Here is a 55,657-nt window from a genome sequence, read left to right on the forward strand (position 1 = left end):
GCGGCCTCGGCGCGCAAGCTGGCTGAAAGCGGATACGAGGTCGCCGTGCTTTCGTCTTCGGGCAAAGGGGAGGCGCTGGCCAAGGAGCTGGGCGGACTGGGTTTTACCGGCTCCAACCAGTCGAGCGAAGACCTCGAGCGTTTCGTGACCGCCGCCATGGATCGCTGGGGCCGGATCGACGTGCTCGTCAACGGCGCCGGCCACGGGCCTCGCGCGCCGCTCCTGGAGATCACCGATGAGCAGTGGCACATCGGTTTCGACGTCTATTTCATGAACGTCGTGCGGGCCACGCGCCTCGTCGCGCCGCTGATGGCTAGGAACGGCGGCGGCGCTATCGTCAACATCTCCACGGCCTGGGTGGACGAGCCAAGCGCGATGTTTCCGACCTCGGCGGTCGCGCGGGCGGGACTTGCGGCCTACACCAAGCTCTTCGCCGATGAATACGCGACGCGCAACGTACGCATGAACAATGTCCTGCCCGGCTGGATCGACAGCATCGCCCCGACGGAAGAACGCCGCGAGAGCGTGCCGATGAAGCGCTACGGGCGAAGCGAGGAAGTGGCCGAACTCGTACTCTTCCTGGCGTCGGAGAAATCCTCCTACATCACCGGCCAGAGCCTGCGCATCGATGGCGGACTGATGCGTTCGACCTGACGGCCGGCCAGCACTTACCCGCGAGGTAATTGGCGGCCACACCCATTTTCTATCTCTGCCTGTCGCACCGGTTCAAGAGGAGAAGATCATGGGACGCATCATCGCAACGCAGTACATGTCGCTCGACGGCGTCATCCAGGATCCGGTCGGCATGGAAGGCTCCGGCCTAGGTGACTGGACGGGTCCGTTCAGCCGCGGCCCGACGGGCGACGCCTTCAAGCACCGCGAACTGGCGGATGCGAACGCCATGATCTACGGGCGGGTGACCTATGACGGGTTCGCCGCCGTGTGGCCCTTGGTGAACGATCCGGAAGGCTACGCGGCACGCATCAACAGCCTTCCCAAATACGTCGCGTCACGGACGCTCGAAACCGTTGACTGGTCCAATTCCAGCCTGATCGAAGGAGATCTTGTCGATGCCGCGCGAAAGATCCGCGCCAGCGTCGACGGCGACGTCCTGATCTTCGGCAGCGCTTCTATCGTCCACCAGCTTCTGCCGCACGGCCTCGTCGACGAGCTTAGGCTGATGGTCTTTCCGACAATCCTCGGGCGCGGTACGCGGCTGTTTCCCGACGGCGTGGCGGCAACGCTGGAACTTGCCGGCAACGAGCAGTTCGGCGATGGCATCGTGCTGCTGCGCTACACGACCGTACAGCCGTAGTCATGCCCGGTTCCGGCATCAAGCCGATAGCCGCGCGTTGAAAATTCGGCTATGCGCGGTCGCATCGAAACGAACGGGATGCCGGATTTGCTGATCGCCATCGACGGGCCGGCCGGTGCGGGCAAGGGTACGCTCGCTCGCCGGCTGGCCGACCACTTCCACCTCAACCTGCTCGATACCGGGCTCAGCTATCGTGCTGTGGCGCACCGGATGCTGGCCTACGGGCTGCCGCTCGACAACGCCTCGGCCGCCGAGACCGCGGCGCGGCAAGTGGACCTTGGGGCCATGGATCGCGAGGTGCTTTCGGCGCATGCAATCGGCGAGGCTGCATCGCAGGTAGCGGTCATTCCCGCCGTACGGCGCGTACTCGTCGACAAACAGCGCGAATTCGCCCGCACCCCGCCCGGCTCCGTCCTCGACGGGCGCGACATCGGCACGGTGGTGTGCCCCGATGCAGACGTGAAGCTCTATCTTACTGCCAGCGCCGAGGTGCGCGCGCGACGCCGCCTGGCCGAGATCGAGGCGCGAGGCGGCACCGCCGATTTCGAACGCATCCTTGCCGACATAGAGCGCCGCGACGCGCGTGACATGGGCCGGGCCGACTCGCCCCTGCTGCCGGCGCCAGACGCCCACTTGCTCGATACGAGCGAAATGGATATAGAGACGGCGTTCCAGGCGGCGGTAACACTGGTCGAAACGTCCATGGCCGCCCGGAGCGAAGACTAGCAACGAGACGCGACGCATCGTCTTCTCAGAAGAGGGAAGGGCCTGCGGCGCATTTTGTTCATGTCGAAACCGGCCCGCCCGCATTGTCATGCGCCGGAGATGCCGCCAGAAGCGGCAAGCCGATCCGCCAGGCCGGATCGCGATGCACGGCAGGCCAGACGCAACGCAAACCCACGGCGCACGCCCGACGAAGCCGATATGGCCCGGGCATTCCAGGAGCACATATGTCCAACGCAAATCCTACCCGCGACGATTTCGCGAGCATGCTCGACGAGTCCTTTTCCGCCGAGCACTCCGCTGAAGGTTCGGTCGTCAAGGGTCTCATCACGGCCATCGAAAAAGACATGGCCATCATCGACGTCGGCCTCAAGGTCGAAGGCCGCGTCCCGCTGAAGGAATTCGGCGCCAGCGCCAAGGAACTCAAGGCCGGCGACGAGGTCGAGATCTATGTCGAGCGCATCGAGAACGCGCTTGGCGAGGCCATGCTGTCGCGCGAGAAGGCCCGCCGTGAAGAGAGCTGGGTCCGTCTCGAAGCCAAATTCAACGCCGGCGAGCGCGTCGAAGGCGTCATCTTCAACCAGGTCAAGGGTGGCTTCACCGTCGATCTCGACGGCGCCGTCGCCTTCCTGCCGCGTTCGCAGGTCGACATCCGTCCGATCCGCGACGTCACGCCCCTCATGCACAACCCGCAGCCCTTCGAGATTCTCAAGATGGATCGCCGTCGCGGCAACATCGTGGTTTCGCGCCGCACCGTGCTCGAGGAGAGCCGTGCCGAGCAGCGCTCCGAGATCGTCCAGAACCTCGAAGAGGGTCAGGTGGTCGAGGGCGTGGTCAAGAACATCACCGACTACGGTGCGTTCGTCGACCTCGGCGGCATCGATGGCCTGCTGCACGTGACCGACATGGCATGGCGCCGCGTCAACCATCCGACCGAGATCCTCAACATCGGTCAGACGGTCAAGGTACAGATCATTCGCATCAACCAGGAAACGCACCGCATCTCGCTCGGCATGAAGCAGCTCGAGAGCGATCCCTGGCAGGACATCGGCACCAAGTTCCCGATCGGCAAGAAGATCACCGGAACCGTCACCAACATCACCGACTACGGCGCGTTCGTCGAGCTGGAGCCGGGGATCGAGGGCCTCATCCACGTTTCCGAGATGTCGTGGACCAAGAAGAACGTTCACCCCGGCAAGATCCTGTCGACCACGCAGGAAGTCGAGGTTGTCGTTCTCGAGGTCGACCCGCAGAAGCGCCGCATCTCGCTCGGCCTCAAGCAGACGCTCGAGAATCCGTGGGAAGCATTCGCCCGCAACCATCCTTCGGGTTCGGTTGTCGAGGGCGAGGTCAAGAACAAGACCGAGTTCGGCCTGTTCATCGGCCTCGACGGCGATGTCGACGGCATGGTCCACCTCTCCGACCTCGACTGGAACCGTCCGGGCGAGCAGGTCATCGAGGAGTACAACCGCGGCGACATGGTTTCGGCGCAGGTGCTCGACGTCGACATCGAGAAGGAGCGTATCTCGCTCGGCATCAAGCAGCTCGGCCGCGATGCCATCGGCGAGGCCGCTTCTTCGGGTGAACTGCGCAAGGGCGCGGTCGTGACCTGTGAGGTCACCGATGTCAAGGACGGAGGCCTGGAAGTCAGGCTCGTCGACCACGACATCGACACCTTCATCAAGCGTTCGGACCTGTCGCGCGATCGCGACGAGCAGCGTCCGGAGCGTTTCCAGGTCGGCCAGAAGGTCGACGCCCGCGTCATCGCCTTCGACAAGAAGACCCGCAAGCTGCAGGTCTCCATCAAGGCGCTGGAAATCGCCGAAGAGAAGGAAGCCGTCGCACAGTACGGTTCGACCGACTCCGGCGCGTCGCTGGGCGACATTCTGGGCGCAGCGCTCAAGAAGCAGACCACCAAGGACTGATCGTCCTGAAGTGATTTGAACAAAAAGCCCCGCCGGAGCGATCCGGCGGGGCTTTTGCTTGTCCGGGTATTGGTTGCCGGTGATCAGACTTCGCGGCCGAGCCTCGCGTCGACCGAATGGCCATTGGCGCCGCGAATGGCGAAGAAGAAAAAGATCGCAGCCCAGAGGATCGACTTCTCCGCGCCCATATAGCCCTGGCCGAGGGTAATCCAGTGGAACCAGACGGTGACCAGCAGCACGATCATGGCCGCAAATGCCGCCGGTCTGGTCAACAGGCCGACCGCGATGAGCATGCCGCCGAAGAATTCCGTTGCAGCCAGAAGCGGCGACCAGAACACGCCGGGATAGAACCCCAACCCTTCTACCATCTCGACACTGCCGAAGGGTTCGCTGATCTTGCCTGCTCCGTGGACCACGAGGGCGAGCCCGGCGACAACACGCAGCACCGTTTCGGCAAGCTCGTGCAGCGGTGCATAGACATTGCCGAGGGCGGGAATCAAAAGCCGCCGCGAGGGATGGGGTTGGGAAACGGATTGGGACACGAAAAACTCCTTGCTGATAATGTTGCGGTGCACAATCAGCAAATCATGAGCCTGACGGTCAAATAAACAACGGTTGATCGAGTGTTTACCGCGCCGGCTGCGATGTCGTCACGCCAACAGTCGGTCCAGCAGCGCCTGTTCGATGACAATGCCGTTGCGCGCCGCGTTGGAAGCCGCCTCGCCCCGCGTCTCGCCGGGCATATGGATATTGTGGCTCTCCTTCAGCCGGTGGAGATGACCGTCCAGACGTTGCCCGAATTGCGGATCAAGCAGGTCGGGCGCGATGGCGATCACCAGTAAGCCGCTGCCCGGGCTCTTGTCGCCGGAAACAAACGAAGGCGCGTCCAGCGACCAGTTGGCACCCGTCAGCCCGGCGGCCAGGACTTCGACCATCAGGGCAATGTTTGCGCCGCGCGCGCCTCCATAGGCGAGCAGCGCGCCCTTGACCGCAGCCGCGGCGTCCGTTGTCGGCCTGCCGTCGGCGTCGAGCGCCCAGCCTGGCGGGATCGGCCGGCCCTCCTTTGCGGCGCGCCGAACATTGACGAAGGCGGTTTCGCTGGATGCCTGGTCGATCAAAAGCGGCGCCCCCGAGCTTCGCGGCGCGGCGAAAGCCAGCGGATTGGTGGAGAACACGCGCGTGGTGCCGCCCGACCCCGCCATCAGCGCCGGGCCGTTGCTGGCTGCGATCGCTACCAGGCCCTCGTGCGCGAGCCTTGTGGCAAACCAGCCCAGTGCGCCGCACGTGTAGGCATTGTGCTGGGCAAAGAGCGCGATGCCCAGGTCGCGTGCCGCGGCCACCAGCGCCTCGAACGCGATGTCGAAGCCGAGCTGGGCGGTGCCGCCTCCCGCATCGCTATGGAAGATGGCCGCCGCCGGTCGCGACAGCACCGGTACTGCATCGCCCTTGATGCGGCCGGCTTTCAGCGCTTCGAGATGGTCGATCAGGTGCGCGAACCCGACATTGGGTTGGCCTGCGGCTTCGGCGGCCACCGTAGCCTCTGCGAGCGCTTCAGCGGCGGGCAGACTTGCTCCTGCACGCTGCAACGCCTGGCGGGCAAGCGTGGTCGCATCAGGCAGCGTCAGCCGACGATTCCTGGAACTCATGCCGCCGCTCTCCGTTTCATATGTCCAAGTGATCGAAATCACTCAAGAAAGGACGATGACAATGAACTGGAATCAGATCGAAGGGAATTGGGAGCAGTTCAAGGGCAAGGTGCAAACCCAGTGGGGTAAGCTGACCAATGATGACATTGACGTCATCAAGGGCAATCGCCGCCAGCTCGCTGGCCGCCTGCAGGAACGCTACGGCAAGGCGGAAGACGAAGCGGAGCGCGAGATCGACGACTGGCTTTCGCGCCACTGATCTGAATTGCCTTATGAAGGAGCCCCGCTTTGGTGGGGCTTTTTCTTTGCCTGCCGTACGGTGAACGCTGCTTGCCAGCGGCGCAGCAGCGCGGCAAGGTCCCGTCCGGTTCCAGATACGGGGTCTGTATGAAAACGATCTTTTCGCCACGCCATGCCGGGCATGCAGGCAATGTCGAGCTTGAAGAAGGCGGAATCGTTCCGGCCTACGAGAAGCCTTCGCGCGCCGAGATCATTCGCGCACGCATCAACACCGTTTCGCTCGGACCGGTCAGCGAGCCCGAGGAGCATGACCTGGAAACGGCGGCAAAGGTGCATCGCCACGACTACCTGGATTTCCTGCCGACGGTTTGGCCGGAGTGGGAGCAATCCGGGCGTAGCGGTACCGCCATGCCGTTCGTGGCCGACGCGCGGCCTGCGTGGCGACGTCCCTCCGACCTCGATCATAGCAAGGCTCGGTTTCTATTCGTTCGATGCCGGTGCAACCTTCGTGAAGGGCACCTGGGACGCGATCAAGTCGTCACACGACACCGCCATGACGGCGGCAGATCTCGTCCGCAGCGGCGAACGCTCGGCCTTTGCACTGTGCCGGCCGCCGGGGCATCATGCCGGCTCAAACTTCATGGGTGGCTACTGCTTTATCAACAACGCTGCGGTCGCGGCCCAACGGTTTCTCGATGGCGGTGCCAGCAAGGTATCGATTCTCGATGTTGACTATCATCATGGCAACGGAACGCAGCAGATATTCTATGCTCGCAACGACGTGCAGGTGTTGAACCTCCACGCCGACCCGATGAGCGAGTACCCCTTCTTCCTCGGCCATGCCGACGAAACCGGCGAAGGAGAGGGGCAAGGCTTCAACCACAACTTTCCGATGCCCGCAGGGACGAGCTGGGTGCAGTGGGCCGCAGCTCTCGAAGAAGCCTGCCGCCTGATAGCCGGCTATGGACCCGAAGTGCTCATCGTTTCGCTTGGGGTCGACACCTTCGAGCGAGACCCCATCAGCCGCTTCAAGCTCATCAGCGGCGACTATCCGAAGATCGGCCGGCGCATCGCCGGTTTGAAGCTACCTACCCTTTTCGTGATGGAAGGCGGCTATGCTGTCGAGGAGATCGGCATCAATGCCGTCGGCGTGCTGACCGGTTTCGAGGAAGCTTGAGCCGCCTGAAAGCTATGCCTGCGCCGGCTCCAGAAAGGGGTGGCGGAGCCGTCGATAATGCCGCGCTAGCGCGGCGAGCGGCGCTCAGCTCGCCCCGGCAAGGCACGTGGTAAGCGAGGTGGTGAGGTTGCGGATCAGTTCGAAATAAAGTTCCGGCCCGTCCTCCAGGTCGGCACCGAGCGGGTCGAGCACGCCAGTACGCGCCTGCGTTCCTTCGGCCACCACCGAGATGAGGCGCGGTTCGAATTGCGGCTCGGCGAAAATGCAGGTTGCCCCAAGCTCGGCAACCTTGGCCCGAATATCGGTCAGCCGCTGTGCGCCGGGAATGGCCTCCGGGCTGACGGTGATCGAACCGGCCGCCTGAATGTCGAAGCGGTTCTCGAAATACTGGTAGGCGTCGTGGAAGACGACGAACCCCCTGCCGCGCACCGGCGCCAGCGCCGCGTCGGTTTCCGCGATCAGCGCATCCAGCTTCTCGTTGAGTGCGTCGGCGTTGGCCTCGTAGGTGGCAGCATTGTCCGGATCGGCCGCGCTCAGCGCCTCTTCGATCTCGTGCACGAAGGCTTTCGCGTTACTCGGGTCGAGCCACAGATGCATGTCGATCGCGCCGTGATCGTGGCCCTCGTGCCCATGACCTTCGTGGGCGTGATCGTCGCCGCCGTCATGATCGTCTCCATCATCTTGGTCATGGCCATGAGCGTGGTCGTGCCCTTCGTGGTCGCCATGGTCGTGCGCCTCGAACGGCCCGCCTTCACGGAAATCAAGCTCGACCAGATCGTGCGCTTTCACCAGTTCGACGACGCGGGCGTTGCCACCCAGCGTCTCCAGCGGTCCCGCCAGGAATGTTTCCATGCCCTCGCCGACCCAGAACACCACCTTGGCCTGCTCGAGCGCACGCGCCTCGGACGGTCGCAGCGCATAGGCATGCGGGGACGCCGCGCCCTTCACCAAAAGCTCCGGTTCGCCCACACCTTCCATCACCGCCGCAACCAGCGAGTGCACGGGCTTGATGGACGCCACGACCCCATCGAGCGCCCAGGCAGGCCCGCCGCACAGAACAGCCGCCGATGCTGTTGCGAAGCCGAGAGTGCGAAGCTTGTGACGGATCATGGGGGTAGCTCCCTTCAGGTACGTTGAGCCCGACATGTAATGATATTACATTGCGAAGCGCTATAACCTGTGCCATATGCCGCTGACAACCCCCGGACCAATGCAGATGCTGAAAAAATCCGATCCCACCGAGCCGGCACGCCGCGAAATCCTCGTGAGCCTCAAGGGCGCCGGCGTGCATCGCGGCGGTCGCTGGCTGGTGCGCAACGTCGAGTTCGACATTGCCCGCGGCGAGATCGTCACGCTGATCGGCCCCAACGGGTCGGGCAAGAGCACGACGGCGCGCACCGCCATCGGCGTGCTCAAGCCGGATGAAGGCAGCGTCAAGCGGTTGGCGAGCCTGACCGTCGGCTACGTGCCGCAGAAGCTCGCCATCGACTGGACCCTGCCACTCACCGTCGAGAGGCTGATGACGCTGACCGCTTCGCATCCTGCGGCGGAGATCAGGGAAGCACTCGATTCCGTGGGCATCGCGCATCTGGCGCGCGCCGAGGTGCAGGCATTGTCCGGCGGCGAGTTCCAGCGCGCGCTGCTTGCCCGCGCGATCCTGCGCAAGCCGGACCTCCTGGTCCTCGACGAGCCGGTGCAGGGTGTCGACTTTTCGGGCGAGGTCGCGCTCTACGAACTCATCGGCGCGATCCGCGACCGCACGGGCTGCGGCATCCTGCTAATCTCGCACGACCTGCATGTGGTGATGGCCAGCACCGACACGGTGATCTGCCTCAACGGCCATGTCTGCTGTCGCGGTACGCCGCAGACGGTGGTCGCCAGCCGGGAATACCAGAAGCTTTTCGGCGCGCGGGCTGCGGGCACGCTTGCGATCTACCGGCACCATCACGATCACACGCACCTGCCCGACGGACGCGTGCAGCACGAAGACGGGTCGGTCACCCAGCATTGCCACCCCGACGATGGCCATCATCACGACCACGATCATCATGACGAGGCCGGCCATGCTCGATGATTTCTTCAGCCGGGCGCTGGTGGCCGGTGTCGGGCTGGCGCTGACGACCGGGCCGCTCGGCTGTCTGATCGTTTGGCGGCGCATGGCCTATTTCGGCGACACGATGGCGCATTCCGCCCTGCTGGGCGTGGCGCTGGCTTTCCTGTTCGAGATCAATCTGACCGTCGGCGTCTTCATCGCGGCGATGCTCGTCTCCATGGCGCTGCTCGCTCTGCAGCGGCGCGGAGCGCTTTCGACCGACGCGCTGCTCGGCATCCTCTCGCATGCGACACTGGCGATCGGCCTCGTCATGGTCGCCTTCATGACCTGGGTGCGCGTCGACCTGATGGGCTTCCTGTTCGGCGATATTCTGGCCGTCTCGCGCCTCGACATCGCCCTCATCTACGGCGGCGGCGCACTGGTGCTGGGCCTCCTTGCGTGGCTCTGGCGACCATTGCTGGCCGCCACCGTCAACGAGGAACTGGCGCGCGCCGAGGGCATGGCGCCGGACCGCTCCCGTTTCGTTTTCATGGTGACGATGGCGCTGGTGATCGCTATTGCCATGAAGATCGTCGGCATCCTGCTTATCACGGCGCTGATGATCATCCCGGCGGCAGCGGCGAGGCGCTTTGCTTCGACGCCGGAACAGATGGCCGTCATGGCCTCGCTCTTCGGCGCGTTGGCCGTGATCGCCGGCCTGTTCGGCTCGCTGGAGTTCGACACTCCGTCAGGCCCCTCCATCGTGGTTGCCGCGCTCGCCCTTTTCCTTCTCAGCCTGCTACCCTACGCTGGACTCTTGAAGCGTGGCGGCAGCGCCAATGGAAGGCCCGTACCATGAATGCGACCCATCAGGACCTGACCCGGAACCAGACGCTGGTGCTCGACACGCTGGCCAAGGCCGACGGTCCGCTTTCCGCATACACCATCCTCGACCGGTTGCGGGGCGATGGGTTTCGCGCGCCGTTGCAGGTCTATCGCGCGCTGGAGAAACTGCTCGGTTTCGGTCTCGTGCATCGGCTGGAATCGCTGAATGCGTTCGTTGCCTGTGCCCATCCCCACTGTCACGCGCACGGGCTGATCGCCTTTGCCATCTGCGAGGATTGCGGACAGGTCGACGAGTTCTCCGATGCCGTGGTGCGGGAACGGCTCGGCGCATGGTCGGCAGAAAACGGCTTCAAGGCGGAAAAACCCATCGAGATCCGCGGCCATTGCGCGAACTGCGCAGCCGCCTGAAGCCGCACCCACTGCATCCATCGTTACTGTAGCCATCACAGCGCCGCGCATGGCGCGCGTGTGGCTTATCTTGACTTTAATCAATCGATTGATTAAATTATAGCCATGAAAAGCGACAGCGACGCATCCGGCGCGAGCCGATCGGCCGAAAGCACACGGGCCGCCCTGATCGAGGCGGGCCTGAAACTGTTCGGAGAAAAGGGTTATGCGGCGACTTCCACGCGGGAGATAGCGGCGAAGGCCGAGGCCAATATCGGCTCGATCGCCTATCATTTCGGCGGCAAGGAAGCGCTCCGCGACGCGTGCGCGGAGCATATCGTGAAGACGGTGCGCGGCTTTGCCGAACCTGCCATCATGGCCGCCCCCTGCCTGCCGACGCATCGGCTGCGGAAGAGCAGCTATGTGCGGCCATCCAGCGCATCAGCGGCTTCCTGCTCGCAAGTCCGGAGACGGCCGGCTTCGTCCGTTTCATCCTGCGTGAGCTGCAATACCCGACGACGGCGCTCGACATCATCTACCATGGCGTATTCGAGCCTGTTCATAAGCTTCTCTGCCGCTTCTGGGCGACGGCGACCGGCGAGGACGCCGAGAGCGAAGACGTCAAGATCGCCGTCTTCACCATGATCGGCCAGCTCGTCTATTTCCGGATCGGCCGCGAAGCGGTCATGCGCCGTCTGAACTGGGCGGAGCTCGGCCAGGATGAGACACAAAAGATCACGCAAGCGGTCGCGGTCAACATCAAGGCTGCCATCGCAGCGCGGCGGAGCATGTCATGAGCTTTCTCTGCGCAGTGCCCTTCGCGACCTGGCTCATGGCCTCCTGTGTGCAGCCTTCGACGCTGGCCGTGGGCTATGTCGAAGGTGAATATGTACTGTTGGCCCCGATCGAGACAGCGCAGATCCTTTCGCAGGACGCGCGGCGTGGGGATCGGGTCGAGCCCGGCCAGGTGCTGGCGACGCTTGAAAGCGACGACGCACGCATTTCAGTCGCCGAAGCGGAAGCTGCGCTCGCCCAGGCGCAGGCGCAGCTTGCCGACCTGAAACTCGGCAAACGACCGGAAGAAATCGCCGTGCTGGAAGCCGCCATGCGCGCCGCAAAGGCGCAGGCGTCGGAAGCGCGCCGCGTCGTCGAACGAACGGGCGACCTGCGCCGGCGGGGCATCGCGACGCAGGCCGATCTCGACCGCGACGAGACCGCGCTCGAACAGGCGGAAGCGGCTGTCGGTCAGGCCGAGGCCAATCTGGAGGTGGCACGCCTGCCTGCACGCGAAGAGACCATACGGGCAGCGGAGGGCGCGGTCCGTCGCGCCGAGGCGGCGCTGGAACAGGCGCGATGGAAACTGGAAAAGCGTACACTGGTTGCACCGGTCGCCGGCCGCGTCGACGACGTCATCAGGACACCGGGGATACCGCTGGACCGGCCGCACCGGTCATTTCGCTGCTGCCCGAAGGCGGCATCAAGCTCAAGCTCTACGTGCCTGAGCCGCGTTTCTCGTCGATCGAGGTCGGCAGCGTCCTTTCTGTCGCCTGCGACGGTTGCCCGGACGGTCTGACGGCCAGTGTAAGCTATGTCTCACCCGATCCGGAGTTCACACCGCCGGTGATCTATTCGCTGGAGACCCGGCAGAAGCTCGTGCATCTGGTCGAGGCGAAGCCCGAAGGCGACGCGCGCAACCTCAAACCCGGCCAGATCGTCGACGTGGACCTCGCGCCATGAACGCCGTCGAGGTCAGCGGGCTGGTCAAGCGCTTCGGCGACAAGACGGTCGTGGACCACGTTTCGATGACCATCCGCGAAGGCGAGATCGTCGGTTTCCTGGGCCCGAACGGATCCGGCAAGACGACGACGATCCGCCTGATGTGCGGGCTGCTCACGCCCGACGAGGGCGAAGGGCAGGTGCTCGGCTTCGACCTGATTACCGATGCGCTGAAGATCAAGCGCGAGGTCGGCTACATGACGCAGAAATTCTCGTTCTACGAGGATCTGACGATCGCCGAAAATCTCGAATTCGTCGCGCGGCTGTATCAATTGAAGCCGGTCGGCGAGCACGTCGACAGGACGCTGGAGGAACTGGGGCTCAGTTCGCGCCGCCGCCAGCTCGCCGGCACGCTTTCAGGCGGCTGGAAACAGCGCCTGGCGCTCGCGGCCTGCATCATGCACCGGCCCAAGCTGCTTCTGCTCGATGAGCCAACCGCCGGCGTCGATCCCAAGGCGCGGCGCGACTTCTGGGACGAGATTCACCGGCTGGCGGCGGGTGGACTGACCGTCCTCGTATCCACCCACTACATGGACGAGGCCGAGCGCTGTCACCGCATCAGCTACATCGCTTACGGCCGGATGCTGGCAACCGGGACGGTCGACGAGGTGGTGCGCGATGCGGGGCTGACCACCTTCGTGGTGCGTGGACCCGACGTCCATCGGCTGGCGCAGGAGATTTCGTCCTTGCTCGGCGTCGAGCAGGCCGCGCCGTTTGGCACGACGCTGCATGTCGTCGGCAGCGACGCGGCAAAGCTTGAAACCTCGCTTTCCGAATTCACCAAAGAGCGGCACGGCATCTCGTTCGAACGTGGCGAAACCAGCCTGGAGGACGTCTTCATCCAGTTCATGGGCGGCGCGCGGGACAACATGCAATGAGTGACCGGTTCTCGTTCGGCCGGCTCGGCGCCTTGTTGATGAAAGAATTCATCCAGATGCGGCGCGACCGCATCACCTTCGCGATGATGCTCGGGGTGCCGCTGATACAGCTTCTTCTCTTCGGCTACGCCATCAACTCTGACCCCAAGCAGCTTCCGGCGGCACTGGTGGTTGTCAGCCAGGATCACTACACGCGCGCCATGGTCTCCGCGCTGGAGACGACCGGCTACTACCGCTTCGATCATGTCACCGCCAGTGCTTCGGAAGCCGAGTCACTGATAGCGTCCGGCGCGGTGGTCTTCGTGGTGACAATCCCGTCCGACTTCGCCCGGCGCGTCGATCGCGGCGACAACCCGCAAATCCTGATCGAGGCCGATGCGACGGACCCCTCGGTCGCCAGCGGCGCGATCTCCACGCTCGGGACGGTGGCCAACGAGGCGCTGCTGCGCGAGCGAGGCATGCAGACCGCGGCGGCGCAGGATGCCGCCAGCCGGCTCGATGTGATCGTGCACCGCCGCTACAATCCGGAAGGCGTGTCGCAATACAACATCGTTCCCGGCCTGCTGGGTGTGATCCTGCAGATGACGATGGTGATGATGACCTCCATAGCGCTGACCCGCGAGATCGAGCGCGGAACGATGGAGAACCTGCTCGCCATGCCGGCAAGCCCGTTCGAGATCATGATCGGCAAGGTTCTGCCCTATCTCGTTGTTGGCTCGGTGCAGGTCGTGGTGGTGCTGTCGGCGGCAAAACTGCTGTTCGATGTACCCTTTGTCGGCGGCATCAGCCTGCTTCTTGCAGCCGTCCTGATCTTCGTGCTGTCGCTGGTGCTGCTCGGCTATTTCATATCGACGGTGGCGCGGACGCAGATGCAGGCGCTGCAGCTCACCTTCTTCTTCTTCCTGCCATCGATCATGCTTTCGGGCTTCATGTTCCCGTTTCGCGGCATGCCGCAATGGGCGCAGTGGATCGGCGAATTCTTTCCGCTCACGCACTTCCTGCGCATCGTGCGGGCGGTGATGCTCAAGGGCGCGAACCTGTCGGAGGTGACGACGGAAATCGTCATCCTCTGCCTGTTCATAATCGCCTATGGAGGGATTGCGCTCGCGCGCTTCCGCCGGACGCTGGACTGACCGGCTCGCGGCCGCTGCCAAGAGACAGCGGCCGCGACAAGATCAGGCGATGAAGATGAAGGTCGCCAGAATGAAGACCGGCACCAGTATCGCCACCGACCACAGAATGTAGCCGAAGAAGCTCGGCATCGCGATGCCCTGGCTGCGCGCGATGGCGTAGACCATGAAGTTTGGCGCGTTGCCGATATAGGTGAGCGCGCCCATGTAGACGGCGCCCGCCGAGATTGCGGTCAGCGTCGGCGCGAGAACCGTCATTAGCTCCTGCGGGTTGCCTCCGGCCATCTCGAAGAAGACGAGGTAGGTCGGCGCATTGTCGAGGAAGCCCGACAGGGTGCCTGTCAGCCAGAAATAGGCGACATTGTCCGGCTGGCCGGCAGCGCCGGTAACCAGCGAAACGAGGGGCGCGAAAGCGCCATCGAGGCCAGCCTGCAGGATCGCAATCACCGGGATGATGCAGATGAATATGCCCGCAAACAGCTTTGCGACCTCCCGGATCGGCTCCCAGTTAAAGCCGTTGGCGTCCCGGAATTCCTGACGCGACACGGCCAGCGACACGAAGGCGAGCACCACTATGATGGCGTCGCGCAGGAGATTCTGCAGCTCCAGCTCGATCCCGTGCACCATGAAGGTGACGCCCGGATCCCAAATGCCCGACATCAGGATGGCTGCGATAACGCCGCCAAGCAGCGGCGCGTTGATGAGGCCGCGAATACGAACGCGGGAATCCGGAGTCGGGTCGATAACGCGCATCTCGCCTTCACGCCGGTAGAGCATCGTGTCGAGCAGGTAGAAGACGGCAAGCAGGATCACGACGATGAAGGTCGCGGACGGCAGCATATGCGTCGTCGTCCAGAAGAAGTCGACGCCACGCAGGAATCCGAGGAACAGCGGCGGGTCGCCCAGCGGGGTCAGCGAGCCACCGATATTGGAGACCAGGAAGATGAAGAAGATAATGACGTGCGCGTTGTGCTTACGACCGTCATTGGCGCGGATGATCGGCCGGATGAGGATCATCGACGCACCGGTGGTCCCCACGATCGACGCCATGATCGCGCCAATCAGCAGCAGACCTGTATTGACCAGCGGCGTGCCGTGGATGTTGCCGGCAACCAGAATGCCGCCGGAAATCGTGAACAGCGCGAAAAGCAGGATGATGAACGACATGTATTCGAGCAGCATCGTGTGCAGCACCGCTCCGAGCGCGGTGCTGAAGCCGAAACCGAGGGTCAGCGGCACGACAACCAGTACCGCCCAGAAAGCGGCGATCTTGCCGTAGTGATGTTCCCAGAAATGCGGAAAGAACAACGGGCCGGTGGCGATCGAAAGCAGGATACCGGCGAATGGTATGGCCCACAGGAGGGACATCGAATCGCCTGGCAGGCCCTCGGCCGCAAATGCGGTTTCCGGAACGACCAGCCCACCCGCAACAAGCACGGCCATCCACACCACAAATCGCATCGACTCCCCTCTCCTGTTCGCATTCTATCGGTCCCGTCTTAACCGTCAGGTTCGGTCTGGAGAAGCAGAATCGTACCGAATGCACCGAATTGAAGCACTTTGCCGCGGCGAACAGCGCTCTTTGCCTTTGGGCGCGAAAGCATTAAGAAGCGGCTGAACAGGCAATTTTCTGGAGAGCCAGCGATGACATCCGTCATAAAGGTCCCCCCACTCGTCACCGTCTTCGGCGGGTCGGGTTTCCTCGGTCGCCACGTCGTTCGCGCGCTGGCAAAGCGCGGCTACAGGGTGCGGGTTGCCGTTCGCAACCCGAACCTTGCCGGACACCTTCAGCCGCTTGGCAATGTCGGACAGATTCAGGCGGTCCAGGCCAATCTGCGCGTGCGCTGGTCGGTCGATCGCGCGGTGCAGGGCGCCGACCATGTGGTCAACCTCGTTGGCATCCTGTTCGAGAGCGGCCGGCAGAGCTTCGATGCGGTGCAGGATTTCGGCGCGCGCGCCGTCGCCGAAGCCGCAAGAGCTGAAGGTGCGACGCTCACCCACGTTTCGGCAATCGGCTCCGGCAAGGAATCGCCTGCAGACTACGCGCGCACGAAGGCGCGCGGCGAGCAGGCGGTCCTTGAAACGATGCCGGACGCTGTGATCTTCCGTCCCTCGATCATGTTCGGACCCGAAGACGGCTTCTTCAACCGCTTCGCTGCAATGGCGCGCCTCTCGCCTGCACTGCCGCTGATCGGTGGAGGTCACACGAAGTTCCAGCCGGTTTATGTCGCCGACGTTGCCGAAGCGATCGCGCGTTCGGTCGAAGGCAAGGTCGAGGGTGGCCGCATCTACGAGCTCGGCGGCCCCGAGACCATGACCTTCAAGCAGTGCATGGAAAAGATGCTCGAGGTGATCGAGCGCAAGCGCATGCTGGTCTCCGTGCCGTGGGGCATGGCGCGGTTGCAGGGCTCGCTGCTCGGGCTGCTGCCCAACCCGCTGCTGACACGTGATCAGGTCGAGATGCTGCGCACCGACAATGTCGTTTCGCAGGCGGCGGAGCAGGAAGGCCGGACCTTCGAGGCGCTCGGCATAAAGCCGCAGGCGATGGATGCAATCCTGCCATCCTATCTCTGGCAGTACAGGCCGGCCGGCCAGTTCACGCAGCCCAACGCCGCCTGAGCGGCGGCTTGGACGCGCTCGCCGCCGCCCTGCCGGAAGGTATCGGCACCTCAGCGGCAGCAGTGCTCGTCGTCGCTTCGTTCTTCACGTCGGCGCTGACCGCTGCGTTCGGACTTGGCGGCGGCATCGCGATGCTGGCACTGCTTGGCGTCTTCGTGCCGGTGGCCGCCCTGATTCCCGTACATGGCGCCGTGCAGCTCGGTTCCAATACGGGCCGTGCATGGCACCAGCGCGCGCATGTGCGTACCGATATTTTCGGGCCCTTTCTTGCAGGCTCTCTGCTTGGGGCCGCCGCGGGCGCGGCCATGGTTGTGCAGCTGCCCGACGCCGCGCTGAAGGTGGTGCTCGGGCTTTTCATCATCGCCGTCACATGGGCGAGGATACCCGGCTTCGACCGTCTCGGCCGGGCCGGGCTCGCGATCGGGAGCGCCGTCACCGCGCTGGTCACGATGTTCGTCGGCGCCACGGGTCCGCTGCTTTCCGCCTTCTTCGCGCAAATCCTGCCGGACGACCGCAAGGCGCTGGTTGCGACCCACGCCGCAGGCATGACCATCCAGCATTTCCTGAAGGTGGTGGTGTTCGGCTTCGCGGGTTTCGCGTTCGCGCAGTGGCTGCCGCTTGTCGCTGCCATGGTAGCGTCGGGTTATCTCGGCACCATCTATGGTAGCGCCTGGCTGGAAAAATTGCCCGAGAAAACGTTTCGCCGCTGGTTCCGGATAGGCATCACGCTTCTGGCCGCGGACATGATCCGGCGCGGCCTCCATTCTGGCCTCGGCTGATCAGCCCCAGATCAGCAGCGCGACCAGACCGACGGTCCCAACCAGCAGCCGCCAGTACGCAAACGGCGCGTAGCCGCGACGCGACACAAAATCGAGCAGCTTGCGCACAACCACGACCGCAGCGATGAAAGCGAACAGGAAACCGGTTGCGATGATCGGAAGGTCGTTGGCCGACAGGATGTCCCGGTTCTTGTAGAGATCGTAGGCGAAGGCGCCGGCCATTGTTGGCATGGCGAGGAAGAACGAGAACTCGGCTGCGGACCGTTTGTCGGCGCCAAGGAGAAGCGCACCCACGATCGTCGCGCCCGAGCGCGACGTGCCGGGGATCATCGCAAGGCACTGGAAAAGGCCAATCCGGAAATAGACCGACAGCGGAAACTCGGAGGCTTCGGTATATCTGGGCTTGATCGCCCAACGGTCGACCCAGAGCAGGATGAAACCGCCGAGAATCAGCGTGATGCAGATCAGCATCGGGCTTTCGAACAGCACCTCCTTGATAAAGCTGTGCGCGAAGGCGCCTATTATCGCGGCCGGCAGAAAGGCGATCAGGATGCCGAGAACGAAAGCCTGCGTGGAACGGTCGGACGGTAGCTTGATGAGCATGTCCCAAAGCCGCGCGAAATAGACAGACAGAATCGCCAGAATCGCGCCGAGCTGAATGACCACCTCGAAGACCTTGCCGGTTGACTGGAAGCCCATGAAATGGCCGGCCAGAAGGATGTGACCGGTGGATGAGACGGGAATGAATTCAGTCAGGCCTTCCAGGATGCCGAGAATCGCGGCCCCGACGATCGTCTGTTCGCTCATGTCTGCTCCGGCAGTTTATGCGCCGCTTGCTTGTCAGGAAATGGATGAGCGCCTATAGGACGAGACCGCCTCGCGCCCGACTCAGGAACGGGTTCGAGACTTAGACCCGCTGCCCTAAAAGGCCAGACCATTCCTGTTTGCCGGTGCCATGCTGACTCTGTTCCATCATCCGCTTTTCCCCGCGTGCCGGTTCGTCCGCCTTTCCTTCGGCGAGTATGGCGAGGAACTGGCGCTGATCGAGGAGAAGCCCTGGCTCCGGCGCAAGGAATTTCTGACGCTCAATCCCGCCGCGACTCTTCCCGTTCTGCTCGCCGAAAGCGACGAACCCATCGTCGGCGCCACGGTGATCGCGGAATATGTCGACGAGACGCGCGGCGTCCTCAAGCGGGACAAGCGGCTGTTCGTAGAGGACCCGCTGGCGCGTGCGGAAATCCGCAGGCTGGTGGACTGGTATCTGGTCAAGACCGAGGCTGACGTTGCCCGCCATCTGGTGCGCGAGCGCGTGCTGAAACCCGTGATGGGCAGCGAGCACGGCGGCGGCTCGCCGGATTCCGGCGCGATCCGGGCCGCCAGAGCCAATGTGCGCCAGCACATGAAATACACCAACTGGCTGGCCGGCACGCGCAACTGGCTCGCCGGCACGCGCCTGACCTATGCCGACATGGCCGCGGCCGCGACGCTTTCCGTGCTCGACTATCTCGGCGAAATCTCCTGGTCGGACTATCCGGCAGCCAAGGACTGGTATTCGCGGATGAAGTCGCGACCCTCCTTCAGGCCGCTGCTGGCCGACCGGGTGCGCGGCCTTTCGCCGGTTTCGCATTACGCCGACCTCGATTTCTGATGAAGGCCGGCCTGAAACCAGTCTCAAAAGACCGGCTTCGGGACTTTCTGAACCTCGAAGCAAAACGACAGGGCTTCGATTCGATCGCCGTCGCCAGTCCGGATTCGGTCCCGCTCGCACCGCGCCGGCTTGCCCACTATGTCGACAAGGGCAGACACGGCACGATGGAGTGGATTGCCGAAACGGCAGCGCGACGCGGAGACCCGCGCGCGCTGTGGCCAGAGGTGCGCTCGATCGTCATGCTGGCGATGAACTACGGGCCCGATACGGATCCGCTGGCGCTTCTGGCGCGCAAGGAGCGCGCGGCAATCTCGGTCTACGCACGCCATCGCGACTATCACGACGTCATCAAGGGACGTCTCAAGGAGATCGCGCAGAAATTCGCCGCGCGCAGCGGCGCGGACGTCAAGGTCTTCGTCGACACCGCGCCGGTGATGGAAAAGCCGCTGGCAGAGGCGGCCGGCATCGGCTGGCAGGGCAAGCATACGAACCTCGTCAGCCGCGAATACGGGTCATGGCTTTTCCTCGGCTCGATTTTCACAAGCGCGTACCTTTCGCCGGACGCTGCCGAGCGCGATCATTGCGGCTCCTGCCGCGCCTGCCTCGAGATCTGCCCCACGGATGCTTTTCCGGCACCCTATCAGCTCGATGCGCGGCGCTGCATCTCCTACCTGACCATCGAGCACAAGGGGCCGATTCCGCGCGAGTTCCGCGCCGCGATCGGCAACCGCATCTACGGATGCGACGATTGCCTTGCCGTCTGCCCGTGGAACAAGTTCGCCAGCGCGGCATCCGAGGCCAAGCTGACCGCGCGGGAAGACCTTAAGGAGCCACGGCTGGCAGATCTTCTCCAGCTTGACGATCCAGCGTTCCGCGCGCTCTTTTCCGGCTCGCCGGTCAAGCGCATCGGGCGTGACCGCTTCATACGCAATGTGCTGGTTGCCGCCGGCAATTCAGGCGAGACAGCCCTGATACCGCCAGTACAAACGTTGCTTGGCGATCCGTCGCCGCTCGTGCGCGGCATGGCCGTATGGGCGCTCTCCCGCCTGCTCGATGGCGATGCGTTCGAAATGCTGATGGCAGACCACCGCGCGGGCGAAACCGACGGGGACGTGATCGCTGAAATCGGGAGTATCGTTCATTGAGCATGAGACTGTTCATCTTCGGCGCCGGTTATTCCGGTCGGGCCATCGCACGCAGCGCCATTGCAGACGGCGCATTCGTCGCCGGCACGACCCGTTCGGCGGACAAGGCCGAGGAACTGCGCGCCGACGGCATCGAGCCGGCGCTGTTCGACGGTGGCCCGCTGTCGTCCGAGATCGAGGCGGCACTGGGCGAAACGACGCATTTGATCGTCTCGATTGCGCCGGGCGAGGTCGATCCTGTTCTAGCCGCCGCGCGGGACACAATCGTCAATCGGATGCCCGCGCTGAGATGGATCGGCTATCTCTCGACCGTCGGCGTCTATGGTGATCACGGAGGCGCCTGGATCGATGAAAGCGCCGAATGCCGCCCGGTCTCGCGCCGGTCGCAGGCGCGGCTCGCAGCCGAACGTGCGTGGCTGGCGCTTGCCGTGGAAACGGACCTTCCGGTGGCGATCCTGAGGCTCTCCGGCATCTACGGGCCCGGCCGCAACGGCTTCGTGAACCTCGACAAGGGCACGGCCCGGCGCATCGTCAAGCCGGATCAGGTGTTCAACCGTATCCATGTCGACGACATAGCCGGCGCGACCATGCTACTGGCGAAGGAAGCCAAGGGCGGCATCTTCAACGTCACCGACGACGAGCCGGCACCGCCGCAGGATGTCGTTGCGTATGCCGCATCGCTAATGAGCGTAGCGCCGCCTCCGGAAATCCCCTTCAACGAGGCGGAAATGACACCCATGGCGCGCTCGTTCTATGGCGAGAACAAGCGCGTCGCCAACGCGCGCATCAAGCAGGCAGGCTACCGCTTTCGCTTTCCGGATTACCGCGCGGCCCTTGACGATTTGTGGTCGAGCGGCACATGGCGAGGTCATGCCGAGGGCGCGGACGCACGATCGAAGATCGGCGACTGAACTGTTATGATTCGATTAACCATGCACCTGCAAGCTAGAGCGCGGGCATTGGGGCATCTGTGAATCCATCGATTACCGGAGGCCGGTACATGCGTCTTTCAACCGTTATGCGTCATCTTGCCAGTGCTGTCGTCGCGTTTGCCGCGGCCGTTTCGGGTGCGATGGCGGATCCGCTTGCCAAGGACGCATTCGGCGCACAACGCCTGCCGGCCGCCACGCAGGCCGCGGCTTACGGTTTCTATTCGAAGGGCTGCTTCGCCGGCGGCATGGCGATCGCCACGGATGGCCCGAACTGGCAGGCGATGCGCCTGTCGCGCAACCGCCGCTGGGGTCATCCGGAAATGATCGCGCTGCTCGAGCGGTTCTCGCGCGAGGCCGCGCAAGATGGATGGCCCGGCCTGCTGATAGGCGATGTCTCGCAACCGCGCGGCGGCCCGATGCTGTCCGGCCATGCCTCGCATCAGATTGGACTGGATGCGGACATCTGGTTCCTGCCCATGCCGAACCGACGGCTGTCGGCAGGCGAACGCGAGAATCTCGATTTCGTCTCCATGCTGCAGCCCAATTCGCTCTACGTGGACGATCGCAAATGGACGCCGGCGCATGCCCGGTTGCTCCACCGGGCCGCGAGCTATCCGAATGTCGAGCGGATTCTGGTTCATCCGGGCATCAAGAAGAAGCTTTGCGACACCGTCGGCGGTGACCGCTCCTGGCTGCGCAAGGTGCGCCCGTTCTGGGGTCACGATTCGCACTTCCATGTCCGCATCGGCTGCCCCGTCGACTCGCCCGGCTGCCGGACGCAGGATGCAGTTCCGCGTGAAGAGGGCTGCGACCAGTCGCTGGCATGGTGGTTCACCGAGGAACCGTGGCGGCCCGCGAAGGGTCCAGCCAAACCCAAGGCGCGTGATGTACTGCGTCTTTCCTCGTTGCCCTCCGCCTGCGAGGCGGTGCTTGCCGCGCCGGCGCCGATATCGGAAGCAGCCGTAACCGTCAGCGGGCGTGGCACGCCGATGATCGCAACCACCAATGCCCCGCCGGTCACGGCCAACGCCTTTGCGCCAACGCCCGAACGGACGATCCCCCTGCCGCAGCCCCGCCCCTACGACTGAGCGGTTTCCTTGACAGCGGGCGCGCCGGGGTCATAAGAGATTTCTAAATCGATTTAGCTTTTCCCTTACGGACCTCGCCTTGGCCGACCGCCTGCGCCTTGCCTTGATCGCTCATGATGCAAAGAAGGACGACCTTGTTGCCTTCTGCACGACACATGCGAATTTCATCGCTGGCTGCGACATCGTCGCCACGGGCACCACAGGCGGCCGCATTGCCGATGCCGATCCGCGCTTTTCGGTGCGCAGGCTGCGCAGCGGGCCTCTCGGCGGCGACCAGCAGATCGGCGCCCTGATCGCCGAAGGCGTTGTCGATGCCGTGATTTTCCTGGTCGACCCGCTGACCCCAATGCCGCACGACGTAGACGTGAAGGCGCTGATGCGGCTCGCCATCGTCTATGATATTCCGATTGCGCTGAACGTCGCCACGGCCGAAATCATTTTGACCGCCATGGAGGCGAACGGCCGCAACGGGGACCGGAGCTGACATGCCAGGCGAGGACCAGACCATCACCATGCTCAAGTTTCCGGTTCTCATCGGCGACATCGGCGGCACCAATGCGCGCTTCGCGATCCTCGTCGACGCCTATGCCGAGCCGAAGGAATTCCCGATCGTTCAGACGGCGGACTTCGCGACCATCGACGAAGCGATCCAGACCGCCATCCTCGACCGCACGTCCATCCTGCCATTGTCAGCGGTGCTTGCCGTGGCCGGGCCCGTCGACGGCGACGAGATCGAGCTGACCAACTGCGACTGGGTGGTCAGGCCAAAGCAGATGTTCTCGACGCTCGGTCTGGAAGAGGTGCTGGTGCTCAACGATTTCGAGGCTCAGGCGCTTGCCGTCGTCGCGCTCGGGCCCGAGCACATGGAGAAGATCGGCGGCGGCGAACCGGAGCCAGCAGCCGGGCGTGTCGTGCTCGGACCGGGCACAGGTCTCGGCGTCGCAGGGCTGGTCCATGCGCGACACACCTGGATACCCGTCCCCGGCGAGGGCGGTCATGTGGACATCGGTCCACGCAGTCCGCGCGATTTCGAGGTGTTTCCGCATATCGAGAAGATCGAGGGCCGTATCTCCGCGGAGCAGATGCTGTGCGGCCGCGGTCTCGTCAATCTCTACCGGGCGGTCGCCAAGGCAGACCAGACCACGCCACGTTTTTCGACGCCCGCCGAGATCACCAGCGCCGCGCTGGACAACAGCGACGCGACCGCCGGGGAAGCGCTCGACATCTTCGTCACCTGCCTTGGGCGGCTGGCAGGGGACCTCGCATTGATCTTCATGAGCCGCGGCGGCGTCTTCCTTACCGGCGGCATCGCCCAGAAGATCGTTCCGGCCCTCAAGAACGGCCGCTTCCGCGCCGCTTTCGAGGACAAGGCGCCGCATAACGACCTGGTCAAGGCGATGCCCGTCTACGTCATCACCCATCCGCTCGCTGCGCTGTCGGGACTGGCTGCCTATGCCCAGACGCCGGCACGCTTTGGCGTCGAGATGGAGGGACGGCACTGGGTAAATGCCTGACCCGGCGTCAGAAGGTCTGCGGATTGCCGATTGCATGAGGCTGTGCGAAAGGGCATAGCCAAGCGCGGAAAAGGCATGACCGGGAAGAACGGTTTGGCGGTAAAAGACGAAAAGGGAGCGCTCGAGGCCCTGCGAGGCGACGTCCTCCCCGTGCTCAAGCGCGTGCTGGCGGAAAATGCGCGCGACTATGTCGGGCTCTACGTCGCCGCCATCGGCTGCCTGCTGGCGGTCGCGGGCGCCACCGCCTTCATTCCCTGGGTGATGCCGCCGCTGATCGACGGCGTCTTCTACGAGGAGCGCTTCGACCTGATCCCCTGGATCTGCGGCGCGGTCATCCTAGTCTTTCTCATTCGCGGTGCCGCCACCTACGGGCAGGCGGTCATACTCGCCACGATCGGCAACAACCTCGTCGCCCGCTACCAGCGCCGTATCTTCGACCACCTGATGCGGCTCGGACTGGACTTCTACACGGAGCAGCGCTCGGGCCGGCTCGCCGCACAGATCAACGAAAACGTGCTGGGCGTGCGTGACATGCTCGGCATGACGCTGAAGTCGGTCGTCGGCGATGCCGTACTGCTGCTCGCCCTGGTAGGCGCGATGATCGTGCTCGATCCGAAGCTTTCGGCCATCGCGCTCCTCATCGGCCCACCGCTGATCTTCGCGGTCAATCGCATCATGCGGCGGCTGCGCAAGGTTGCGCGTCAGGCCGTCGAGGTGAACGCACGGCTCGTCGGCGCCATGCAGGAGACCACACAGGGAATCGCCGTGGTGAAGGCGTTCACCATGGAAGAACAACTTGCGCGCCGCATGGACGGGCTGGTCGCCGAGGCGGAAAACCGCGCCAACAAGATCGCGCGCGTCTCCGAACGCGTCACGCCTATCTCCGAAGCGCTGGCCGGTTTCGCGATCGCCGGCGTCATCGCCTATTCGGCCTATCAGGCATCGGCCTCAGGCACGCCGCCTGGCTCGGTCTTCGGTTTCATCACCGCGCTGCTGCTTGCCTACGATCCCGCGCGCAGGCTTGCGCGCGTCCAGGTCAATCTCGAGCGCTCGCTGGTGAACGCGCGCATGATATACGAACTGCTCGACATCGAGCCACGCCAGCGCGATGGCGCGGATGCGAGGCCGCTGGACGTATCCCGGGCCGAGGTGCGGCTCGACGGCGTGTCGTTCTCCTACGCCGATGACCTGCCAGTGCTGCGCGCGGTCAGTTTCGTTGCCGAGGCCGGCAAGACGACCGCCCTCGTGGGCGGCTCCGGCGCCGGCAAGTCAACGATCGTGGCGCTTCTGCAGCGGTTCTACGACCTTGCCGAGGGCGCGATCCTGATTGACGGACAAGACATCGCGCACGTCACCAAGGCTTCGCTTCGCGCCAACATCGCCTATGTCTCGCAACATCCCTACCTGTTCGAGGGATCGGTGCGCGACAACATCCGCTATGGCCGGCCTGACGCCACGGATGCCGAAATCGAGGAGGCGGCGCGCCTCGCCCATGCGGACGAATTCATCGCCGGAATGGCGCAAGGCTACGACACGCCGGTTGGCGAGAACGGCGTGACGCTTTCCGGCGGCCAGCGCCAGCGGCTGTCGATCGCCCGCGCCATCGTGCGCAACGCGCCGATCCTGCTGCTCGACGAGGCGACCTCCGCGCTCGACACCGAATCGGAGGCCCGCGTTCAGGCTGCACTTGAAACGATCATGCAGGACAGGACCACGATCGTGATCGCGCACCGCCTGTCGACGGTAGTGAAGGCAGACCATATCGTCGTGCTGGAAGCGGGCCGCGTGGTCGAGGAAGGCACGCATGCGAGCCTGATGAAAAGCCAGGCCGGCGCTTATGCACGGTTTCACCGGCTGCAGGGCGAACCGGTTTCCAGAAAGGGAGGGAATGCCGCGTGACTATGGGGCTCGTCGTCGTGGGTGCTGCAGGCCGCATGGGCCGCACGCTGATCCGCGCGGTGCACGAGACGCCGGGCGCAAGCCTAGTCGGCGCCGTGGAACGGGAAGGCTCGCCGTTCATCGGCCAGGACGCAGGCATGCTGGCAGGTGTGGAACCACTCGACGTAACGATCAGCGACGATCCTCTGCCGGTATTCGCCAGGGCCGACGGCGTGCTCGACTTCACCGTTCCGTCAGCCACGACGGTTTTCGCGGGCTATGCCGCCCAGGCCCGCATCGCGCATATCATCGGCACCACGGGCTGCTCGGATGCTGATGACGCAAAGATCGCCGCGGCGGCGCGCCACGCGACGATCGTCAAGTCCGGCAATATGAGCCTCGGCGTCAATCTGCTCGCCGCGCTGGTGGAACAGGCCGCCAAGGCCCTCGACGCCGGCGATTTCGACATCGAGGTGCTTGAGATGCACCACCGGCACAAGGTCGACGCGCCGTCGGGCACCGCGCTGCTGCTTGGCGAAGCAGCGGCGGGGGGCCGCGCGGTCGCCCTGTCGCAGAACAGCGTGCGCGTGCGTGACGGCCACACCGGCCCGCGCGAGGAAGGCACGATCGGTTTTGCATCGCTCCGCGGCGGCTCCGTCGTCGGCGACCACTCCGTTATCCTTGCGGGAACAGGCGAACGCATCGTGCTTTCTCATCACGCGGAGGACAGGGCGCTGTTCGCGCGCGGCGCGGTCAAGGCGGCGCTCTGGGCGCACGGCCGCAAGCCCGGCCTCTATTCGATGCGCGACGTACTCGGCCTCTAGCCTCAATCCAAACAATCAACAGCAGGAGAACCCCATGTCCGGAACGCTGGTCCTCGTCCGCCACGGACAGAGCGAATGGAACCTGAAGAACCTGTTCACCGGCTGGCGCGACGTCGGGCTGACCGAGCAGGGCCATGAAGAGGCCAAGACTGCCGGCGCTAAGCTCGCCGCGCGCGGCCTCAAATTCGACATCGCCTACACGTCCGCGCTCGTTCGCGCGCAGGTGACCTGCCAGCACATCCTCGACGCGGTCGGCCAGGCCGATCTGCAGACGGTGCGCGACCAGGCGCTGAACGAGCGCGACTATGGCGATCTCGCCGGTCTCAACAAGGACGACGCGCGCGCCAAGTGGGGCGAAGAGCAGGTTCATGTCTGGCGGCGCTCCTACGACGTCCCGCCGCCCGGCGGCGAGAGCCTGCGCGACACCGGCGCGCGGGTCTGGCCCTATTACATGCATGTGATCCAGCCGCATGTGCTGCGCGGCGAGACCGTTTTGGTCGCCGCCCATGGCAACTCGCTGCGCGCACTCATCATGGCGCTCGACGGGCTTTCGGGCGAGGAGGTTGTCAAGGTCGAGCTCGGCACCGGGGTGCCGATCGTCTACCGCCTCAATGCCGATTCGACGGTCGCCTCCAAGGAGATCATCGAAAGCTGAGCGGCTTTGCGCGCCTGTCGCGAGATTGTCATTGACAGCACAGGCGCGCCCGCTTACATCGGCCTCGCACCACGCATGGTCCCCGTAACCGAACTCTTCGGGAAGGCCCGTGCGGTCATCTAGCCCAGGTGGCGGAATTGGTAGACGCGCACGGTTCAGGTCCGTGTGCCGCGAGGCGTGGAGGTTCGAGTCCTCTCCTGGGCACCACTACACCGCTGAGCTTCCAGCCGAAGCATGTCGCGAGCCTGCCACTACTTCAGGTGGTGTCCGAAATGCTGGTAAACGACGTGGTGCCGCTCTACCCTATTGATAATACCTTCCATGAAACGGGCGCAGCCAAGCTGTTGGCGCGGTGTGCCATCGGGACAGATCATCGCGCCGATCTGCTCACGGGACATTCGTAGCGTCTCTATACAAAAGCGACCAAGCGGATAAAACTCGCTCCCGATCCGCCGCATGCTGAACGGCTCGATACTTTCCGTGCCGATCCTCTGGAGCCGCATGTGCAGCGCTGCCAGCGCATCGCGCTCACTGGGATCATCGCAGCTAAGAGCCATCCGGCCGATGTTGCGCGCATGACGCCTGAGTGTGCCAAGGTGGTAGGGCTCGCTGCTCTCCCCATGGCGAACAGTCGGGCGGCGGCAACGATGGCGGTTTTCTCGTCGGTCATATCTGCGGCTCACGCTTCCGGGGCCAAATAGGAGGCAATCGTACAGATTTTTCTCCATTGCGGAATCGCCCAGATCGAGCATGACCGCGACCTATTCTAGCGTCAAGCGCCGCCTGAACAGGCAGAAGAAGGCCATGTCCGAACAATCGCTCTTGCCCCTGTCCGATTCCATCCGGCACCCATCATCCCAAGTGAGTACAATAGGCCGTGCAGGCTCGCTGAGGCGAACAGCAGGTGCCCTCGTGTCTACGCGTAAGGCTTTTCGGTGAAGCGACGAGTTTCACCCGATGTTGCGTTGACTGCATGCCGAGCAAAAAGATGCCGTCCCACGTTCTGAAAAGCTCAGTGGAAATGCAGGCTTCGCCTTCACGAATGTGGTTGATCTCGCCTCTGTGCGAGTGTCGCAGCGAGCACGCTCGCCAGTACCGGCGGCGGGGTGGGCTTGGAAAAGACCCTGAGGCTTGGATACTGCCGTTCCAGTTCGGGCCCCAAACCCGCGCCAGTATGCACCAGCAACTGGACGTCTTCGTTCGTCAACGCCGCGATGACCGGACCGATATCACCGTCTGGAAGGTTCACGTCGAGAATTGCGGCTTCCACCTGTTCTGTATCGATCAGCGCCAGGGCCTGCCTGACGGTGGCGGCAGGGCCGACCACGGTTCCACCCGCGCTTTCGATCGCATCCGCCAGATCAAATGCAATGAAGGGCTCGTCTTCGACGATCAATACACGCCGTCCATCCAACGCAGACCGGGTAATGTTATCAATCTCTTTCATGGTCTCAGAATAGTTCAACTCGACTGAAATGCCATCAACGCTGGAGTTGTTCCATCGGCAGCCTGAAATGAATGTGAACGCCGGAGGCGCGCCAGTCGTAGCTTATCTCTCCCCTTAATTGGCCTGTCGCGCTGGAGTTTGCCAGCTTGCTGCCGAATCCTGCAAGTGTAGGGGGATGAATTTCCCGGTCTGCGACAGTCTCTTTCCAATGAAGCTCCAGTTGGTCGTCCGCCACCGCCCATTCGATGGCGATCGCGCCATCGTGAGAGTGCAAGGCACCGTATTTTGCAGCATTGGTCGCCAATTCGTGAAAAATAAGCGCGAGGCTCGTGGAGGCATCCTTGCCAAGCCAGACCTCGGGTCCGCTGATCGAAAGCTGGCGGCCGTCGGCGGGTTCCACATGCGGCCTGGTGACCTCTTCGACAAGCGAGAGAAGCGATGATTTCTGCGAACTGTCGGCGTCGGTCGCGATAGCCGAGCGGATCAGTTCATGTGCCTTGGCAAGCGCGCCCAGGCGCCCCCTCAACCTTTCGCTCATCTCATTAACCGATGGAGCGGTGCGCGCCGTCATCGTGATCATGCCGGAGGCGATCGCAAACAGGTTCTTGACCCGATGATTCATCTCCCTGAGCAGGAGTTGTCGCGCTTCTTCCGCCTCCTTCAGATCATGGATGTCGGTACAGGTTCCGAACCACCGCATGATTTCACCGTTGGCGTCGCGTATGCACTGGGCGCGGCCGATCACCCAGCGATACTGACCGGAACGGTGTCTCAATCGGTACTCGATGTGGTACGGTTCACCGGTTGCAAGGCTTTGGCGCCAGACCTGCCAGGCGCGCTCCTGATCGTCTGGATGGAACATGCCGTTCCATGCCTCGCCGTCAGTCGACCCATAGGGCATGCCCGTATATTCGTACCACCGGTCATTGTAATAGTCGTGGAAGCCGTCGGGGCGCGTCGACCAGAGCATCTGGTCGATCGCATTCACCATGGCCTCATATTTGGCCTCGCTGGCGCGTAGCGCATCTTCGGCCCTGGCTGCATGCGTCACATCCGTGGCCTGTACGAAAACACCGCTGCGCAATCCGGCAACGTTCGTAAGCGGCTGATAGACGAAATCGATAAGACGCTCCTCCATCGGACCGCCGGGCGTGCGCGATAGTTCCACCGAAACCGCGCGCCCGACAAATGGCTCGCCCGTTTCGAAAACGCGATCGAGAAGTTCGATGAACCCCTGGGTCACAACCTCCGGCAGGACCTCTGCAACAGGCCGTCCAATCAGGTCCTTCCGCCCTACCAGTTCCTCATAGGCAGTATTCACGACCTCAAAGACATGATCCGGGCCGGCGAGCATGGCTACAGCGCTTGGCGCCTGGGCAAACATGTTGCCCATTCGCTCGAGCTCCGCCTCCGCCTGCCGGCGCGCCAGCACCGCGTGGGTCGTTTCATTGCCCTGGTTGAAAACCCCGACAACCGAACCGTCCTCACCCCGGATCGCGGTGAAACTATAGTTCCAGTATGTTTCTTGCCTTAAGCCGTTTCGGACCATCGGCAGCATCTGGTCGAAAACCGAAAAGCCCTCTCCGGTTTGCATGACGTGCTCGAATTGCGGGCCCACCACATCCCAGATGTCCGCCCACACGTCGGCGGCCGGCCTGCCGAGAGCCAACGGGTGCCGATCCGCCGGTATTGGCGCCCACGCATCGTTATAGAGCAGCCTCAGCTCCGGACCCCAGTATATCGCCGTGGGAAAGCTCGAGTGGAGGCAGATTGAAAGCGCGGAACGCAGTGATTGCGGCCACGTCGTCGGGCTTCCGAGCGGGGTCTCGCTCCACGGGTAGGACCGGATGAATTGGCCCATTTCGCCGCCCCCGACAGAAATGACACCGGTTCAGGCGAATTCACATCGGCGTCCATATGTCTTGATAGCCTTGTTTCCCGGAAGCGCGGGCGCGTTGTTTACGGCCGATATGCAAGCTTCTGTCTTCGTCATAACGCTCGTTTCAATGCTTATAACCCTGCAAAGATTAAGCGCCGTCTCCGTTCGGCAGATAAACACTCAAGACATGTGCTGCCCCGGGCCGGTTTTTCGCGAGTTGCAGATTCCTCGCGCACTGCGCGGTAAAGGCCCTCTGAATTTGCGGCTATGTTGCATGAAACACCCCTCGGCAAACGCATGAACGCCCGAAAGACAACAAGGTTCCACACATAGCCGACTTTTTGAGAGGCACCGACACCACGAAAGCAGGCGCGCTCCCGCGCATGATAGACCCCGAGCGCCTCTTGCGCGGGAGTGTTGTGCTTGGTCTGCTGCTCACGCGCCGACCGACAGCACTTCTATCGCCCGGTGGTCGGGCGAGACGCCATCGACGATGAAGATGTGGCCTTCGGCATTGTCGCTGCGAAGGGACTTGATCGCGGCATAGGCATCGCTGTGATACCAGTCGCGCGCATGCTGGTAGTCGGGAAACTCGAGAATGATGGCATTGCCTTCCGGCAGGCTGCCCTCGAAGTGTTCTATCTGGCCGCCATGGGCGATGAAGCGGCCGCCAAAAGGCGCGAGCGTCGCATCGATGCGTTCCAGATATTCGACGATGCCGGGGCCAAGATTGACGTTCCAGAGATATCCGATTCCGTAGGCTGCCATGGTCTGCTCCCGTTGCGGTTTGAGTTGCGATTGCGGGTGCACCATGCCTTTGGTTGCGCGATCCAGCGATTACGCCTCACGTAATTATTTTGATTTTCCCGGAGAGAGGCGAAATGCGCGTTTCGGAGTTTCGATCAACTTGGCTGTTTACACCCGGACATGCTTCGCAGACTGTGCAAGCGTCGCCAGCAAGCGGAGGAAAAGCCGGAATGAAACTCGACGAGCTCGTCGCGATCGACATCCATACCCATGCGGAAGAGCCTTGCTGCGGACCGCGCGACGACGGCTACGACGAGTTTCAGGCCGGCATGGCGAAATATTTTAGGAACCCCGCCGGCGCCAAGGGCATGCTGCCCTCCGTGCAGGAAACGGCAGCCTATTATCGCGAGCGCAGGATCGGCTGCGTGATCTTTCCGGTCGATGCAGAGCGCGAGACGGGTTTCCGGCGCTACAACAACGAAGAAGTGGCGCAGATCGCCGCCGAAAATAGCGACATCATGATCCCGTTCGCCTCCATCGATCCGGCCAAGGGCAAGGCAGGCGCCCGCGAGGCGCGGCGGCTGGTGCGCGAATTCGGCGTTCGCGGGTTCAAGTTTCACCCCACGATGCAGGGCTTCTATCCTAACGACCGCTCTGCCTATGTGCTCTATGAAGCGATTGCCGAAGAGGGCGCCATCACGCTGTTTCACACCGGCCAGACCGGGGTGGGTGCCGGGATGCGGGGCGGCATGGGCATGCGGCTCAAATATTCCAATCCGCTCCATCTCGACGACGTTGCGGTAGATTTTCCGGACATGCCGATCATTCTCGCGCATCCCTCCTTCCCGTGGCAGGAGGAAGCGCTGTCCGTCGCGACCCATAAGCCCAACGTCTATATCGACATGTCGGGCTGGTCTCCGAAGTATTTCCCACCGATCCTCGTGCGCTATGCCAACACGATGCTGAAGCACAAGATGCTGTTCGGCTCAGACTGGCCTGCAATCACGCCGGATCGCTGGCTTGCCGATTTCGAGAACATCGAGATCAAGGACGAGGTGCGACCGTTGGTCCTCAAGGACAACGCGGCGAAGCTGCTGAATCTCCGCTGAATATAGGTCAGTCCAGCGCCGCCGCCTGACTTAATATTACTGGCTGTCGCCATTGTTGTACCGGCAGAGTGTTGCCGGCCTCTCGATTGCCCGATTCCGTTCCTAGTGCCGCTTTCGATATCAACGGAACCGGACCTTTCAGATGAATAGAACCAGCCTGCGGATCGCGGCAGCAAGCCTTTCCGCCGCGACACTCCTTGCGTTTTCCGCCACCACGGCTTCCGCCCAATGCGGCAGCGCTTCATGGTATGCGCTGACCTCGAAGACTGCCTCGGGCGAGCGCATGAACCCGGCCGCGCTGACGGCGGCGCATCGCAGCCTGCCGTTCGGCTCGAAGATGAAAGTCGTCAACCAGCGCAACGGCAAGTCGGTTGTGGTGCGGATCAACGACCGCGGGCCGTTCATCAAGGGGCGCGTGATCGACCTGTCCAAGGCGGCCGCGCTTGAACTCGGGTTCATCCGGGCGGGTCACACCAAGATTTGCATGGAAAAGCTGGGCTGAACTTCCGAGCCAGCGGCTAGCCGCGCCGGCGGTCTCGCGCCATGCCGCGATACGCTTCTCTAAGATACGCCATCGTCGCCTCGGCGTCGCTCGGCTTGCCGAACAGGTAACCCTGTCCGCCCGCGCAGCCGAATTCGACAAGACGGTCGGCCTGGGCTTCCTCTTCGATGCCTTCGGCCACTACATTCATGCCGAGCCCTTCGCACATGGCGAGAATGGCGCGAATGATGTGCTCGGACGGCTTGTCCTCCAGGATCGACGAAACGAAGCTGCGATCGATCTTCAGCTTGTCGAAATGGAATTCGCGCAAGCGGCCGAGCGATGACTGCCCGGTGCCGAAATCGTCGAGCGACACGCGGATGCCAACCGCCCGCAGATCGTTGACGATTTTCTCCGCCGATGCGGGATCGGTCATCAGGCCGGTCTCGGTGATCTCGATCTCGAGACGGCGCGGGTCGAAACCGGTACGCGCCAGGATTGCCAGAACCTGCTGGGCGGTGTTCTGGTCGACAAGCTGTGAAGGCGACAGATTGAACGACAGGAAAAGTTCGTCCGGCCAGTTGCGCGCGGTTTCCGTCGCCTTGCGCAGCAAAAGCTGCGAGAGGGCACCGATGATCCCGCGTTCCTCGGCGATGGGGATAAAGACGTTCGGCGGGATTACACCGAGATCCCGATCCGTCCAGCGCGCCAGCGCCTCGAAACCGATCACGTGCCCGGTCTTCAGTTCAACGATCGGCTGGAAATGCGGCTCGACCTCTTCTGCGGCTACGGCGCGGCGCAGCGCCTGCTCGATATGCGTCACCCGCCGTGCGGCCTCTTCCATCTCGCGCGTGTAGACCATCACCTTGCCACGGCCGGATCGCTTGGCATGGTAGAGTGCCGTTTCGGCCTTGGAGATAAGTGTCTCTGTGTTCTCCTCGCCGGAGTAGAACAGCGAGCAGCCTGCTGATGCCGAGAGGCGCGCCGTCCGGTCGCCGACATCGTAAGGCGCGGACAGAATCTCGATCAGCATCAGCGCGCGTTCCTGGGCGGCCTCTTCGCTGAACACCAAGGGGTACAGGAAGGCGAACTCGTCCGCGCCGACACGGGCGACGGTCGAATGCTGGTCCATCGATGCCTTCAGCCGCATCGCAACCTGCTGGAGTATATTGTCTCCAGCCCTGCGGCCGAACAGATCGTTGATCGGCTTGAAACCGTCGAGATCGAGAATGCCGATGGCAAAAGGTGCGGGGTCGTCGGCACGATCAAGGATCAGCCGGTCGATCTTGTCGAAGAAGCGCCTCAGATTTCCGAGGCCTGTAAGCGGATCGGTAAAGGCCAGATCCGCCGATTCGTTCCCCATCTTGCCGCTGCCGAATGGATGCTGCATCGGCGCCCCTTATTCTGTTTTTCTTATTTCCAGGCCTGCGGGAGAGAACCTTGGCAGCAAACCCTTTAGGAAAGGTATCCCGGAGAACAATTTTTTCGCATAGCGGTCAGCGGTGGTCGCGCACCTGCCAGATTTCGATGGGCGCGTCCGCCGTGCCGGCCACCGGCACCAACCATGAAGGCGTGTTGCCGGCAAAGAGAGTTGCCAAAAGTCCTTCAGGTGCCCACCGACGCAGGGACGTCGTTTCCGGGTTGCCGCGACAGAGCGCGACGTAGGTTACTCCAAGCCGCTGTGCGGTATCGGCGGCTGTGTGCGGATTGCCCATCAGCATGTCCAGCGCGGCCAGATTGCCGGCGTTGTTGCGATGATAGGGCCCGTTGAGCACGCGGTGGCCGGTCGCGCCCAGAATCGTCGAGCCCTGGTTGGACACTGCAAGCACCAGCCCAGCCGGCAGGGTGGCCAGGGTCGTGTAATCGGAGAGCGAGTAACAACGTTCAAGTTTGGCTATCTCGTCGCCACTGCCTGCTTCCGGAGTGGGTTTCAATGGCAGCGCGGCGAGTTGCCAGACAATGTTCAGCGAGGCTAGCCAGCTCGCCACCATGGCGAGCTGGGGCAGCGCACCACCTCTCATCTCAACACTGCGGCGCAATCCGCCAACCCAGGCGGCAAGCGCAATAGCGGCAAGCGGCACCGAGAACATCGCGCCGCGCACCTGCCAGAAGCTCACGAGCATCGCGATTGCAAGAAAAGCCGCCGCAACGATCCACGCACGATCGCCGCGCTCGCGAACGACGGCCCAGCCGCAGACACCAAGCGCGATGAGGGGCGTGACATAGAAGCCGGCAAACATTGCCGGATCGGAACGCAGCACCGACACGACGGACTGCGCTTCCGAAACCGCGCTCAACCAATAGCGTTGCAGGCGCGGATCGAGATCGGCATAGGGATCGGCAAGACATTGGGGGAAAGCAGCAAGCAACAGCGCCGCCGCCAGCCCCCCAGCACCACCAGGCCGGCAAGCCGTCGCCGAGGGGAGGCCGCAAGAGCCGGCGTTGCCGCAATCGCGGCAAGGCCCGCCCCGCCCAGCACCTCCAGAGACGCCTGCGGAAACGAAAAGGCATCACACTCTACCGCGAGCCAGTCGCGCATCGGCACGGTCGCCGCCAGCGCCACCGCGCCCACGACGGCGAAAGCCGCGCCGAACCCGCGTGCCACCAGCGCATCGCCATCGTCGCCAACCAGAAAGCCGATGGCCGCGATGGCGCAGGCAGCCGCCACATAGGGTGCGGCTTCCATGCCGACCGCAAGCATCAGCGCCGCGCATGCGCCTGCGACCAACCCCGCGTGACGCTGGACACGCGCATTCACCAGACAAAGGAAAGTCGCCAGCGCCAGCACGAGCTGTATGTTGTGATGATCGAGCGCGGCAGGTGGAAAGAGGTCGACGAAATAGAGCGCAAGCCCGCCGATTACCGCTGCGGGCAACACGGCCCATTCGCCGCCAAGGGCGCGTGTGGCTCGCACGATGAGAAAGAGCGCCACGGCAAAGAGAAGCGTCGGCCAGATCACCAGCGCCGCAGGCTCGCCGAACCCCGCGACAAGGAGAGCTATCGGCAGGTCGACCAGCCGCGACCAGTGCATCTCGAAGCCGCCTTCAAGGCCCATCCGGTATTGGGTGAGATCGAACCAGCCCTGGCCGGCGAGCAGGTCGCGGACCTGAACCAGCCGCATGACGCTGTCGTTGTCGCCCTTGCTGTCGGCGAGGGTAGGAAAGCCACGCACGGCATGCATGACGAGCATCAGAGCAGCAGCCCCGAAGGCCACCGCTGCATCGACAGCGAAATGTGAGCGCAACCGCGCCCAGGTGGTGGGTGTGGTGACCGTCGCCAAGACGCGCTCCGCCCGTTTTCGTCTGGCGCTAAACCTAGCCTTAACGGCTTCAAGAAATAGTAAAGCCCACTGTCCGACCCCGGAGCGCCGCATGAAGAGCCTGCACCCGGCCGACCCCGCGATTGCGGTGTTGCTGCCTTGCTATAACGAGGAACAGACGATCGGCGCGGTGGTTCGCGGCTTCCGGGAGGCGCTGCCGCAAGCCACCATCTATGTCTACGACAACAACTCGACCGACCTGACCGCGCTCCAGGCGCGCGCCGGCGGCGCGATCGTCATCCGCGAGCCACGCCAGGGCAAGGGCAACGTGGTGCGTCGCATGTTCGCCGACATCGAGGCCGACATCTATGTCATGGCCGACGGCGACGGCACCTACGACCCGCAGGATGCACCGCAGCTCATCAACGCGCTGCTGACGGAACGGGTCGACATGGTGGTCGGCACGCGGCGTGGCGTGACCGACGATGCCGGCCGCGCCGGACATGCCTTCGGCAACCGCATATTCAATACGCTCTACCAGTTCCTCTTCGGCCGCGATTTCACCGACATCTTCTCCGGTTACCGCGTGTTCTCGCGTCGCTACGTGAAGAGCTTTCCCGCCGTTTCCGGCGGCTTCGAAATCGAGACCGAGATGTCAGTTCACGCTTCGGCGCTGCGCATCCCGGTCTGCGAGATGCCGCTCGACTATGGCCGCAGGCCGGAAGGCTCCGAATCGAAGCTGTCGACCTTCCGCGACGGTGCGAATATCCTCTGGATGTTCGCGATGCTGATGAAGGAGACCCGGCCGGCACGCTTCTTCGGCGCTCTTGCGATCCTGTCGCTCGCAGCAAGCGCCGGCTTCGCCGCCCCCGTGCTTTACGAATATTTCGCCACCGGCTACGTGGCGAAAGTGCCGACCTGGATCCTGTCGATCGGGCTGCTGATGCTGTCGATGATCATGATGGTGGCGGGACTGATCCTCGATTCCGTGGCGCGCGGCCGGGCCGAGCAGAAGCGTATCCATTATCTTAGCCACGCACCCGCGCAGACCATCGCCAAGACTGCGGGCGAGGCCGACAAGCACCGGTCCATCCGGGCAGCATGAAGCGCATCGCCGCGTTCGTGCTGGCGGGCGGCGCGGGTTTTGCGACCGACGCGGCCGTTCTCTACCTGCTGACCGGGCCAGCCGGCGTGAATCCGCTCCTTGCCCGGCTTGTCTCGTTTGCTGCGGCCGTCTGCATGACCTGGGCTATCAACAGGCGCGTGACCTTCGGCCCAAGCGAGAGGTCCCTTGCAAGGGAAGGCGCACGCTACGGCATAGTCGCTGTTGCGGTCGGGCTGTTCAATTATCTCGCCTATGCCGGGCTGCTTCTGGCGTTCCCGGGCTTGCACCCGGTTGGTGCACTTGCGATCGCATCGCTCGCGGCGATGATCCTGTCGTTCCTCGGCTATTCACGCTTCGTCTTCGGGACGGGCGCGGGATAGACCACCGGCGCACAGCGATTGGCCCCCGATTGGCAAGTGCCGCGCCAGCCGGTAGAGGTTTGGCCGACACGTGCAACAGGTGGAGCGCCGCATGACCCTCAAAGTCGCCGTCCAGATGGACCATATCTCGACCGTCTCGATCGCCGGCGATACCTCGTTCGCCCTGTCGCTTGAGGCGCAAAGGCGAGGCCACGCGCTGTATCACTATACGCCCGACCGGTTGTCGATGGTCGGCGGCAAGGTTTTCGCACGGGTCGAGGCGATGGAGGTTCGCGATCTGGCAGGCGATCACTTTACGCTTGGCGAGCAGGTGCGCACCGATCTTTCGGAGATGGACGCGATCCTGCTGCGCCAGGACCCACCCTTCGACATGAACTACATCACCACCACGCACATGCTGGAACGCATTCACCCCAAGACCCTCGTGGTCAACGATCCGGCATGGGTCCGCAACAGCCCGGAAAAGATCTTCGTCACCGAATTTCCGGACCTGATGCCGGAGACGCTGATCACCAAGGACGCACGCGAGGTCAACGCCTTCCGCAAGGAACATGGCGACATCATCGTCAAGCCGCTCTATGGCAATGGGGGCGCGGGCATCTTCCACCTGCACGAGGCCGACCGCAATCTGGCCTCACTGCTGGAAATGTTCCAGCAGATGTTCCGCGAGCCCTTCATCGTGCAGCGCTATCTCAAGGACGTGCGCAAGGGCGACAAGCGCATCATCCTGATAGACGGCGAGCCGGTTGGTGCGATCAACCGCGTGCCGGCGGACCACGATTCCCGCTCCAACATGCATGTCGGCGGCCGCGCGGAAGCAACCGAGCTCACCGAACGGGAGCGCGAGATCTGCGCGCGTATCGGACCTTCGCTCCGCGAGCGCGGCTTCATCCTCGTCGGCATCGACGTGATCGGCGACTACATGACCGAAATCAACGTTACATCGCCGACGGGCGTGCGCGAGGTGAAGAAGTTCGGCGGGGCCGACATCGCGGCGCTGTTCTGGGATGCCGTCGAGGCAAAGCGAGCCTAAGTGCGAATTTTTTGGTGGGTGGATGTCGGACAGCGCGTCCGGTGAACGTCCTAGGGGCATCCAATAGAGAGGAACCACCGATGACCACCAAGATCGACGCCACCCCATCCGACGACCGCGAGCTGGTGCTCAGCCGTATCATCGATGCCCCACGCGAAAAGGTCTGGCGCTGCTGGACCGAGAAAGAACTGCTGAAGCAATGGTTCGTACCGAAGCCGTGGAGCATCGCGGCAGTGGACGTCGACGTGCGGCCCGGTGGCCGCAGCAACATCACCATGCGCGACCCCGAGGGCAACCAGTATCCGAACCTTGGCGTCTACCTCGAAGTCGTTCCCAACGAGAAGCTGGTCTTTACCGATGCCTTTACCGAAGGCTGGAAGACGCCCGAGAAGCCGTTCTTCGTCGGCGTGCTGACGTTCGAAGACGAGGGCGGCAAGACCCGCTATACCGCGCGTGCCCGCCACTGGAACATGGAAGACAAGGAAGCGCACGAGAAGATGGGTTTTCATGAAGGCTGGGGCCAGTGCGCCGACCAGCTCGAGGAACTCGCCAAGACGCTCTGAAATCGTTGCTTACAGCAAGCCAAAAAAGGCCGGCCATCGCGCCGGCCTTTTTTCGTTCCAGCGGAACATGCGTTCTTTCTTTGCAACCGGCCGCAACCTGAGCACACGCCCAACGCGATTTTGTTCCGGTAATGTTCTTGCCGTTGGGGCAGCTTTGTGCTTCACTGGAAGCTGGCTGGTTCAATCCGGGACAGGGGATCGTTGCTTGGCTCGAGCCGGCGGCGGGAAAGGCTGGGGCAGCATGGTTTCGCGCGTAACGACAGTTGCATTCGAAGGTATCGAGGCCGTGCCGGTCGATGTCCAGGTGATGGTGGCGCCGGGCAAGGTCGGCATGCAGATCGTCGGGCTCGCCGACAAGGCGGTGACCGAGAGCCGTGAGCGGATACAGGCTGCGCTGCATGCGTCGGGACTGTCGATGCCGGCCAAGAAGGTGACCGTCAACCTTGCGCCGGCCGACCTGCCCAAGGAGGGCAGCCACTACGACCTCCCGATCGCGCTCGGCCTGATGGCCGCGCTGGGTGCGATCCCGCATGATGCGCTCGCAGGTTATGTCGTCGTCGGCGAACTGGCTCTCGATGGCACGACGGCGCCGGTCGCCGGCGCACTTCCGGCGGCCATTGGGGCCAATGCGCTCGGCAAGGGTCTGATCTGCCCGCATGGCGTGGGCTCCGAGGCGGCATGGGCCGGCGCGGATATCGACATTCTCGCGCCGCGCAGCCTGATCGCCATTGCCAACCATTTTCGCGGGACGCAGGTTCTGTCGCGACCCGAGGCCGCCGTTCATGCAACTCCCGGCAACCTGCCGGACCTTGCCGATATCAAGGGCCAGGAAAGTGCCAAGCGGGCACTGGAAATCGCGGCTGCCGGCGGCCACCATTTGCTGTTCTGCGGTCCACCGGGTTCCGGCAAATCGATGCTGGCTCAGCGCCTGCCTTCAATCCTGCCGCCGCTGTCGCCGCGCGAACTGCTGGAAGTGTCGATGATCGCCTCGGTGGCAGGCAGCATTGTCGGCGGCAAGCTGTCGGACAGACGGCCTTTCCGCGCGCCGCATCACTCGGCAACCATGGCCGCCCTGACGGGCGGCGGCTTCCGCGTCAGGCCCGGCGAGGCCTCGCTCGCGCATCACGGCGTGCTGTTCCTCGACGAATTGCCAGAGTTCTCGCCGCAGGCGCTCGATTCGCTGCGCCAGCCGCTCGAAAGCGGCGAATGCGTGGTGGCACGCGCCAACGGCCGGGTTGCTTACCCTGCACGGTTCCAGCTCGTGGCGGCGATGAATCCGTGCCGCTGTGGGATGGCAGGAGAGCCCGGCCATCGCTGTGCACGGGGACCGCGCTGCCAGAACGACTACCAGGCGCGCATTTCGGGACCAATGCTCGACCGTATCGACCTGCGGGTCGAGGTGCCGGCCGTCACCGCCGCCGATCTCATCCGGCCGGCTCGCGCCGAATCAAGCGCTGCGGTCGCCGAGCGCGTGGCCAGAGCGCGCGCTGTCCAGGCCAACCGCTTTACGAGCCTTGGTCTGGAAGGGGTCACGGTCAATGCAGCCTGTCCGGCCGCCATGGTCGAAGAAATCGCGGCTCTCGATTCAGGTGGCGCAGCACTGCTCGGCGAGGCCAGCGAGAAACTCGGCCTTTCGGCGCGTGCCTATCACCGGGTGCTCAAGGTCGCACGAACGCTCGCTGACCTCGATGGCAGCGACACGGTCGGCCGCCTTCATCTGGCGGAAGCGATTTCCTATCGCATGGCCGGCGAAAGGATCGCGCAGGCGGCGTGACGGTTACATGGAATCGTCGCAGAGGGGTTGGCCGCACTCTCAGCGGCACGGCTGTGTTCACGCCACTCCCCTCGGCACAAGGAAGAGCTTTACCGGCCGATGCCGGGAGCTCGGCGCCAAATAGCTGCTTAATTCGCAGCGCCTGACAGGCTCGGCGGCCGCTTCATGACCACCACTAAGTGGCGGCAAAGCATCCGAGTTGAGGAAGCGCTACTCGAGTGCGCCCACCAGCATGTTCTGGTCTTCGCGCAGCGTTACCCAGCGGCCTGTATGCGTGCTCGCCTGGCGCTTGAGATAGCGATAGCCCGTCTTCTGCCAGGGGCGCAGTTCGTCGCTCAGATTGTCGAGGATGAAGTCACCACGGTCGGTGCGCAGGGTCAGCACGGCATGGCCCTCGCCATCGGGCTTGCGGACAACGGTGACCAGCAGATTGGAAAGCGGAATGCCCTTGGCGGCAAGCTGCCTGCGCTTTTCCAGCGCGTAGTCCTCGCAATCGCCAACGCCCTGGTCAGGATAGGCCCACACCTCGTCCTTCCCGTAGATGTCGAAGTCGCTCATCGGCTTGACCGCACGATTCACGTCCAGGTTGACCTGAATGACCACGCGCCTCAGCGCGTCTGTCAGCACGATCGGTCCGCGGTCGCGAAGGCGGGAGGAACACTCGGACGGATTGGCGCGGCAGAATTCGTAGTGACCGATTGGCTGCGAGGTCAAACCGCCCGTTGCCATGGCGCCGACGCCAGATGCCTCTGACATCGTTCCGGTCGTTGCCGCGAGGAACATCACCGCGGCCGCGAGCGGCCACAGCCGCCACCTCCCAAGTGTGGCATTCATATCGCCCAAGCCCCTATCACCGATTCTTTTGCTTGTTAAAGAAACGTTAAGCGGGGTTTTTCGACCCGTCAATTGACGGGATCGTGAGGATTGGCGGGATGGTTACTGTAGCTGCGACAGTGTGGCGTCTCGCACACAGTGCGAGACGGGCTCAGCTCTTGGAACTGACGAGGCGCGGCTTCGCGGCTGGTTTCGCCTTCGTCTTGCCATGGCTTGCCATGAAGTCGACGATGCGCGGAACGATCTCGGCGCGGAAACGCGAACCGTTGAAAACGCCGTAATGGCCGACCTTCGGCTGCATATAGTGCGCGCGCATCTCTTCAGGGATGTTGACACACAGATCGTGCGCGGCCTTGGTCTGGCCGACACCGGAAATGTCGTCGTTCTCGCCTTCAACCGTGAACAGCGCGACGTTGCGCACCGCGCTCAGGTCGACCAATTCGCCGCGATGTTTCATCCGGCCTTTCGGCAAATCGTGCCGCACGAACACCGTTTCCACAGTCTGGAGATAGAACTCCGCCGTAAGGTCCATGACGGCCAGGTATTCGTCGTAGAAGTCGCGGTGCTTTTCCGCCGAATCGCCGTCGTCCTTCACCAGATGCATGAAGAAGTCCTTGTGGGCGATCAGATGGCGGTCGAGATTCATGCTCATGAAGCCCGAAAGCTGGAGAAAGCCGGGATAGACATCGCGCATGAAGCCGGGATTAGGCCACGGCACCTGCATGATGACATTGTCGCGAAACCACTCGATGCCCTTTTCCTCGGCAAGCAGGTTCACCGCGGTCGGGTTGCGTCGCGTGTCGATGGGCCCGCCCATCAGCGTCATGGAGGCAGGCGCGAAGCGATCGCCGCGTCCCTCCATCAGGGCTACGGCTGTCAGCACCGGCACCGATGGCTGGCACACGCCCATCACATGCGTTCCCGGCCCGATGTGGTGCAGCATGTCGATAACGTAGTCGACATAGTCGTCGAGGTCGAAACGCCCGTCGGCCAGCGGCACCATGCGTGCGTCCGTCCAGTCTGTGATGTAGACGTCTGCATGCGGCATCATCGCCTCGACGGTACCGCGCAGCAGCGTCGCATAGTGGCCGGACATCGGCGCGACGATCAGCAGCTTGGGATCTGGCCGGCGGCCGGCGGGCAGTTCGCGCTGAAAATGAATGAGGTTACAGAACGGCCGCGACCAGACCACGCGCTCCGTTACCGCCACCTCGGAGAAATCGACCTTGGTCGTCTCTAGCCCGAAAGCCGGCTTGGCGTAGCGCCGTGTGGTGCGCTCGAACACCTCGGCGGCAGCCGCAGCCGAGCGACCCAGAGGCGTTGCAGAGAGAGGGTTCAGCGGGTTCTGATAGAAAAGCCGCATCGCGTCGGCATAGGCACGAAAGGGCTGCAGCGCAGCATGGTTCAATTCGTAGAGCTGATAGTACATCGGCGCTCCTGACGGCTGCGGCCGGCAGCGGGACACAAGATCGCCGGTCGAAGCAGATGTTATGCGGCAAGCTAACAGTCTTTTGCTGCATTGCAATAGAATACGGCCTTGCCGCGTGTTTACGATGCGTCCTTCAATTTCAGCATGGATGCACCATCAGAACGCGCGACGTGGCCGCAATGCCTTCGGGCAACTCCTGATGGAAGACGTCGCGCAACGGCGCCGACGCCTGTTCGAGCGGCAGTTCTACGAACCCCAGCGCGGCATAAAAGGGGGCGTTGAACGGGACGGTCCTGAACGTGGTCAGCGTCACGCCGCGCAGTGCCCGTTCAAGACAGCGTGCGATCACCGCGCGTACCAAGGCGGAGCCCAGGCCCCGGCGACCATGATCGGGATCGACCGACAACTCCCGCAAATGCAGGAAATCGCTCCGTGCTCCGGAAACGGCATAGCCGACAGGCCGGTCGTCGCCTGCCACCGCCACCAGCACCTCGTGCCCCGTCGCCATCGCGCGGAAGTCGTCGACGCTGGCAAACGGATTGTCGGCGATCTCGGGATAGCCATGCGCCCGGAAGAGCTGCGCTGCCCGGTTCTCGATTCTCAGCAGCGCTGCATCGTCAGCCGGGCGATGCGCACGGATGCTGTAGCCCGGCGGCGCTTCGAATGCCGCCACGAATGCCTGTTCAGCCGTCATTGCCTTCCACGATAGTGATCTCACCGTCGGCGACGGTGACCCGGATCGCCTTTGCGGCCTGATACTCTGGCGAGTTGTAGCAGTCGAGCGCCGCCTGCATCGACGGGAACTCGATCACCACGTTGCGCGCGCGGCCGGCTCCCTCCATGGCCTGCGAGGCGCCGCCTCGCGCGAGGAAGCGTGCGCCGAAGCGTTCGAATGCCGGCTTGGCGGTCGAGACATAGTCCTTGTAGCGCTCGGGGTCGCGTACATCGACATGGGCAATCCAGTATCCTTTTGGCATTTCATCCTCCCTGGTTTGACTCAGGCTGCCTGCATCTCGGCCAGAATGGCCTGCGCGGCCGCGCGCTTGTCCGGCGCGGCAACGATCGGTCTTGCCACTACGAGGTGGCTTGCGCCGGCGCGCAGCGCGTCCGCCGGCGTCATCACGCGTTTCTGGTCGCCATGGTCGGCACCGGCCGGCCTGATGCCGGGCGTGACCACTGCAAGGTCAGCGCCCACGATCTTGCGCACCGCCGCCGCTTCGGTGGCAGCGCAGACGATGCCGCCCATGCCGGCCGCAAGTACCTGCTCCGCGCGGCGCAGCACAAGCGTGTGCGGATCGTATTCGTAGCCGGCCTCCACAAGATCCTGCTCGTCCATCGAGGTCAGCACGGTAACGCCCAGCAGGCACAGATCCGACCCCTTGGCAGCGGCAACCGCCGCGCGCATGGCCTTTGGATAGGCATGCAGAGTGAGCATGGTCACCCCCATGTTGACGACGCTCTCGACGCCCTGGGCCACCGTGTTGTCGATGTCGAGCAGCTTCATGTCGAGGAAGACGCTCTTGCCGTCGGCGACGAGGTCGCGGGCGAGTTCCAGTCCGCCGGCGAAGGCCAGCCGGTACCCGATCTTGTAGAAACTCGCGACGCCGTCGAGGTCCCGAACCGCCTTTTCGGCGTCGGCAACATTCGGCAGGTCCAGCCCCACGATCAGTCGTTCGGTCATGTTGTCAGATACCATCGAAATCCTCCATCGGTGTCCAGTCGCAAAGCAGGCCGCCATCGGCCAGGGTGAATGCAAAGATGTTGCCGCCGCCGGGTGGCTGGTCCCTGTCGCGCGCGATAGCCGCACCGGTTAGCCGACACTTGAGCAACGTTCCCACGCCGCCATGGCCGACGAGCAGGACCGGTTCCGTGGGCTCGTGGCGTGTCAGCGCGCGTTTCACCGCGCGTTCGATGCGATCGGCTGCGTCGACGGCGCGTTCCCAGCCGTTCCAGCTTTTGTCCGGTTCCGCGAAAAACTGAGTGGCGGCTGCCTCGAAGGCGGGAGGCTCCAGAAAGCCTGTCGAAGAGCGGTCGTTTTCGCCCATTTGCGGGTCGATCTCGATCGGCACGCGCAGATGAGCGGCGATCATGGCGGCAGCCTCCACCGCCTTGGTTTCGTCGCTCGACAGTATGTATTTCACCGTTCGCAGCCACGGCCTGTCGAGCACCGCTTCGACACGGGAGCGACCAACGCCTGAAAGTCTCCAGAGAGGAACGGGAATTTTTGAATCTATCTCAACCTGGGGATGGGTGAGATAGTAGCCGATCACCGCGCCACCCTGTCGGAGGCCTGCCAGGCGCGCTCGATCAGTACCTCGCAAACGCGATGCATCGACTTGCGCAGCCGCTCCTCGCGGAATGCGCCATCCTCATCAAAGGCCTGGTCGGCGTTGGGCACCGAACATTGCGGCGCGATCACGTCCATCTGGATATGGGCCAGAACGGCGCGTAGATGCGCAGCACTGCGGATACCAGCGAAGTGGCCGTCCGAGGACGAGCAGATCGCGACAACCTTGCCCGGCAGCGGGCGCAGCGGCCTGCCGTCGTCGGTCTTGACACGACTGATCCAGTCGATCGCGTTCTTCAGAAGGGGCGGCATCGAGCCGTTATATTCGGGCGTGGCGATCAGGATGCCGTCATGGGCGGCGAAGAGCCGCGCCAGACGATAGGCGTTTTCGGGGACGCCTTTTTCCTTCTCGAGGTCCTGATCCATGATCGGCAGGGGATAGTCGGCAAGCGAGATGCGCGTCACTTCCGCGCCCTGCACCGCCAGTTCCTTCTGCGCCACGTCCGCCGTCTTGCCGCTATAGGCTCCGGTGCGGATCGAGCCGGCGAAGACAAGGATTTTCGGCGTCATGTCGGGGGTGGCCTCCCGTTGGGTCGGCACCGCATAGTCCGATCTGGCCTGCTTGTCAAAGGTGGCGGCGTTTTATCGGCCGCGCTTCCTCAGGAGGCCTTTGGCCTGCTGTAGAGCCACAGCTGGGTCGGCGGCAAATTCCTGATGATGAAGTCGAAATGCGCCACCGTATAGTTGCCCTTGCCCGGAGGAACAGGCGAGAGCGGACCGTATGTGAGCTGCACGATCGGCCGGCCGGCGGGGATACGATCGAGCAGGCTCTCTACATATGCAATGCGCTGGGCGACGGGGAAATTGAGGAGCGGCACACCCGAAATGACGGAATCGAATACGGTGTCGCGCTTGTCGCCCAACGTCTTGTCCAGATCGAAGGCGTCACCATGGATGACGTTCACGCCGGGGTAATTCAGACGCAGATGCTCGACAAAGTCCGGCGAATATTCGATTGACCACAGATTTTCGGGCTTCACGCCAGCTTCGAGAATGGCCTTGGTGATAACGCCCGTGCCAGGCCCCAGCTCAAGCACAGGCAGTCCGGACTCGGGATTTACGACGCTCGCCATCTTCCGCGCCGTGACGCTGCTCGTGGGCACGATGGAACCCACTGCACGAGGCTTGTCGATCCAACCTTTGAAGAAGCGCAGTTCTTCATCGAAGCGGCGCGCAAGCGACCTGCGAGGGGTTTCTGCCATGCGATGTCGCCTCCCGGGTAGGAAATGTCGCTTACTAAACTAAAGTGGCCTTTTTGCGTTGCAAGCCGGCCTGTAAATTTTACCCCGAAATCAAGGCGCGCCAAAACCGCTACGCCTTGTCGCCAAACGATTCGAAGAAATCCTTCATGCGGGTGAAAAAGCCCGTCGATTGCGGGTTGTTCTCCTGCGAGGAGATCTTTTCGAATTCCTCCAGCAATTCCCTCTGACGTTTCGTCAGGTTCTGCGGCGTCTCGATCGCCACCTGAATGTAGAGATCGCCGATCGTCGGCTGCCGCAGGATTGGCATGCCCTTGCCGCGCAGGCGGAACTGCTTGCCGTTTTGGGTGCCTTCAGGAACCTTCACCCGCGTCTGCGTGCCATCGAGCGTGGCCACCTCGAACGAACCACCAAGCGCGGCGGTGGTCATGGATATCGGCGCCTTGCAGAAAAGATCGGCGCCGTCGCGCTGGAAGAATTCGTGCGGCTTCACCGAAAGGAAGATGTAGAGATCGCCGGAAGGGCCGCCACGCAGCCCCGCCTCGCCTTCGCCGGCAAGCCTGATGCGGGTGCCATCCTCGATGCCTGCTGGAATGTTGACCGAGAGCGAGCGCTCCTCGGTGACGCGGCCCTGGCCAGCGCATTTCGGGCACGGATCCTCGATGGTCTGGCCGCGGCCCTGGCATTGCGGGCATGTGCGCTCGATCGAGAAAAAGCCCTGCGAGGCGCGCACGCGGCCGGAGCCCTGGCACATCGAGCAGGTCACCGGCTGGGTGCCCGGCTTCGCCCCGCTTCCGGTGCACTCGTCGCAGACCACGGAAGCCGGCACGTGGATCTGGGCCGTCTTTCCGTTGAAAGCCTCCTCGAGCGTGATTTCCATGTTGTAGCGCAGGTCGGCGCCACGCTCGCGGCCGCCGGAGGACCGCCGCTGGCGACCCATCATGTCGCCGAAGATGTCCTCGAAGATGTCAGCGAAGCCGCCGGCGCCAAAGCCCTGCGCGCCACCCACTCCACCATTTTCGAAGGCGGCGTGGCCAAAACGGTCATAGGCGGCCCGCTTTTGCGGGTCCTTGAGCGTTTCGTAGGCCTCGTTGATTTCCTTGAACTTCTGCTCACAGGCGGAATCGCCCGGATTGCGGTCGGGATGGAACTGCATGGCGAGCTTGCGGAACGCGCTCTTGAGTTCCTTTTCGTCCGCCCCCTTCTGCACCCCGAGCGTTTCGTAGAAATCAGCCTTCATCGTCTTTCCTGGGCGGTTGGCCGCCTTGGTTCAAGCGTCGGCGCAGGGTCTAGGTCTGCGCCTTCACGCGGCTGGACATCGATTTAATGAGCCTTGGCCGCTTTTGCCATAGTCCGCGCTTTAAGGATCGGCTTTGGCGACTTCGGGAGGGTGGCTCCCGTCCGTACACGGAAAAACCCGGCGCAAGGCCGGGTTTCCGTCGTTCGGCAGGCCGTTCAGGCCGACTTCTTCTTGTCGTCGTCGTCGATTTCCTCGAAATCGGCATCGACGACATCCTCGCCGCTCTTTTCAGCGTCAGCCTTGGCATCCGCCTCGGCGGTTTCCGCCTGGCTGGCCTCGTACATGGCCTGGCCCAGCTTCATCGAGGCTTCAGCAAGCGCGTTCGACTTCGCCTTGATATCCTCGGCGTCGTCGCCCTCGATCGCGGTCTTCAACTCGGCCACGGCATCCTCGATCGCCTTGCGGTCGTCCTCGGAGACCTTGTCGCCATAGTCCTTCAGCGACTTCTCGGCCGAATGGACAAGCGCTTCCGCCTGGTTGCGAGCCTCGACCGCCTCGCGGCGCTTCTTGTCGGCGTCGGCATTGGCTTCGGCGTCCTTGACCATCTTTTCGATGTCGGCGTCGGACAGACCACCGGAGGCCTGGATACGGATCTGATGCTCCTTGCCGGTGCCCTTATCCTTGGCCGACACGTTGACGATGCCGTTGGCGTCGATGTCGAACGTGACCTCGATCTGCGGCACGCCGCGCGGTGCAGGCGGGATACCGACCAGGTCGAACTGGCCAAGCATCTTGTTGTCCGCCGCCATCTCGCGCTCGCCCTGGAAGACGCGGATCGTCACAGCCGACTGGCTGTCTTCGGCGGTCGAGAAGACCTGGCTCTTCTTGGTCGGGATCGTGGTGTTGCGCTCGATCAGGCGGGTGAACACGCCGCCCAGCGTTTCGATGCCCAGCGACAGCGGGGTCACGTCGAGCAGCAGCACGTCCTTGACGTCACCCTGGAGTACGCCGGCCTGGATGGCCGCGCCCATGGCGACGACCTCATCGGGGTTCACGCCCTTGTGGGGTTCCTTGCCGAAGAACTGCTTCACGACCTCGTGGACCTTGGGCATGCGGGTCATGCCGCCGACCAGAACCACCTCGTCGATCTCGCCGGCATTGAGGCCGGCATCCTTCAGCGCCGCCTTGCAGGGGCCGATCGTGCGCTGCACCAGATCGTCGACCAGCGACTCGAACTTGGCGCGGGTCAGCTTCATCGTCAGGTGCTTCGGACCGGTCTGGGCCGGCCGTGATGAAGGGCAGGTTGATCTCGGTCTGCGAAGAGGACGACAGCTCGATCTTGGCCTTCTCCGCAGCCTCCTTGAGGCGCTGAAGAGCCAGCTTGTCGTTCTTCAGGTCGATGCCCTGTTCCTTCTTGAACTCGTCGGCCAGATATTCGACCAGACGCATGTCGAAGTCCTCGCCGCCTAGGAAGGTGTCGCCATTGGTCGACTTCACCTCGAACACGCCGTCGCCGATCTCCAGAACCGAGATGTCGAAGGTGCCGCCACCAAGGTCATAGACGGCGATGGTCTTGCCGTCCTTCTTGTCGAGACCGTAGGCGAGTGCGGCCGCGGTCGGCTCGTTGATGATGCGCAGGACCTCAAGGCCGGCGATCTTGCCGGCATCCTTGGTCGCCTGGCGCTGGGCATCGTTGAAGTAGGCGGGAACTGTGATGACCGCCTTCTCGACCTTTTCGCCGAGATAGGCTTCCGCCGTTTCCTTCATCTTCTGCAGGATCATCGCCGAAATCTGGCTCGGCGACTGCTTCTTGCCGCCGGCGTCGACCCATGCGTCGCCATTGTCGCCCTTGACGATCTTGTAGGGGACGAGCTTCTTGTCCTTCTCGGTGACCGGATCGTCATAACGACGGCCGATCAGGCGCTTGATTGCGAAAAGCGTATTTTCAGGATTGGTCACCGCCTGGCGCTTGGCAGGCTGGCCGACAAGGCGTTCGCCGTCGTCCGAAAAAGCAACCATGGAGGGCGTGGTGCGCGCGCCCTCGGCGTTTTCGATCACCTTGGCGTCCTTGCCGTCCATCACGGCGACGCAGGAATTTGTCGTCCCGAGGTCGATACCGATAACTTTGGCCATGTTCATTCTCTCCGTCTAGCAGGTCGTCCTGGACCCTATGAGGCGTTCCGGGGACGGCCCCTTACACTCTGGATTTTCGCGGAACCGTCATCTTCGACGTCCCCGCGACGTTGCGGCGTATATAAGAAGCACCGATTTGACACGCAAGTCGCTGTAACAGGCGATTTCGCTGGAAAGGGCGTAGTACAGCCTCTTTTGGATACAACTCAACACTCCCTTAATACCGTGGACCCATGATGGTGTGGTCGGGGGAAACCATGGGCGACGATCTACAAACTGCTGCGCAGGCGGGAATCCGCCTTTCCGAGCTCGTCGGCGCGCTCAGCTATGCGCTCGACATCAGCGAGGGCCATCCGACGGGTCACTGCGTCAGAGCCTGCTGGCTGGGTTTTCACGCGGGCAGGGAGCTTGGTCTTTCCGCACCGGAGCTTTCGGACCTCTATTACACGATCCTGCTCAAGGATGTCGGCTGCAGCAGCAATGCGGCGCGGATATGCCAGCTCTACCTGGCCGACGATATCGCACTGAAGCAGGATTTCCATCTGGTCAAGGATAGCATGCCGCACATCCTGGGCTTCGTGCTGTCGCGCACCGGCATGAAGGCAAAGTTGGCGGAGCGCTTCCGCGCCCTTCTCAACATAGCAATGCACGGCGGGACCATCGTCAACGAGCTGTTCCAGACACGCTGCCAGACGGGCGCCGAGATCGTGCGGCAGATGCGCTTTCCCGAATCGGTTGCGCGCGGCGTGCACGAGCTGGACGAGCACTGGAACGGCACGGGCAATCCCATGGGGCTCGAAGCCGAAGCCATTTCCATACATGCGCGCATCGCGCTCGCCGCGCAGATCGCCGATGTTTTCCATGCGAGCGCCGGGAGCGAGCGGGCCATTGCCGAGCTGCGGGCGCGATCGGGGACGTGGTTTGACCCGAGGGTGGTAGAGGCGTTCGAGCGTGCGGCGCAGATGCCCCATTTCTGGACCATGCTCGATTCGCCGGAACTTCAACTCGCGGTGGCGGATCTGATAGAAGGCGACGTGCAGCAGCCGGTCGACGATGATTATCTCGACGACATCGCAGCCGCCTTCGCGAAGGTGATCGACGCAAAGTCTCCCTTCACCAGTGGCCACAGCGAGCGCGTCGCGCTTTTCACGGACATGATCGCTGAGGAGCTCGGATACTCCGATGACAGCAGGCGCCGTCTGAAACGGGCGGCGCTGCTGCACGACATCGGCAAGCTCGGCGTTTCCAACCAGATACTGGACAAGGCCGGCAAGCTGGACGAGGCGGAATGGGCCTCCGTCAGAAACCATCCCGTTCTGGGGGAAAAGATTCTCCGGCGGATCGGCATCTTCAGTGAACTGTCCCGGATCGCAGGCGCACATCACGAGCGCCTTGACGGCAAGGGTTATCCGCGCGGACTGCATGCCGACGCGATCGATACGGACACCCGCATCGTCACGACCGCAGACATCTTCGATGCATTGACCGCCGAGCGGCCCTACAGGGCGGCGCTGCCCGTCTCGGAAGCCTTCGCAATCATGGAGCGCGACGTTGGCACCGCTGTCGATCCCGGCTGCCTCGCTGCCCTGCGCCGCGCCATGACGACTGTGGAGGCGGCTGCGGCCTGACGCTTCGGTAACAGGCCCGCGGGCATTTCCCTGAGCAGACCAGTGCGGAATCTCCGCAGACCAAAAACCGCGCCCACTTTCGGCCCGCCCCGTCTATAAACGTGGTGTGCCCATGCTTGCGCGGCTGGCTGCAAACTGCCATCAACATTTCCCAATCCGAAAGGACCCGGTAGCAGGATGACGGACAGCGGGCGCATTTTCATCGTGGTCGGTGGCCTGGCCGGCGCGGCCGGTGTCGCCCTTTCGGCAGTCGCGGCCCATGCCGGCGGCGGCAATGTCGGCACGGCCGCCTCGTTCCTGCTTGCCCATGCGCCCGCCTTGCTGGCGATCGGCCTGATCGGCGGCAACCGAGTGCTGAAAGGTGGCGGGGCTATCCTGCTCCTCGGCCTCGTGCTCTTCTGTGGTGATCTTCTCGCGCGTCACTACGCCGGGTCGAGGCTGTTCCCGATGGCCGCGCCCGCCGGCGGGACGCTGCTCATCGCGGGGTGGCTGGTGGTCGCCGCGTCGGCGCTCGCTGGCAGCTCCAGACGTTAGACCGGCTCCCAGCCGTCCTTTTCACCCTCGCGATAGATCGCGTCGATCAGCTTCTGGTTCTTCACCGAATCCTCGAGCGTGAAGACCGGCGCGTCCTCGCCACGGGCGGCGCGGGCGAAATTCTGCGCCTGCAACCGGTATTGCTGCGTTCCGGGGAAACGGAACACCTGCGCTTGCGCGTGGTCGCGATCGTGCAGGGTGACACGGTGGTGGTCGTAGCCCCCGGCATTGAACGGGGCCGCAACCTCGATGAACCCCGCATCGCCGTGGAACACCATCGACTGCCGCGCCGCAAGCTGTGTCGAGACATAGAAGGACAGTTCGAACGTGCCGAAATCGGCGCGCATGCTGGCGTAGATGTCGGTGCCGAAGGTGGGGTCGCGCTCGACGCTCGCCTGAACGCGTATCGGCTCCGCGCCGGTGACGAAACGGGTAGTGACGGTCGGGTAGACACCGATGTCGGGCAATGCACCGCCGCCGAGCTCGGCTGCTGGTTGCGCATGTTGTGCGGGTCGACATTGTGATAGGCGAACGCCCCCTGCACGTGGCGCAGCCGGCCGATGGCGCCGCCGCGCACCAACTCGCGCACCTTCAGCCATTGCGGATGATGCGTGACCATGAACGCTTCCGAGATCAGCACGCCGTTGCGGTCGCGCGCTTCTATCACTGCCTGGATGTCGCCCGCCTTCAGCGCCAGCGGCTTCTCGACCAGCACATGCTTGCCGGCATCGGCCGCCCTGATTGCCCATTCGACATGCTGCGAGGTCGGCAGCGGGATGTAGACGCCGTCGATCGTGTCAGAAGCCAGCATCGCCTCGTAGGAGCCGAACGCATGCGGCGCGCCGAAGCGAAGCGCCGCGGCGCGTGCGCGCTCGGCATCGCGGCTGGCAATCGCCGAAAGCACGCCGTTGTCGGCCTCGACGATAGCAGGAATCACCTGCTCGCGGGCGATCTTTGCAGTGGAGATAACCCCCAACGGAACATCATTGCGTCTCCCGAACGGTTTTTGAGGAGGCTAGTCGGCGGGGAGGTAAAAGGAAAGCGCGGCTACCAGGGTTCGACAGTTACCTCTGGCCAGGTCGTCACGGCGCGAAGACCCTTCGCCTGGTGCGTCGTGCGGTTGTCGAGTACGCGATTGGGAGTGAGGCGAAAGGAAAAAATATCGTTAAGTCCGAAAGGCGCTGTCAGTTGGAGCCGGCCATCATCCAGCAGCCGGACTCCAACCGCGTGTGTCTTCGATGCGAAATGTGCGACCGAATGCTCTGAACTCAGATATTGGGGGCAGGCTCGCCCGAATTTCGCCGGGCCCATAGATGCACCCGCGCCTGATTGCGAATCTCGACCGGCAATGTCAGGTGCGCAAAGGCTGGCGCAGCGCGCGCGATCACCGCATATTCCCCTCGTAGGAGAGATCGTCGCCATCGAAGTAGAAGAGATCAATGTCCTTCGTACCGTAGCCCGGCGGACGCCCGGTCAGCGCATTCCAGACGCGTTATAGAGCACGCCGGAAACGACGAGCCAGTCCGGCAGCGCCAGATCACGCGCGGCGCAGAGCGCCGCGCGAACATTTCGGTCGGCCCAGATAATATCGAGAAAGAGGCGTTTCTGCTCCGCGTCAGGCAGGTTGGCGTAACGCAGATGCATCGTCACGCCATCACCCCCGCAGCACACCGCCCGTCTGCTTGGCCACATTCTCGACGATGCGGCCTGCCAGCGCCTCGAAATCCTCGTCGGTGAGTGTGCGCTCGACCGGCTGGATGGCGACCTCGATGGCGACCGACTTCTTGTCCGCGCCCAGCGACGGCCCCTCGAAGATATCGAAGACGCGCACGCCGGTGATCAGCTTCCTGTCGGCGGCGCCCGCTGCACGGGTCAGCGCGGCTGCCTCGACGCCCTTGTCGACGACGAAGGCGAAATCACGCCGCACCGCCTGGAACGGCGACAGGTCCAGCCGCGGCTTGGTGCGCGTGGCCTTCGCCTTCGGCTCGGGAACGGCGTCGATGAACACCTCGAAGCCGCAGAGCGGCCCCGACACGTCGAGCGCCTCCAGGGTCTTGGGGTGGAACTCGCCAAAAGTTCCCAGCACCACCTTGGGGCCGAGCTTGATCGTGCCCGAACGACCGGGATGGTACCAGGCCGGGCCGCCTGCCTCGACCTGAAGCTTGTCTACCGGCGCGCCGCAGGCTTCGAGCGCGGCGAAGGCATCGGCCTTGGCGTCGAAGACGCCGACGGATGCAGCATTGCCGGCCCAGTGGCGCCCCTGGCCTTCCATCTTCGCCGTGCCGCGCCGCACGCCGCCGGCCACCCGTCGCTGCTGCTCCGGCCTGTCGCCCTCATAGGTGCCCGACACCTCGAACAGCGCCACGTCGGCGAAGCCGCGATCGGCATTGCGCTGGGCAGCGGCAATCAACCCCGGCAGCAGCGACGGGCGCATGTCCGACATGTCGGCCGCAATCGGGTTCGCCAGCTTCAATTCAGGCTGCCCACCACCGAAGAGTTCGGCATGCCTTGCGGGGATGAACGACCAGGTCACGGCCTCCATCATGCCGCGCACGGCCAGCGCACGCTTGGCCGCACGGGTGCGGATCTGCAGGGTCGTCAGGATGCGGCCGTTGACGGCATCATGAGAGACCAGCGGCTGCGGGTCGATCTTCTCGACGCCGTGAATGCGCATCACCTCCTCGACCAGGTCAGCCTTGCCGTCCACCTCCGGACGCCAGGAAGGCACCGCCACGTCGACCCGGTCGCCGGACGGCACGGCATGCACGCCGCTCGATGGCATGAGCTCGGCAAGCCCGCCAGGAGCCGAAATCGTCATCTCGACCGCATCGGCCACCGTGAAGCCGAGACGCGACAGGATCGACCGGCTTTCCTCCGGCGCGACCTCGATGCCGGTCAAACGCTTCACCTCGGCGAAGGGGAAGGAAACGACCCTGGGCTCGTGGCCTGCATAACCCACCACATCAGTCTCGCTTGGCGTGCCGCCGCACAGCTCGGTCACCAGCTTCGTCGCCAGCTCGATGCCCGGGACCATGAACTCGGGATCGACGCCCCGCTCGAACCGGTAGCGGGCATCGCTGACGATGCCGAGCGTACGGCCTGTGCGGGCGGTCGCCATCGGGTCCCACAGCGCCGATTCGATCAGCACGTCGGTGGTTGTCTCGTCGCAGCCCGAATGCTCGCCGCCCATGATGCCGGCGATCGATTCGACCCCGTTATCATCGGCGATGGCGCACATGTCCGGCGTCAGCGTGTATTCACGCCCGTCGAGCGCCAGCACCGTCTCGCCCTCCTTCGCGCGACGCACGACGAGATTACCGGCAACCTTCTTCGTGTCGAAGACGTGCAGCGGCCGGCCCCGGTCGAAGGTGACGTAGTT

General features: G+C 63.5%; 55 protein-coding genes, 1 tRNA gene and 5 pseudogenes (2 of these 61 only partly in view). 34 read left to right on the plus strand and 27 right to left on the minus strand.

The window, feature by feature from the left end; genetic code table 11:
* The 4 genes from HK436_RS07470 to rpsA form a co-directional block, all read left to right on the plus strand.
* Positions 1-654, plus strand: the 3' portion of a protein-coding gene (locus HK436_RS07470; RefSeq protein ID WP_173188503.1) for an SDR family oxidoreductase. Its footprint begins 54 nt before the window's first position; only the last 654 of its 708 coding nucleotides appear in the window; its start codon lies beyond the left edge, outside the window; it ends in the stop codon at positions 652-654.
* Between the two features lie 88 nt (positions 655-742).
* On the plus strand, positions 743-1,315 hold the full coding sequence (locus HK436_RS07475; RefSeq protein ID WP_173188505.1) for a dihydrofolate reductase family protein: 573 nt from the start codon (positions 743-745) through the stop codon (positions 1,313-1,315).
* Positions 1,316-1,366: 51 nt separating this feature from the next.
* Positions 1,367-2,041 carry a (d)CMP kinase gene (gene cmk, locus HK436_RS07480; protein WP_244648600.1) on the plus strand — a complete coding sequence of 225 codons (675 nt, stop codon included), beginning with the start codon at positions 1,367-1,369 and terminating at the stop codon, positions 2,039-2,041.
* A 224-nt stretch (positions 2,042-2,265) separates the two neighbouring features.
* Positions 2,266-3,963: a 30S ribosomal protein S1 gene (rpsA, locus tag HK436_RS07485; protein ID WP_173188507.1), complete on the plus strand. Its 1,698-nt coding sequence runs from the start codon at positions 2,266-2,268 to the stop codon at positions 3,961-3,963.
* Positions 3,964-4,046: 83 nt separating this feature from the next.
* On the opposite strand, the gene HK436_RS07490 is transcribed toward rpsA, so the two are convergent.
* Positions 4,047-4,505 carry a DoxX family protein gene (locus HK436_RS07490; protein ID WP_173188509.1) on the minus strand — a complete coding sequence of 153 codons (459 nt, stop codon included), beginning with the start codon at positions 4,503-4,505 and terminating at the stop codon, positions 4,047-4,049.
* 108 nt (positions 4,506-4,613) lie between these two features.
* Entirely contained in the window at positions 4,614-5,609 is a 996-nt protein-coding gene (locus HK436_RS07495; protein WP_173188511.1) for an Ldh family oxidoreductase, read from the minus strand.
* Positions 5,610-5,670: 61 nt separating this feature from the next.
* Between HK436_RS07495 and HK436_RS07500 the strand changes: the two genes are divergently transcribed.
* On the plus strand, positions 5,671-5,868 hold the full coding sequence (locus tag HK436_RS07500) for a CsbD family protein (protein WP_173190019.1): 198 nt from the start codon (positions 5,671-5,673) through the stop codon (positions 5,866-5,868).
* A gap of 11 nt (positions 5,869-5,879) precedes the next feature.
* Here HK436_RS07500 and HK436_RS32905 read toward each other — a convergent pair whose 3' ends face one another.
* Positions 5,880-6,191: a hypothetical protein gene (locus HK436_RS32905; protein ID WP_312860585.1), complete on the minus strand. Its 312-nt coding sequence runs from the start codon at positions 6,189-6,191 to the stop codon at positions 5,880-5,882.
* Between HK436_RS32905 and HK436_RS07505 the strand changes: the two are divergent.
* Positions 6,102-7,026 (plus strand): annotated as a pseudogene (locus HK436_RS07505) (histone deacetylase family protein). The gene HK436_RS32905 and the pseudogene HK436_RS07505 overlap by 90 nt on opposite strands.
* Positions 7,027-7,110: 84 nt before the next feature.
* On the opposite strand, the gene znuA reads toward HK436_RS07505, so the two are convergent.
* Positions 7,111-8,136: a zinc ABC transporter substrate-binding protein ZnuA gene (znuA, locus tag HK436_RS07510; RefSeq protein ID WP_173188513.1), complete on the minus strand. Its 1,026-nt coding sequence runs from the start codon at positions 8,134-8,136 to the stop codon at positions 7,111-7,113.
* Between the two features lie 106 nt (positions 8,137-8,242).
* Here znuA and HK436_RS07515 point away from each other — a divergent pair, with 106 nt between their 5' ends.
* The 7 genes and pseudogenes from HK436_RS07515 (at position 8,243) to HK436_RS07545 (ending at position 14,078) form a co-directional block, all read left to right on the plus strand.
* Positions 8,243-9,100, plus strand: a complete 858-nt coding sequence (locus HK436_RS07515; protein ID WP_173188515.1) for an ATP-binding cassette domain-containing protein — start codon at positions 8,243-8,245, stop codon at positions 9,098-9,100.
* A complete protein-coding gene (locus tag HK436_RS07520; RefSeq protein ID WP_173190021.1) occupies positions 9,090-9,917 on the plus strand; it encodes an iron chelate uptake ABC transporter family permease subunit in 828 nt (275 codons plus the stop codon). The genes HK436_RS07515 and HK436_RS07520 overlap by 11 nt, the downstream gene beginning before the upstream one ends.
* Positions 9,914-10,312, plus strand: coding sequence for a Fur family transcriptional regulator (locus HK436_RS07525; RefSeq protein ID WP_173188516.1), 399 nt, complete (start codon positions 9,914-9,916; stop codon positions 10,310-10,312). Before HK436_RS07520 ends, HK436_RS07525 begins: the two co-directional genes overlap by 4 nt.
* A gap of 99 nt (positions 10,313-10,411) precedes the next feature.
* Positions 10,412-11,088: pseudogene (locus tag HK436_RS07530) on the plus strand (CerR family C-terminal domain-containing protein).
* A pseudogene (locus HK436_RS07535) lies at positions 11,085-12,028 on the plus strand (HlyD family secretion protein). Before HK436_RS07530 ends, HK436_RS07535 begins: the two co-directional pseudogenes overlap by 4 nt.
* Positions 12,025-12,945, plus strand: coding sequence for an ABC transporter ATP-binding protein (locus HK436_RS07540; RefSeq protein ID WP_173188518.1), 921 nt, complete (start codon positions 12,025-12,027; stop codon positions 12,943-12,945). Before HK436_RS07535 ends, HK436_RS07540 begins: the two are co-directional and overlap by 4 nt.
* Complete coding sequence (locus tag HK436_RS07545; RefSeq protein WP_173188520.1) at positions 12,942-14,078, plus strand: ABC transporter permease; 1,137 nt, start codon at positions 12,942-12,944, stop codon at positions 14,076-14,078. Before HK436_RS07540 ends, HK436_RS07545 begins: the two co-directional genes overlap by 4 nt.
* Before the next feature lie 42 nt (positions 14,079-14,120).
* Here HK436_RS07545 and HK436_RS07550 read toward each other — a convergent pair whose 3' ends face one another.
* Complete coding sequence (locus HK436_RS07550) at positions 14,121-15,536, minus strand: sodium:proton antiporter (protein ID WP_173188522.1); 1,416 nt, start codon at positions 15,534-15,536, stop codon at positions 14,121-14,123.
* Positions 15,537-15,719: 183 nt separating this feature from the next.
* Between HK436_RS07550 and HK436_RS07555 the strand changes: the two genes are divergently transcribed.
* Positions 15,720-16,694 (plus strand): complex I NDUFA9 subunit family protein, encoded by a 975-nt coding sequence (locus tag HK436_RS07555; RefSeq protein ID WP_173188523.1) that lies wholly within the window; start codon positions 15,720-15,722, stop codon positions 16,692-16,694.
* A gap of 8 nt (positions 16,695-16,702) precedes the next feature.
* Entirely contained in the window at positions 16,703-17,473 is a 771-nt protein-coding gene (locus HK436_RS07560; RefSeq protein WP_173188525.1) for a sulfite exporter TauE/SafE family protein, read from the plus strand.
* Here the strand turns inward: HK436_RS07560 and HK436_RS07565 are convergent, their stop codons facing one another.
* On the minus strand, positions 17,474-18,280 hold the full coding sequence (locus tag HK436_RS07565; RefSeq protein WP_173188527.1) for an undecaprenyl-diphosphate phosphatase: 807 nt from the start codon (positions 18,278-18,280) through the stop codon (positions 17,474-17,476).
* A 148-nt stretch (positions 18,281-18,428) separates the two neighbouring features.
* On the opposite strand from HK436_RS07565, the gene HK436_RS07570 reads away from it, so the two are divergent.
* From HK436_RS07570 to HK436_RS07615, 10 genes are all read left to right on the plus strand, one after another.
* Positions 18,429-19,121, plus strand: coding sequence for a glutathione S-transferase family protein (locus HK436_RS07570; protein WP_173188529.1), 693 nt, complete (start codon positions 18,429-18,431; stop codon positions 19,119-19,121).
* Positions 19,121-20,266: a tRNA epoxyqueuosine(34) reductase QueG gene (gene queG, locus HK436_RS07575; protein ID WP_173188531.1), complete on the plus strand. Its 1,146-nt coding sequence runs from the start codon at positions 19,121-19,123 to the stop codon at positions 20,264-20,266. Before HK436_RS07570 ends, queG begins: the two co-directional genes overlap by 1 nt.
* 2 nt (positions 20,267-20,268) lie before the next feature.
* Positions 20,269-21,177: an SDR family NAD(P)-dependent oxidoreductase gene (locus HK436_RS07580; protein WP_173190023.1), complete on the plus strand. Its 909-nt coding sequence runs from the start codon at positions 20,269-20,271 to the stop codon at positions 21,175-21,177.
* An 89-nt stretch (positions 21,178-21,266) separates the two neighbouring features.
* On the plus strand, positions 21,267-22,286 hold the full coding sequence (gene mepA / locus HK436_RS07585) for a penicillin-insensitive murein endopeptidase (protein ID WP_173188533.1): 1,020 nt from the start codon (positions 21,267-21,269) through the stop codon (positions 22,284-22,286).
* A 79-nt stretch (positions 22,287-22,365) separates the two neighbouring features.
* A complete protein-coding gene (locus HK436_RS07590; protein WP_173188535.1) occupies positions 22,366-22,770 on the plus strand; it encodes a methylglyoxal synthase in 405 nt (134 codons plus the stop codon).
* 1 nt (position 22,771) lies between these two features.
* A complete protein-coding gene (locus HK436_RS07595; protein WP_173188537.1) occupies positions 22,772-23,800 on the plus strand; it encodes a glucokinase in 1,029 nt (342 codons plus the stop codon).
* Positions 23,801-23,875: 75 nt separating this feature from the next.
* A complete protein-coding gene (locus HK436_RS07600; protein WP_173188539.1) occupies positions 23,876-25,699 on the plus strand; it encodes an ABC transporter ATP-binding protein in 1,824 nt (607 codons plus the stop codon).
* A gap of 2 nt (positions 25,700-25,701) precedes the next feature.
* A complete protein-coding gene (dapB, locus tag HK436_RS07605) occupies positions 25,702-26,502 on the plus strand; it encodes a 4-hydroxy-tetrahydrodipicolinate reductase (protein WP_173190025.1) in 801 nt (266 codons plus the stop codon).
* A 34-nt stretch (positions 26,503-26,536) separates the two neighbouring features.
* Positions 26,537-27,157: a 2,3-bisphosphoglycerate-dependent phosphoglycerate mutase gene (locus tag HK436_RS07610; RefSeq protein ID WP_173188541.1), complete on the plus strand. Its 621-nt coding sequence runs from the start codon at positions 26,537-26,539 to the stop codon at positions 27,155-27,157.
* 122 nt (positions 27,158-27,279) lie between these two features.
* Positions 27,280-27,364 (plus strand) — tRNA-Leu (locus HK436_RS07615).
* A 44-nt stretch (positions 27,365-27,408) separates the two neighbouring features.
* Here HK436_RS07615 and HK436_RS07620 read toward each other — a convergent pair.
* The 4 genes from HK436_RS07620 to HK436_RS07635 all read right to left on the minus strand — a co-directional run bounded on the left by HK436_RS07620 (position 27,409) and on the right by HK436_RS07635 (position 31,251).
* Positions 27,409-27,909, minus strand: a complete 501-nt coding sequence (locus HK436_RS07620; protein ID WP_173188543.1) for a hypothetical protein — start codon at positions 27,907-27,909, stop codon at positions 27,409-27,411.
* 284 nt (positions 27,910-28,193) lie between these two features.
* The gene (locus tag HK436_RS07625; protein WP_173188545.1) at positions 28,194-28,604 is read right to left on the minus strand and encodes a response regulator; all 411 of its coding nucleotides are present in this window, start codon (positions 28,602-28,604) and stop codon (positions 28,194-28,196) included.
* A 34-nt stretch (positions 28,605-28,638) separates the two neighbouring features.
* Positions 28,639-30,465 carry a sensor histidine kinase gene (locus HK436_RS07630; protein WP_173188547.1) on the minus strand — a complete coding sequence of 609 codons (1,827 nt, stop codon included), beginning with the start codon at positions 30,463-30,465 and terminating at the stop codon, positions 28,639-28,641.
* A gap of 453 nt (positions 30,466-30,918) precedes the next feature.
* Positions 30,919-31,251, minus strand: coding sequence for a DUF1330 domain-containing protein (locus HK436_RS07635; RefSeq protein ID WP_173188549.1), 333 nt, complete (start codon positions 31,249-31,251; stop codon positions 30,919-30,921).
* A gap of 209 nt (positions 31,252-31,460) precedes the next feature.
* On the opposite strand from HK436_RS07635, the gene HK436_RS07640 reads away from it, so the two are divergent.
* Together HK436_RS07640 and HK436_RS07645 are read left to right on the plus strand one after the other, a co-directional pair.
* Complete coding sequence (locus HK436_RS07640; protein WP_173188551.1) at positions 31,461-32,339, plus strand: amidohydrolase family protein; 879 nt, start codon at positions 31,461-31,463, stop codon at positions 32,337-32,339.
* Positions 32,340-32,481: 142 nt separating this feature from the next.
* Positions 32,482-32,841 carry a septal ring lytic transglycosylase RlpA family protein gene (locus HK436_RS07645; RefSeq protein WP_173188553.1) on the plus strand — a complete coding sequence of 120 codons (360 nt, stop codon included), beginning with the start codon at positions 32,482-32,484 and terminating at the stop codon, positions 32,839-32,841.
* A 16-nt stretch (positions 32,842-32,857) separates the two neighbouring features.
* Here HK436_RS07645 and HK436_RS07650 read toward each other — a convergent pair whose 3' ends face one another.
* The 3 genes from HK436_RS07650 to HK436_RS07660 all read right to left on the minus strand — a co-directional run bounded on the left by HK436_RS07650 (position 32,858) and on the right by HK436_RS07660 (position 36,100).
* Positions 32,858-34,210, minus strand: coding sequence for a putative bifunctional diguanylate cyclase/phosphodiesterase (locus tag HK436_RS07650; RefSeq protein ID WP_173188555.1), 1,353 nt, complete (start codon positions 34,208-34,210; stop codon positions 32,858-32,860).
* A gap of 106 nt (positions 34,211-34,316) precedes the next feature.
* The gene (locus HK436_RS07655; RefSeq protein WP_173188557.1) at positions 34,317-35,189 is read right to left on the minus strand and encodes a hypothetical protein; all 873 of its coding nucleotides are present in this window, start codon (positions 35,187-35,189) and stop codon (positions 34,317-34,319) included.
* A complete protein-coding gene (locus HK436_RS07660) occupies positions 35,114-36,100 on the minus strand; it encodes a hypothetical protein (RefSeq protein ID WP_173188559.1) in 987 nt (328 codons plus the stop codon). The genes HK436_RS07655 and HK436_RS07660 overlap by 76 nt, the downstream gene beginning before the upstream one ends.
* Before the next feature lie 91 nt (positions 36,101-36,191).
* Between HK436_RS07660 and HK436_RS07665 the strand changes: the two genes are divergently transcribed.
* The 5 genes from HK436_RS07665 to HK436_RS07685 all read left to right on the plus strand — a co-directional run bounded on the left by HK436_RS07665 (position 36,192) and on the right by HK436_RS07685 (position 40,934).
* Complete coding sequence (locus HK436_RS07665) at positions 36,192-37,184, plus strand: glycosyltransferase (protein WP_173188561.1); 993 nt, start codon at positions 36,192-36,194, stop codon at positions 37,182-37,184.
* Positions 37,181-37,564 (plus strand): GtrA family protein, encoded by a 384-nt coding sequence (locus tag HK436_RS07670; RefSeq protein ID WP_173188563.1) that lies wholly within the window; start codon positions 37,181-37,183, stop codon positions 37,562-37,564. Before HK436_RS07665 ends, HK436_RS07670 begins: the two co-directional genes overlap by 4 nt.
* Before the next feature lie 91 nt (positions 37,565-37,655).
* Positions 37,656-38,597, plus strand: a complete 942-nt coding sequence (gshB, locus tag HK436_RS07675; protein ID WP_173188565.1) for a glutathione synthase — start codon at positions 37,656-37,658, stop codon at positions 38,595-38,597.
* 80 nt (positions 38,598-38,677) lie between these two features.
* Positions 38,678-39,160 (plus strand): SRPBCC family protein, encoded by a 483-nt coding sequence (locus HK436_RS07680; protein ID WP_173188567.1) that lies wholly within the window; start codon positions 38,678-38,680, stop codon positions 39,158-39,160.
* A gap of 241 nt (positions 39,161-39,401) precedes the next feature.
* Positions 39,402-40,934 carry a YifB family Mg chelatase-like AAA ATPase gene (locus HK436_RS07685; RefSeq protein WP_173188569.1) on the plus strand — a complete coding sequence of 511 codons (1,533 nt, stop codon included), beginning with the start codon at positions 39,402-39,404 and terminating at the stop codon, positions 40,932-40,934.
* A 210-nt stretch (positions 40,935-41,144) separates the two neighbouring features.
* On the opposite strand, the gene HK436_RS07690 is transcribed toward HK436_RS07685, so the two are convergent.
* The 10 genes and pseudogenes from HK436_RS07690 to dnaK all read right to left on the minus strand — a co-directional run bounded on the left by HK436_RS07690 (position 41,145) and on the right by dnaK (position 50,116).
* Positions 41,145-41,768, minus strand: coding sequence for a transglutaminase-like cysteine peptidase (locus HK436_RS07690; RefSeq protein WP_173188571.1), 624 nt, complete (start codon positions 41,766-41,768; stop codon positions 41,145-41,147).
* A gap of 151 nt (positions 41,769-41,919) precedes the next feature.
* The gene (locus HK436_RS07695) at positions 41,920-43,197 is read right to left on the minus strand and encodes a polyhydroxyalkanoate depolymerase (protein ID WP_173188573.1); all 1,278 of its coding nucleotides are present in this window, start codon (positions 43,195-43,197) and stop codon (positions 41,920-41,922) included.
* 139 nt (positions 43,198-43,336) lie between these two features.
* Entirely contained in the window at positions 43,337-43,891 is a 555-nt protein-coding gene (locus HK436_RS07700; protein ID WP_173188575.1) for a GNAT family N-acetyltransferase, read from the minus strand.
* Positions 43,881-44,174, minus strand: a complete 294-nt coding sequence (locus HK436_RS07705; RefSeq protein ID WP_173188577.1) for a DUF1330 domain-containing protein — start codon at positions 44,172-44,174, stop codon at positions 43,881-43,883. The genes HK436_RS07700 and HK436_RS07705 overlap by 11 nt, the downstream gene beginning before the upstream one ends.
* 20 nt (positions 44,175-44,194) lie before the next feature.
* The gene (gene pyrF, locus HK436_RS07710) at positions 44,195-44,893 is read right to left on the minus strand and encodes an orotidine-5'-phosphate decarboxylase (protein WP_173188579.1); all 699 of its coding nucleotides are present in this window, start codon (positions 44,891-44,893) and stop codon (positions 44,195-44,197) included.
* Positions 44,883-45,467, minus strand: coding sequence for a histidine phosphatase family protein (locus HK436_RS07715; protein ID WP_173188581.1), 585 nt, complete (start codon positions 45,465-45,467; stop codon positions 44,883-44,885). The genes pyrF and HK436_RS07715 overlap by 11 nt, the downstream gene beginning before the upstream one ends.
* Complete coding sequence (locus HK436_RS07720) at positions 45,464-46,054, minus strand: NADPH-dependent FMN reductase (RefSeq protein ID WP_173188583.1); 591 nt, start codon at positions 46,052-46,054, stop codon at positions 45,464-45,466. The genes HK436_RS07715 and HK436_RS07720 overlap by 4 nt, the downstream gene beginning before the upstream one ends.
* An 89-nt stretch (positions 46,055-46,143) precedes the next feature.
* Complete coding sequence (gene pmtA / locus HK436_RS07725; RefSeq protein ID WP_173188585.1) at positions 46,144-46,746, minus strand: phospholipid N-methyltransferase PmtA; 603 nt, start codon at positions 46,744-46,746, stop codon at positions 46,144-46,146.
* Between the two features lie 109 nt (positions 46,747-46,855).
* The gene (gene dnaJ, locus HK436_RS07730; protein WP_173188587.1) at positions 46,856-47,983 is read right to left on the minus strand and encodes a molecular chaperone DnaJ; all 1,128 of its coding nucleotides are present in this window, start codon (positions 47,981-47,983) and stop codon (positions 46,856-46,858) included.
* A gap of 215 nt (positions 47,984-48,198) precedes the next feature.
* Positions 48,199-50,116: pseudogene (dnaK, locus tag HK436_RS07735) on the minus strand (molecular chaperone DnaK).
* Positions 50,117-50,373: 257 nt separating this feature from the next.
* On the opposite strand from dnaK, the gene HK436_RS07740 reads away from it, so the two are divergent.
* Both HK436_RS07740 and HK436_RS07745 read left to right on the plus strand, forming a co-directional pair.
* Positions 50,374-51,744, plus strand: a complete 1,371-nt coding sequence (locus HK436_RS07740) for an HD-GYP domain-containing protein (protein ID WP_173188589.1) — start codon at positions 50,374-50,376, stop codon at positions 51,742-51,744.
* Positions 51,745-51,921: 177 nt separating this feature from the next.
* Positions 51,922-52,278, plus strand: coding sequence for a DUF423 domain-containing protein (locus tag HK436_RS07745; RefSeq protein WP_173188591.1), 357 nt, complete (start codon positions 51,922-51,924; stop codon positions 52,276-52,278).
* Here the strand turns inward: HK436_RS07745 and HK436_RS07750 are convergent.
* The 4 genes and pseudogenes from HK436_RS07750 to pheT form a co-directional block, all read right to left on the minus strand.
* A pseudogene (locus tag HK436_RS07750) lies at positions 52,275-53,262 on the minus strand (Gfo/Idh/MocA family protein). The gene HK436_RS07745 and the pseudogene HK436_RS07750 sit on opposite strands and share 4 nt — an antisense overlap.
* Before the next feature lie 400 nt (positions 53,263-53,662).
* A complete protein-coding gene (locus HK436_RS33460; protein ID WP_376769153.1) occupies positions 53,663-53,755 on the minus strand; it encodes a hypothetical protein in 93 nt (30 codons plus the stop codon).
* Complete coding sequence (locus HK436_RS32920; RefSeq protein WP_312860520.1) at positions 53,752-53,928, minus strand: hypothetical protein; 177 nt, start codon at positions 53,926-53,928, stop codon at positions 53,752-53,754. The genes HK436_RS33460 and HK436_RS32920 overlap by 4 nt, the downstream gene beginning before the upstream one ends.
* Before the next feature lie 4 nt (positions 53,929-53,932).
* On the minus strand, positions 53,933-55,657 hold the 3' portion of the coding sequence (gene pheT / locus HK436_RS07760) for a phenylalanine--tRNA ligase subunit beta (protein ID WP_173188593.1). 756 nt of this gene lie beyond the right edge of the window; only the last 1,725 of its 2,481 coding nucleotides appear in the window; its start codon lies off the right edge, out of view — the gene reads right to left on this strand; its stop codon occupies positions 53,933-53,935.

This window comes from Neoaquamicrobium sediminum (assembly GCF_013240295.1).
GTDB classification, from domain to species: Bacteria; Pseudomonadota; Alphaproteobacteria; order Rhizobiales; family Rhizobiaceae; genus Aerobium; species Aerobium sediminum.

Coding starts and splice junctions, on each gene's coding strand:
- HK436_RS07475 (WP_173188505.1), top strand. CDS start 743: ATGGGACGCATCATCGCAACGCAGTACATGTCGCTCGACGGCGTCATC.
- cmk (WP_244648600.1), top strand. CDS start 1,367: ATGCGCGGTCGCATCGAAACGAACGGGATGCCGGATTTGCTGATCGCC.
- rpsA (WP_173188507.1), top strand. CDS start 2,266: ATGTCCAACGCAAATCCTACCCGCGACGATTTCGCGAGCATGCTCGAC.
- HK436_RS07495 (WP_173188511.1), bottom strand. CDS start 5,609: ATGAGTTCCAGGAATCGTCGGCTGACGCTGCCTGATGCGACCACGCTT.
- HK436_RS07500 (WP_173190019.1), top strand. CDS start 5,671: ATGAACTGGAATCAGATCGAAGGGAATTGGGAGCAGTTCAAGGGCAAG.
- znuA (WP_173188513.1), bottom strand. CDS start 8,136: ATGATCCGTCACAAGCTTCGCACTCTCGGCTTCGCAACAGCATCGGCG.
- HK436_RS07515 (WP_173188515.1), top strand. CDS start 8,243: ATGCTGAAAAAATCCGATCCCACCGAGCCGGCACGCCGCGAAATCCTC.
- HK436_RS07520 (WP_173190021.1), top strand. CDS start 9,090: ATGCTCGATGATTTCTTCAGCCGGGCGCTGGTGGCCGGTGTCGGGCTG.
- HK436_RS07525 (WP_173188516.1), top strand. CDS start 9,914: ATGAATGCGACCCATCAGGACCTGACCCGGAACCAGACGCTGGTGCTC.
- HK436_RS07540 (WP_173188518.1), top strand. CDS start 12,025: ATGAACGCCGTCGAGGTCAGCGGGCTGGTCAAGCGCTTCGGCGACAAG.
- HK436_RS07545 (WP_173188520.1), top strand. CDS start 12,942: ATGAGTGACCGGTTCTCGTTCGGCCGGCTCGGCGCCTTGTTGATGAAA.
- HK436_RS07550 (WP_173188522.1), bottom strand. CDS start 15,536: ATGCGATTTGTGGTGTGGATGGCCGTGCTTGTTGCGGGTGGGCTGGTC.
- HK436_RS07555 (WP_173188523.1), top strand. CDS start 15,720: ATGACATCCGTCATAAAGGTCCCCCCACTCGTCACCGTCTTCGGCGGG.
- HK436_RS07565 (WP_173188527.1), bottom strand. CDS start 18,280: ATGAGCGAACAGACGATCGTCGGGGCCGCGATTCTCGGCATCCTGGAA.
- HK436_RS07570 (WP_173188529.1), top strand. CDS start 18,429: ATGCTGACTCTGTTCCATCATCCGCTTTTCCCCGCGTGCCGGTTCGTC.
- queG (WP_173188531.1), top strand. CDS start 19,121: ATGAAGGCCGGCCTGAAACCAGTCTCAAAAGACCGGCTTCGGGACTTT.
- HK436_RS07580 (WP_173190023.1), top strand. CDS start 20,269: ATGAGACTGTTCATCTTCGGCGCCGGTTATTCCGGTCGGGCCATCGCA.
- mepA (WP_173188533.1), top strand. CDS start 21,267: ATGCGTCTTTCAACCGTTATGCGTCATCTTGCCAGTGCTGTCGTCGCG.
- HK436_RS07595 (WP_173188537.1), top strand. CDS start 22,772: ATGCCAGGCGAGGACCAGACCATCACCATGCTCAAGTTTCCGGTTCTC.
- HK436_RS07600 (WP_173188539.1), top strand. CDS start 23,876: ATGACCGGGAAGAACGGTTTGGCGGTAAAAGACGAAAAGGGAGCGCTC.
- dapB (WP_173190025.1), top strand. CDS start 25,702: ATGGGGCTCGTCGTCGTGGGTGCTGCAGGCCGCATGGGCCGCACGCTG.
- HK436_RS07610 (WP_173188541.1), top strand. CDS start 26,537: ATGTCCGGAACGCTGGTCCTCGTCCGCCACGGACAGAGCGAATGGAAC.
- HK436_RS07620 (WP_173188543.1), bottom strand. CDS start 27,909: ATGCTCGATCTGGGCGATTCCGCAATGGAGAAAAATCTGTACGATTGC.
- HK436_RS07625 (WP_173188545.1), bottom strand. CDS start 28,604: ATGAAAGAGATTGATAACATTACCCGGTCTGCGTTGGATGGACGGCGT.
- HK436_RS07630 (WP_173188547.1), bottom strand. CDS start 30,465: ATGGGCCAATTCATCCGGTCCTACCCGTGGAGCGAGACCCCGCTCGGA.
- HK436_RS07635 (WP_173188549.1), bottom strand. CDS start 31,251: ATGGCAGCCTACGGAATCGGATATCTCTGGAACGTCAATCTTGGCCCC.
- HK436_RS07640 (WP_173188551.1), top strand. CDS start 31,461: ATGAAACTCGACGAGCTCGTCGCGATCGACATCCATACCCATGCGGAA.
- HK436_RS07645 (WP_173188553.1), top strand. CDS start 32,482: ATGAATAGAACCAGCCTGCGGATCGCGGCAGCAAGCCTTTCCGCCGCG.
- HK436_RS07650 (WP_173188555.1), bottom strand. CDS start 34,210: ATGCAGCATCCATTCGGCAGCGGCAAGATGGGGAACGAATCGGCGGAT.
- HK436_RS07665 (WP_173188561.1), top strand. CDS start 36,192: ATGAAGAGCCTGCACCCGGCCGACCCCGCGATTGCGGTGTTGCTGCCT.
- HK436_RS07670 (WP_173188563.1), top strand. CDS start 37,181: ATGAAGCGCATCGCCGCGTTCGTGCTGGCGGGCGGCGCGGGTTTTGCG.
- gshB (WP_173188565.1), top strand. CDS start 37,656: ATGACCCTCAAAGTCGCCGTCCAGATGGACCATATCTCGACCGTCTCG.
- HK436_RS07680 (WP_173188567.1), top strand. CDS start 38,678: ATGACCACCAAGATCGACGCCACCCCATCCGACGACCGCGAGCTGGTG.
- HK436_RS07685 (WP_173188569.1), top strand. CDS start 39,402: ATGGTTTCGCGCGTAACGACAGTTGCATTCGAAGGTATCGAGGCCGTG.
- HK436_RS07690 (WP_173188571.1), bottom strand. CDS start 41,768: ATGAATGCCACACTTGGGAGGTGGCGGCTGTGGCCGCTCGCGGCCGCG.
- HK436_RS07695 (WP_173188573.1), bottom strand. CDS start 43,197: ATGTACTATCAGCTCTACGAATTGAACCATGCTGCGCTGCAGCCCTTT.
- HK436_RS07700 (WP_173188575.1), bottom strand. CDS start 43,891: ATGACGGCTGAACAGGCATTCGTGGCGGCATTCGAAGCGCCGCCGGGC.
- HK436_RS07705 (WP_173188577.1), bottom strand. CDS start 44,174: ATGCCAAAAGGATACTGGATTGCCCATGTCGATGTACGCGACCCCGAG.
- pyrF (WP_173188579.1), bottom strand. CDS start 44,893: ATGGTATCTGACAACATGACCGAACGACTGATCGTGGGGCTGGACCTG.
- HK436_RS07720 (WP_173188583.1), bottom strand. CDS start 46,054: ATGACGCCGAAAATCCTTGTCTTCGCCGGCTCGATCCGCACCGGAGCC.
- pmtA (WP_173188585.1), bottom strand. CDS start 46,746: ATGGCAGAAACCCCTCGCAGGTCGCTTGCGCGCCGCTTCGATGAAGAA.
- dnaJ (WP_173188587.1), bottom strand. CDS start 47,983: ATGAAGGCTGATTTCTACGAAACGCTCGGGGTGCAGAAGGGGGCGGAC.
- HK436_RS07740 (WP_173188589.1), top strand. CDS start 50,374: ATGGGCGACGATCTACAAACTGCTGCGCAGGCGGGAATCCGCCTTTCC.
- HK436_RS07745 (WP_173188591.1), top strand. CDS start 51,922: ATGACGGACAGCGGGCGCATTTTCATCGTGGTCGGTGGCCTGGCCGGC.